The organism is Paenibacillus sp. sgz302190, assembly GCF_059820445.1.
The window spans coordinates 1-57134 of the sequence record NZ_JBZYAO010000004.1 but is presented as its reverse complement, the minus strand read 5'-3'; the positions used below and the strand labels follow the sequence as shown (position 1 = coordinate 57134).

Here is a 57134-nt window from a genome sequence, read left to right as displayed (position 1 = left end):
AATCTCTTTGGTAAAGAAACGAGCGTAGTCTTCACGTTTTTCCGGAAGGACAATTCCCTTGCCGTCGTTAAACTTCCAAGAAACATCCAGCAGTTGTTGAGCCAGATCTTTAGCTTTAGTACCGAGATCGCTGTAAGCGCCTTTTTCCGCTTTCGTTCCCGCCGCGAAGAACGTCAACGCTTTGGCATAGCTTCCAAGTACGCCAACGTCTTGGCCCGGATCTTTTGCAATTGCACGGAAATTCGGGTTGTTCGTGTAAGAAGAGAAGCCTTTCCAAGTGTCCGGCTGACCTGCCCACTCTTCTCCGCCCGGAATCCAGAATTGACCTGGATCGTCAACCGTCGCAACAGCCGGATTGGCACCGCCCATGATGCGTTTGCCGGTTGCGTCGAGGTAGTATCCTTCGCTGTCCGTTACCGGCTTCTTGTTCACAAACGTGTAATCAATGGCCCAATCGATCCATTTTTCAACAATCGTTTTGGCCATTTTGAAGTTCTCGGAGTTCGTCTCTCCATTGGAGGCCATGATGTAGTACAGCTCTGCTATACGTTCAACCGGCCAAGCCTGCATACCGAACCATTTGTTGGACGGAGGGTCCATATACACAGGGGCTTCCTGATAAGCCATATCGTAGAACGTGCTTACGCCGCTCGGATATTTGCTGTAGTCGCCGTTCCAACTGTTCGTTGCGCCGCCGCCGATCGCGCCGTCAGCCGAGGACAGCCATGTATAGAACTCAAGCTGGCGTTTCAGGGACGTATCCCAGTCTTGCTTGCCTGTTGCCGATTTCGGATTCAATCCGCCCTCAGGCTGCGATAATGCGTAAGCCGCTACTACGTTCTGGTAGCCTTGGTGCGCATGGCTCGCGCCAATCCGCCAAGCCCAGTTGCCGCCTTCCAGGCCGCCGCCCCAAGCTGTGTACCAAGACATCAGATAGTGGCTGGCTTCCTTGCCGTTTCCAGGCGTAGGATTGCCGTTAGCTCCGCTGCCGATTTTTTGGAAGTACTTATCGTACATGCCGTAACGAAGGTAGTCGCCCATCTTCTTGGCTTTATCCAAATATTTGGTATTGTTATAACCTAATTCCTTAGCCCAGAACATTGCTTGAACGGCGCGCGCATCGGCGTCCGTAGCGTTCGTATAGCGCCACTGCTTGGCAGGAGCCTTATTTTCGTTCGTGAACAAGGACATGAAGCCTTCTCCCTGTTTACCGAACGTTTGGTTGTCTTGGGATGGATGAGTAATCGCTTCCCATACGGACTCCTGCTCGCCCCGTTGGAACGTATTGACGTACGAAGCCGTATGGGACGGATTCAGCAGGTTGCCGAAGCCAGTCCAGTTGTCAACGTCAACCAGCCAATGCATCAAATAAGTTTCGTTGTTTCCGTAAGCCGCCTTCAACTCGGAATCCAGCGGATCGCGGCCCGCTTGATAACGGCCGTTCAAATCGCTCGGATATTGGTCAGGCTGTTTTTTCTCCGCCGCGTAAGTCGCAGGGCTGTTCGGATTATAGTTCGATATCGTCGGCTGCTCTTTGCTGCTTGGCAAAATATAAGTCTCCATGTTATCCCAAGCCGCTTCGAGCTTCGACCAGTCTCCTGTGTAATGACCGTACAAAGTTTCCAGCCAGAACCAGTAGCTGTAAGTCTCGGAAGTCGTCATATGCCCGTAAGCAGGCGCCTCGCTCATCAGGGTTTCAACGGAATGATAAGGAACCCCTTCGGCGGAAAAGTAACCGCTTTTCGGATCTTTGATCTGGTTGTACAATTGCAGGAAACGCTCTTTATTCATAGAATCGGATGCTGCCTGGACGGAAACATCCGTAGCGGCTGCGGCGTGCAGCGTTTCCGGCGCTACGCCCGTCACGCCTGCAAACATGGATACGGCCAGCGTTGCGATCATAGAGATCGAGCCGTATTTTTTCTTCAAATCGGAATACATTAATTTCTCATCCTCCCAGATAGTTTAACGAAGTAAGATAGGAAACCGGCCATCCCTCCTTTTGATTTCTGCATCATTAAGTTCAACGAATACAACTAAGACTTACGGCTTTTGAAAAGAGTTAATGGCTCTTCTCTCTGGCCCAGCCTCGCCTTGGCCCCTTGCTTCGGCGGACTGCGCCGTTTTATCCGGACAAGTCTTCTAAACCGCATCTGCCTGAACCCAAAAATATGGCAGGAATAGCAGTTCACCTGCACATCTTTCTGCAAAGTTGTTCCAGTAATTCACCACCTTTCTCTGAAACCGGACAAATTTCGACAGGGTATTTATTTATACGAAGGAAAATAACGCTTTCTGTCCGTCCCGCTTCATATTTTTACATAATATTACTTATTTATCATTCTTTCACCGCTAGATACAGAGCTTAAGAACGAATATTTGTCTGAAATAGACCCTTACAAAAAAATAAAGCTTAGCCACATTAAGTGACCAAGCTTTATTAGTATTTATTTGCGTACCCGCAGCAAAAGCTGATTCAATTCTGGTTCCGAATATGAGAAGGCGGTATATTCCGGTATTTTTTAAACATGCGGCTGAAGTAGTAAATATCCCGGAAACCGACGGAAAGGGCGATTTCGGAAATCGTATGCTGTGTATTGTACAGCAAGTATTCCGCATGTCGGATGCGAATGTCAGTCATATATTCAGTAACGCACTTATCAGTAAGCATCTTGAACCGTCTGCTGAAATGAAAGCGGCTTAAACCGACCTTGGCGGCTAGCAGCTCGATAGAAAGCTCCTCATGATAATGGTCTTCGATATAAGCGAGCACAGGGGTAAATTGCTCAAGCTGCCGCATACGAACTCTTTGATCCTTAGTTGGTTGATCTTGCGCAGCACCGCTTCGTACGAGACGCACCAGCAAACGATATAAGTGAGCTTTGATGGACAGCTCGTATCCTTCATCGCGCCCGTCCAGTTCCCGAACAATGGCCATGAGGTCGTCCGCAACGTCGCCGGGCTGCTCAATACGGTTGCGAAAAAGAATAAGATTCCGAATGATAGGCAGCATGTACTTCGTTTCTACGGCGTCTATAGTATGGCTTTGCAGAACAGCAGGGTCAAAAATAAGCGCATAATAGAACAAATTATTGGAAAGGCTTACACCCGCGTGCAAATCGTTGCTATTCACGAAGACAAGGTCGCCGGGCTGTACATGGATAGTTTCCGAATTGCAGTTGATCACTGCCTTCCCTGATATGAAGTACAGCAGTTCAATATGTTTATGCCAATGGTTTGTGAATAGGGTCGTACCATATTCATCTGCCTTACAACGATGAACCTTCACCGGGAAGTTCGGTTCGGGCATATCCATGGGTTCGAGTAGCGCTGCGGGCTTCATAGCCATCCTCCACCTTCATTATCGCACAAAAATACAAACTCTTAGGAGTCTGTCCGAAGTAACTCCGTCGGACAGACTCCTAGCATACCCGGTTCACGGGTGCGCATCTGCCGGAAAAAGGCTATGCCTTCTGATGCCGATCGTCGTAGTTCAAACAATCCGGACACTTTTCCGGAAACCGCAGCCCTTCACTTGTGTAGTTTTCAGGATTTGCCTCATCGAATATGTAAGGATCTCCGCAGTGCTTGCACGCCATAATAATCGGATCATCCAAGCGAATCAGCAGCGATTGGGCTCGTTCACGCTTCAGCTGCTCCCAAGCCGAATCATCCATTTGATCGCGTCGCTTTAATACCTCGATCACGTTGCGTATTTCCTCCCGCACTTTCTTGAAATCGATGCCTTCCCACAAAGTCAAAAACGGAATGTACTTTGTATTCCCGGTACATAAAATTTTGTACAGGAACAAAAACATCATGCCCCGGTTGCGTTCCTTTAAATACTCCATGCTAATCGGAGTGACGTTTTGCTCGATCCAGCGATCCCACTCCTGCAATAATTCTTCTGCGCACCGCTCTCTTTCGATCACCCATCCGAACGGAGAAAATACGATCATAGGCAGCTTGCCCTGCTTCTCGATCCTTAAATAGCCGGTGCGAATCATATGATCTACTTTATCCATAATCTGCTCCAAAGTGAGATCTTTGTAGAATCCATAAGAAGGATTTCGATCCAGCCCCAGTTCCAGCAGCTTTCGATCCCTTGAGCCCTTCAATATTTTGGCTAGCAGCGATCGTCCACCTTCTGCAATGATATCGTCAGCAGCCCGCAGTATCGCCCGCAATTCAGGCTCCGGCAATGGCCGGTTCTCTCGTTTCATAGGTTTGCTCAATTCCATCCCTCGTTCCCACTACAATCTCTTCAAGTAATTCCCGCCATTCGTATATTTTACACCATAGGCGCAAGTAAAAGGGGGGGTTCCCCGGATTTCGTGTTGTTTTCCGTTACATTCATTCAGGCTTCATCTATTTTATCATAACCGGAATAGCCATTGGGAAGGGGGCTTGGCTCCGGTCTGAAGAACTCCTTTTGTTCGCTGGCCCCAATAGTTATAATAAACATAATAAAAGATATTGAAAGGTGATCTACATGGGCAAAACAAGCAAAGGAATTTGTACATGCTGCCGGAAAGAACTCAGCAAGGCAACCGTTACGAAGCATCTGCAAAACTGTCACGAACGAGCGCTGGACGATGGGGTCGTACGATATTTCCTGATCAGTGTACAGGGCCGCTACTCGCCGGAGTACTGGCTCTTCCTCGAGGCAAGCGCTGACTTGACGTTAACAAGGCTGGATGATTACCTGAGAAATATTTGGCTGGAATGCTGCGGACATTTGAGTCTGTTCACGATCGAAAATCAAATCTATTCCCCCCAACCCGACAAATCCTACGGTGAGAAAAGCACGCAGGTCAAACTGGGTAACTTGCTGTATAAAGGCCTTTCCTTCAGGCACGAGTACGATATGGGATCGACAACGGAACTGACGCTGAAGGTAGTCGGGGAACGGTTCGGGGCCAAACGCGCTTCCTCTGACGTAGAGCTCCTTGCCCGCAACAATGCTCCTGTTATCCAATGTACCGAATGCGGAAACGCCGCGGCGGAAAACGTCTGCTCGGAATGCCAATACAACGAGTCCGGATGGTTATGCGAAACTTGTTCGGAAAATCACGAATGCGGAGAGGAAATGCTTCTTCCTGTTGTCAATTCTCCGCGTGTGGGCGTATGCGGATATACGGGGTGAAAGTATTCCATCCTGTGCAGTCACAGTTTTGATATCACCTGGGCCTCCCACGGACTACAAAAAATTCCCACTTGAATTTTATATATTTAGCGAAATAGGAAAGTATAATAATATAAAAATGTAGGAAGTCAAAACATAGGAGGAAGTCATGGGCCGATTAGTTCATTTCGAAATTCATGTAGATGACATGGAACGTGCTAAGAAGTTTTATGGAGAGGTATTTGGATGGAAATTTGAGGATTGGAGTACTTATGCCGGAATGCCTTATTGGGGAGCTGTGACAGGCGATGCAAATGAACTTGGAATCAACGGGGCTTTAATGCAACGTCAAGGCGCTTCCCCGCAACCCGGTCAGGCTATGAATGGTTATGCATGTACGATGGGAGTCGGAGATTACGATTCTACCGAAGCAAAAATTCTTAGTCTTGGAGGCAAGCTCGCATTGCCCAAGTATGCACTGCCTGGAATGGCATGGCAAGGGTATTACATTGACACAGAAGGAAATACTTTTGGTATTCATCAGCCAGATGAGCATGCAAAATAGAGTTATACGATCACATGGACAAAAGCCCGACCTTACACGGTCGGGTTTTTCATTGTGCCGTCGGTACTATTGATGGCCTTCGTTTATTTCCGAAAAGCCTAACGATCTAATCAAGCGATATAGGTAGTAGAGACCTCGGATCTGGGATTTGATCGTTTTATGCAGGTAGGTTCGGATACTTTCCGCTAGCTTTATCTCACGTTCGATGTTATGAGAATCTAAAAGTGCAATCGATTGCTTCAAGTTCACGGTGTCTTCGGAATATACAGAACTTTGCAGCACCTGAATCATCCTAATTTTAAGTAGAAGTGCTTCATTATATAGTCGGTAGCCGTTATCAGGGTCACGCTCTGTAGTGAACAGGCCGCTTTTCTCCCAGTAACGGATCGCTGATTTAGGAACCCCTGTCCGTCTTGAGACCTCGTGGATGCTGATGCGTTGGTTCAAATCGTAAGCTTGACTTCCATTGGCATACGATTTCAACTCCCTTATCAATTGATCCAAATCTGCTTTTTGCCGATGTAACATGACTTCCCTTTCCCTAACGATCCACAATGCATCGTCCAACTCATCTCTTTGGAGACTATGCAGCACCTCGGTCGTCACTTCCATCCCAAATGCTGGGGCCATGGCTTGAATACATGCCAGATAGGCATCATGCCGTTCAGTATACATACGGTATCCGGTGGCGGATCGCTCCGCAGGAGGGATTAACCCCTTCGCTTCATAGTTCCGCAAAGTGCTGGCGCTTATCTTAAATTTCCCCGCCAATTTTTTAGGTCGCGAGCCCATGCTAATCACACCTTTATAATTAATGCACGAACATTAAAACCATTGTAATGTTATTCTGATCTTTTTGTTGATTTCCTTCAAACATTTTCGCAAAACCTTCCAATTGGCTTACATGTTATATGATGGAAATAAACCAATTCAAGGAGGAGTAAGTATGACCGTAAAACCAATATTCCATTATGACATGACAATCGAGGAGCTTGGCGTGGCAGGCAATCGGTATATTGAATCGGTATGGAAGCCCTTGTACGATTCGATGCACGATCAACTAACGGTTGCTTTTCGTGAAATCGAGGATGCTGCCTATGGGCTGTATTTGGACCAGTTAATGCCTGCACTATTTGATTGCCTTGAGGACGCTGGTTTCGAAGCAACGGAACCCCTCGTGGAACATGATTTCGTTATCGGCAAATGTTTGCTATTTCGAAATTCGCTTGAGAAATGGGGAACCGAAGAAAATAGATCCAGGATATTTTGGAATGTTGTCCGTCATAAAAAAAGCCAACAACCTATTGGATCTTTATTGACAGAAATTCCACATTCTCATCTGAAATTTGAGATTCCTACGGCACCTGTACTCTATTCGTTGAGAGATTGCGAGAGGGAACAGATCGTGCAAGGAATTCGGCGTATCAAGGGATAAAAAAAATGGTGTGCAAATTATGGGTAATAACATCGGTAGAAACGAATGGGGATCTTTGTGCAAGATTAGCGGTCTCGTTAAACGATTGGACACAATAGTAATATGGATAAAGGACTAGTTAAGGGAGTCCAAATCTAAATGCAATGGCTTCGCTAAAACCATTTCCTTGCCGTCGGTACGGATCATAGAACTAGGGGCGGCAGCACAGTCTTGAACCCGAGCCGCTCATAAAGAAAAACATCGAAGTCATGCCGTTTCGCATGGCTTCGATGTTTCGGAAATTCGTTTCGATGTCAACCGTCTTTAAGCTTATTGTCGTTTTCATCTTCATCATCTCCCCGATGACAAAGAGCAAACCTGGACTCCTGAGTGGATGAGTGCCGAACGGCGCAGGCGACACATGAATTGAAGAGTCATTGGAAAGCCTTATTGAGCAGTAGCGAACTGGCGGGAGATATTCCGGTATACGGTTGGAGATATCCCTCTCTTAGCCGTAAATTGTTTGATGAAGTAAGTGTCGTACTCAAACCCGGTGGCACGCGCAATTTCGTTCAAGCTCATACCTGTATGGGTGAGGAGATCTCCCGCAACTTTCAAGCGGTGCGACAGCAAATATCTCATTGCTGTACACCCGCATCTTTCCTGAAACATTTTATTAAGCGACACACGATTCAAGTGTGCGCATTTAGTTAAATCTTCCAAGGTGACTTTATTAGCATAATTGGTGTGTATATATTCCAGCACTAAATCAACAGGGGATTGTTCGCTTTGGCGGTTCAAATCCTCAAGCAGGCCCAATATCTGGATGAGATATTTTTTGATTCTGCACGCCCAGTTTGCATCGCTTTGCGCATACACTTCAGTCCCAAGTACAAAAAACCACTCAAATACTTGCGGAAAGGCTTTCTCGGTAACAAAAGGTACTCCGGTGCGTGTTTGATTGCCCTGAAAAAGCGAAAGCCCTGTTTGTATTTTCAGATGGCTAGGAAAGTAGTCTTTCGTTTCAGAATTCGGTACGGTAATAAGAAAATCGGGATGATAACTGAATGATTGCGCAGAGGCGTTATGCTTTTCAAGTATTTGTATCGTATCATCTTCGGATAAACAGAGAACGCCGGGGGCTGAAATCGCTATCGGTCGTTCGTTGAGTACCCCGTTGATGCTGCCGGATGTAATCAAGATTAAAGTAAGCCGCTCCGGATAGGGAAGACAGTTCAAGTCCTCGGCGGCAACAAATTCAATATTTACCGTTCTGTCTTTGTGGCGGTCAACTTGCGGCATGGTCCTCTCCTGACAAATAGTATAGTCAATTGCTTCACTTATAACAGTGTACCACAAAGATTCGAGGAGTATAATTAACACAGACGAAGAAAGGTGGTTATTATTATGGCAATCAACATTGCGATAAATGGTTTCGGCAGAATTGGCAGGCTTGCCTTTCGGCAGCTTTTTGATGCAGAAGGTTATCAGATTGTCGCTATCAATGACCTAACAAGTCCGAAGATGCTTGCGCATTTGCTAAAGCACGACACAACGCAGCGACGTTATGATGAAAAGATTGATTACAGTGATAACAGCTTAACCGTAAACGGCGTGGATATTCCGATTTATGCCGAAAGAGATCCCGGCAAACTCCCGTGGAAAGAATTGCAAGTTGATGTAGTCCTGGAGTGTACAGGCTTTTTCGCCTCAAAAAAAGCATCTACAGCCCATATTGAGGCAGGTGCAAAAAAAGTAGTCATCTCAACCGTTGCTGGGAAAGATATTCCTACTATTGTATATGGTGTTAATGAACACACGCTAACTAAAGAAGATACTATTGTTTCGGCCGCATCTTGCACCACGAACTGCCTGGCTCCAATGGTCTATTACTTGAACGAGCTTGCGCCGATTAAAAAAGGTTTTATGACGACGATACATGCTTATACAAACGACCAGAATACCCTTGATGGCCCTCACGCCAAAGGTGACTTGCGCCGGGCGCGCTCTGCAGCCGGCAACATCATCCCAACGTCAACCGGGGCAGCAAAAGCAATAGGACTCGTAATCCCTTCCTTGGATGGCAAACTGGATGGTGTATCCCAAAGAGTGCCGGTTATGGCCGGCTCCCTAACAGAATTGACAGTAGTCGTGGGCGGTTCCGTAACTGCGGAGCAGGTCAACGAGAAGATGGAGCAGTCCCAGTCGGAGCAATATGGATATACAGAGGAAGAGCTTGTCTCGTCCGATATTATCGGTATGACTTACGGCAGCTTATTCGACGCTACGCAAACAAAGGTAACGGAACTAGGAACAGATACCCTGGTGAAAATAGCGGCATGGTATGATAACGAAAACTCCTTTACCAGCCAAATGATTCGCACCGCCAAATATCTCGCGGAATTGCGATAGTAAGCGAACTATAAATGACGCACACCTTTCGACGGTAAATAAACTGTGTCTTATATATATTAAATAGTGGTAAACTAACGGACAGGTTGGAATAGCGACACTACAACCAGATCGGGTAGGGGACTGCCAACATCGAAAACATACGCTAATTAGAGCAGGAATTTGGACTCTAAGAACGCCTCGAAATACGAAGAAACACCGTTCATGTATCTAATCTGTTTTCGAACCCTCGCTCTCCAGGTCGAAGGTTCGATCGCGTTGCATCAGGATGCCGAAGCCTTTGGGCGCGCAAAACAGATATTTGCTGTTTGCTGGTCCGCCATCGATGTTCGGCCAAGCAGTGGTAGGCGTCTCGTACTAAAGTGAAGCGAGTACGCGTTTGATGATCGCCTTTACGAACTGGTCGTCGATCGGTTCACGTGAGAACCAGCGGCGGTAGAAGAGTGGCCCCAGCAGGGCTGCGACGATAGTTGACACGTCGGCGTGTGCCGACAGCTCGCCTCTGCCTACCGCGCGCTGTAGGACCTCTCGCAGGGGGGCGGCGTGTCCGCGCTGAATCCGACTGTGGATTTCCGCGAACTCCGGATTGCGCTCGGCTGTGTCGACGATTGACGGCAGGACGAAGGACCAATTCGCCGTCGGTAGCAGGTGCGCGATTTCCACCAGGATAGCCGTGACGTCACCTTCGAGTGAGCCGGTGTCGGGCGTTTCCTGCTCGGCAATCATCCGTGAACAGGCGTCGATCACCAGTGCTTCACGCGTCGGCCAGTGGCGGTAGATGGTCGTCTTCGCGACCCCGGAACGACGCGCCACCTCGTCGACGGAGAAGCTAGCCACACCGCCTTCGCTGAGCAGTTCAAACGCAGTGGTCAGGACGGCATGTCGTGAACGCTCGACGCGTCTATTCAAATTGGCCGACGGCACACGTTCAGATTTCTTAGACGTAGTCACCATCTTCCCTCCAACATAAAAGTACTTTAGACTCGGATTCGTTGCCTTAAAATAAAAAGTCCTTCACATTATACCATGAAAGCATCCTTGGCGCCGGGGATTTCGGCTTGCCATTTAGAGCACTTCTTGTTTGTGCTTCAGTGAGGCAACGAAGCATTTTCGAGCACCATTTTTGTTAGTCGTACGGTAACTTGTATTATCCAGGTCAATATGATATTATACGATACGATACGATACGGTATCGTATCGTTAAATTATTGAAAGGATGATGTCTTGTGAATTTCGCTTCTGTACGCATAATTACTGACGACTTGGATCGACTCGTCGTGTTCTATGAGAAAGTCACAGGTGTTTTGGCGAAGCGCCCCGCGCCTGTCTTCGCTGAGTTCGTTCTGCCATCGTGTACCCTTGCGATCGGCCACTCCCAGACGGTGCAACTGTTCGGCGCCGGTTCCGCGCGCGCGGCCGACAACCACACCGTCATCATCGAGTTTCGCGTCCACGACGTCGATGCCGAGTACAACCGCTTGAAGCCGCTTGTCGACGAGTGGGTACAGGAACCGACCACGATGCCATGGGGGAACCGCTCAGCACTGTTTCGCGACCCCGACGGCAACCTCGTCAACCTCTTCGCTCCGGTTACCGAGGAAGCGCTCGAGCGGTTCAGCGGTAGGCCTTAACGGGCAGCGTTCCTACGCTAAGAGTAATGGAGGGAGTTCGCGCCTGAAACTCCCCTGCCCGCCGTGCGGCGTGTCCATGTTGGTAGTATTCTCGGGTCGGAAGCTGGCGGTTGCAGAAGTTCTCGGGAACATTAGTTGAATGACAACAGCGGCAGGTCTAAGACTGTATTTTCTAGTCTTGATCCGCCGCTGTTTCTTTTAACGGATCAAATCTAAAACCTTTATTCGCTAACACAACTAAGACATCGAAAGAATGCTTAGCATTTCCAGATTCTATCTCACTAAGCGTACCTTGTGATATTTCTAAGCTTTGGGCAAATTCAATTTGCGTCAATTTATGTTGTTTTCTTATAGACTTTATTCTTTCTCCGATAGAAGGTAAATTATCCAATTTGATCCACCCTATATTTTGGCAAGTAAGTTTATAAAACAAAAGCATATTTCCGTCCAATTTCGGACAAAAATATGCATTTAATTGGCTTTAGCGTTGATGAAGTGGACGCGTCCCCACTACTCGCTACTCATGCTCGAACTATCCCCGTCGAATCCATAAACGGCCCCGAGGTAAAATAGTCTTAAACTTATTAAAGCAAATGTTTGCCGCGAGTTTATTAAAGCAATCGATTGCCGCAGCGGCAAAGTTTTGGTTTAACTCTCAAAAAACCCGCTCTATGAGCGGGTTTTAAGTATGGAGGCGAGGGGAGTCGAACCCCTGTCCGAAAATATCGCCACACAGGCATCTACGGGTGTAGTCACAGTTTTGATGTCACCCGAGCAGCGCGCCGTAACCCGCTCTGCGTTGGGTCAGCCTGATTGTCTTCTTCCGTCGACCCCAGGCGGAGACCGAAGCGGCGTATCCCACTAAAGTTGGGCCCCTATCCCGGCACATGGGCGATGCAGGGTAGAAGCTAGCTCACAGGTTATTAAGCTGCGAAAGCTAATTTAGGTTGTTGTTTGCCATTTAATAGGCTTTAGCGTTGATGAAGTGGACGCGTCCCCACTACCCGCAACCCGCGCTCGAACTATCCCCGTCGAATCCAAAAACGCCCCCGGATTGCCTTCCGCTTCGTTCATTCGAACCAAGGAAGGTGAAAGGTATAGCTTGATGCTCTTTCGTTGCTGCTTACTTAGTATAACACAATCGGACGAGAAACGAATGTCCATGTTCATGGAAGCTCAGGCAGCTATGTGGCAAAACTGCCACTCGCCATTATCTCGCGATCTTCTGCTTCTCGCGAAGCGCGCGCTGAATGTCGCGCTGTGCGTCCCGCTTTGCCGCGGTTTCGCGCTTGTCGTACTGCTTCTTCCCTTTGCCCAGTCCCAGCAGCAGCTTGGCGTAGCCGTTGCGGATGTACACCTTGAGCGGCACCAGCGTGTAGCCTTCCTGCTTGGCATGACCCAGCAGCTTGGCAATTTCGGCCTTCTTCATGAGCAGCTTGCGCGCTCTGGTCGGGTCGGACGGATTGCTCCGGTTCCCCTGTTCGAACGGGCTGATGTGCATGTTATGGACAAAAGCTTCGCCATTACGAATCGTCGAAAAGCTGTCGGACAAGTTCGCTTTGCCTGCACGCAAGGATTTGATCTCCGTTCCGGTCAAAACGATGCCGCACTCATACGTATCTTCAATAAAGTAGTCATGTGACGCCTTCTTGTTCTGGGCGAGCACTTTGCCATCGGCCTTCTTCGTTGCCACCGCGGGATCCTCCTTCCGCAACTCACGCGGAAAAAAGCATGCGTGAACTTGCTACAATGTGCAACCTATTGTAGCAAGTTCACGGCGGAAATGCAAGAAGCGGCGACTATTTCCGCCGCTTCTTGCCACCGCCGCTCCCGCCGCCCGTTCCACGGCGGCGGCCGCTCTTGGCGAGCGCGTTCACGCCGCTCGCCCAATCGCCCGCGCTGCCCGCCGCGGGCGAGGCGCCAACACCCGCCAGGGCTTCGCCCCCTAGCGAAATGCCACTGCGGCGGCCACCGCCTTTACCGGCTTTGCCGCCCTTCGCGCTCTCGGCGCCGCCAGCTCGCGCACCGCCGCCCTTGCCGGGCTTGCCTGCGGCCCGGGCCCCGGCTTTCCCGCCACCGCCGGCAAAGCTGCCTGCCTTGCCGCCTTTGCCGCCTTTGCCACCGCGGGCAAAGCCCGCCTTGTCCCCGCCGCGCACAAAATTCGCCTTGCCGCTGCCGCGCGGCTTCATGTCGACCATCTCAAAATCGACGGTCCGCTCGTCCATGTTCACCCGCGCCACGCGCACCTTGGCGCCGTCGCCGATGCGGTAAATTCGCGACGTACGCTCACCAATGAGAGCGTGCTGCATTTCATGATAGTGGTAATAATCGTCCGTCAAATCGCTTAAACGGATCAAACCTTCAACGGTATTATCCAGCTCGACGAAAATGCCGAAATTGGTAACGGACGAGATAATACCTTCGAATTCCTCGCCGATTTTGTCCAGCATGTACTCGGCTTTTTTCAACGCTTCCGTTTCCCGTTCGGCTTCGACAGCTACCCGCTCGCGTTCGGACGATTGCCGCGCGATGTCGTCCATGCGCCCGGCCAGCGATTCGTGGCGCTGATCCGGCAGCACTCCGACTGCCAGCACTTCCCGAATGACCCGATGAATGATCAAGTCCGGGTACCGCCGAATCGGCGAGGTGAAGTGCGAGTAAAACTCGGCCGCCAGCCCAAAATGGCCCAAGCTCTGGGCATCGTAGCGCGCCTGCTTCATCGAACGAAGCATCACTTTGCTGATCACGGTTTCTTCCGCAGAGCCGCGAATTTCTTCCAGCAGGGATTGCAGCGCCCGCGGGTGTACCGTATTGCCTTTCCCTCTAACCACATAGCCGAAATTCGTAATGAATTCCATAAAATGCATCAGCTTCTCCGCATCCGGATCTTCATGAATCCGATACAGGAACGGCACTTTCAGCCAATGAAAATGCTCCGCTACCGTTTCATTCGCGGCAAGCATGAATTCCTCGATCATCATCTCGGCAATCGATCGTTCGCGTTTGACGATATCGGTCGGCTTGCCTTCGGCATCGACCAAAATTTTCGATTCCTCAAAATCGAAATCGATCGCCCCGCGCTTCATCCTTCTGCCGCGCAGCTTCATGGCCAGCTCTTCCATCAGCTTGAAATCTTCCAGCAAGTACTCGTAACGCTCCAGAAGCTCAGGCTCGACTTCCTCATCCGTCAAAAGCTTGCGCACGTTGGTATACGTCATTCGTTCGCTTGTACAAATCACACTGGTAAAAATATCGTGCCTAACCACCTGCAAATTCTCGTCGAATTCCATCTCACAGGACATCGTCAGCCGGTCCACACGCGGGTTCAGCGAGCAGATGCCGTTGGACAGCCGGTGAGGCAGCATCGGAATGACACGGTCCGTCAAATAAACTGAGCAGCCGCGATTATACGCTTCCCGATCGAGCGCTGAACCTTCTCTGACATAGTAGCTGACGTCGGCAATGTGCACGCCCAGCAAGTAGTTGCCGTTATCCAGCCGTTCGACGTTCACCGCATCGTCCAAATCTTTGGCATCTTCCCCGTCGATGGTCACAATGCGCTTGCCGCGCAGATCCCTGCGGCCTTGAAGCTCCTCTTCGCTGATCGCATCCGGGGCGGCATCCGCCTCCAGAATCACTTCTTCAGGAAAAGCCTCCGGCAGCTGAAATTTGCGGACAATCGCCAAAATATCGACGCCCGGATCGTCTTTATGGCCGAGAATCTCAATGACTTCCCCTTCAGCCGCAGCCCGGCCTTCCGGATAGCTGACAAGCTTGACGACTACCTTTTGCCCTGTAACCGCCCCCATGAACGCATGCTGAGGTATAAAAACATCCCGTGTCATCCGTTTATCATCCGGCACTACGAACGCATACGTTTCCTGACTCTGAAAAGTTCCGACGATCTGCGTGTTCGCACGGGATACTACCCGCACGACCTCGCCTTCCATCCGGCCGCCTCCCTGGCTTTTGGATGTAACCCGGACAAGAATCATATCCCCGTTCATCGCCGTATTCATATCGTTGGCGTGTATGTACACGTCAGGGTGATCCCGGTCGTCGGGAATGAGAAAGCCGAAGCCTTTCGCATGCGCTTGCAGCTTGCCGCGAATTAAATTCATTCGTTCCGGCACGCCATAACGGTCGTTGCGGGTCCTCAAAATCAATCCTTCCTGCTCCAAATGGTTTAAAATTTTCAAAAACTCTTTAAATTCGTTGGCATTCCCAACGCCAAAATGCTTTTCGAGCTCCTGATAAGTCATCGGTTTATAGGCCATTTCCTGCATAAAGCTCAAAATTTCTTTTTCTGTTATCATGTATTGTTCACCTTCTTGTAATTTTCACGGATAAGCTTCCTGCTTGCCGGGCTGCAGCTTCAGAGACCGGATAAATGAAGAAATGTCCTCATAAATCTTGTCTCTTTCTTGATCCAGCAGCATTCCGTGGGACGACTGCGGATAGTAATGCACTTCTTTGATTGCCGAATTTATTTTCTTATACAAAAATGCGGCGCTTCGGTGCAGGACGACGGCGTCCATGGCTCCTTGTCCGATCCATACCGGCGCAGCTACCCGGGGGAGCAGCTTTTTCGCCTGCTTCATTAGTTTACGCAAACTGACTATGGAACGAATCGGCGTTTTGGTATACGCACATGACTCATCCAGCAGCGTAGGGATGTTCTTGGGCTTCTTTTCCACATAGGTGATAAAATGCTGCAGCATGACCGCAAGCGCTGTCTTCCGGGTTGCCAGATATACCGGAGCAGCCAGCGATACGATGCCTGCGGCATTCCGCTCTGCGGCCAGCATGAATGCGAGCAGCCCGCCCATCGAATGGCCTACGACTACAACATGGCTGCACTGCGAGGCCAGCTCGTCATAGCTTGCTTGCACGTGCCCATACCAATCCGTCCATTCGGTTCGCAGCATCTCTTCCGGCGAAGTGCCGTGGCCCGGCAGCCGAATCGCATGAATCGTGTACCCCTGATCCTGCAAATAATAGCCGATTCTTCGAAACTCCGACGGCGTTCCCGTAAAGCCGTGAATCATTAAAATTCCGGTTTGCCCGTTCGCCCCGCTGCCCTGCCAGAGGAAGGGCTCCGTCGATTTATATATTCTATTCTCGCCCATTTTTCTCCGTTGCACTCCTGCACACATAGACTTTCGTTGTAAAATGAAAAAACAGCAGGAGTAATGTTCCCCTGCTGTTATCGTTTTATGTGTGCTAAGCTTTCACTACGTAAGCTACGACAATGGAGAGAATGAAAAATGCGGCAGCAAGCCCCATCGTGAAACGGGACAAGAACAGCTCTAAACCGCGCGCTTTTTGCTTGCCGAACAAATGCTCCGCACCGCCGGAAATAGCGCCGGACAACCCCGCACTTTTACCCTTTTGCAGCAATACGATGCAAATTAATCCGATTGAAGCTATGATCAACAAAACCTTGAATAAGATTACCATGTTAGCACCCCAATAGCCTGATCTTTGCCTATACATTCAGCATGAGTATTTTAACATAGTTCGTCCAAGATTACAATTCCTTTCCTAATTCCGGTAGGAAGCTGCCGGCGATTGCGGGTGATTCGCTCTGTTTCCCCTGCGGCCCAAAAATGCCTGAACGGCCTGTTTTGCGCACCATAAGGAAAACAACAAGAAAAACGCGGCCCATACGATAGCAGGCACACCCGTATAAAGGGCCAGGTTTGTAGCATCGCCTGCCGCACGCGCATTTCTCCATGCATACAGCACCAGCGATAACGGCCCGAACACCGATTCCTCCAGGCAAAGGAAAGCGAGCAGCAAATAATAGATGTCCCGCAGCCATTTGGGAGCTAACGCCAGGGCAAGTACGGTTATGGCGATCAAGCCGATAATAAACGTAATGCCGAACGCGTTCCGCACGAACAGCACTAAAGAAATCACGGCCAACACTGTCATCACTTGAAGTCCCAATCGCTGCTTCCCTCTGGCATAAGCCGAGAATAAAAACCAGGTGAACAAGGATGCCGTCGTATAACCGGCGAGCGCAACCGGAACAATCGACCACGACTTCGTGATTAAAGAGTGCGTAACCCCGCTGTGGTTGGCGTAAAGCTCGATATACTGCACTTTCCCTGAAAGCGCAAGCGTGACGGCGGCATGGCCGAACTCATGAACCATCGTATCCAAATTGCGAAAAAAAGAAGAGGGGATCCAATGAGTCAGCAAAGCGGAACCTATCAAAAATAAAATAGTCTTCACCCAATTGCTCATCGTGCAACCCCCTCCCGGTATTAAATTATGTGAAGCGAAGCGAAATTATTTGAAGTTTTTCAGGTTGTAGAATGCTTTCTTCCCTGCGTATTGAGCTACGGAGTGCAGCTCGTCTTCGATGCGAAGCAGTTGGTTGTACTTCGCTACGCGGTCCGTACGGGAAGGAGCGCCTGTTTTGATTTGGCCGGCGTTGGTAGCAACGGCGATGTCAGCGATTGTGCTGTCTTCGCTCTCACCGGAACGGTGGGAGATAACCGCTGTGTAACCTGCGCGTTTTGCCATTTCGATAGCGTCGAAAGTTTCGGTCAGCGTACCGATTTGGTTTACTTTAACCAAGATGGAGTTGCCGATGTTTTGCTCGATGCCTGTAGACAAACGGCTTGTGTTCGTTACGAACAGATCGTCGCCGACGAGTTGTACTTTGCCGCCCAGTTTCTCAGTCAGCAATTTCCAGCCTTCCCAATCGTCTTCGGAGCAGCCGTCTTCGATTGTGATGATCGGATATTTGTCGACCCATGCAGCAAGGAAGTCTACGAACTCGGCAGGAGTGTAGGATTTGCCTTCGCCTTCAAGGTGGTATTTACCGTCTTTGAAGAACTCCGTGGACGCAACGTCCATACCCAGGAACACGTCAACGCCCGGTTTGTAGCCTGCGCGCTCGATAGCGGCGATGATGGTCAGGATGGCGTCTTCGTTGGAGCTCAGGTTCGGAGCGAATCCGCCCTCGTCGCCAACTGCCGTGTTCAGGCCTTTTTCTTTCAGAACGGATTTCAGGTTGTGGAAAATTTCCGCGCCGATGCGAAGCGCTTCTTTGAAGTTGGCTGCGCCTACTGGCAGAACCATGAACTCTTGAACGTCGACGTTGTTGTCGGCATGCGCGCCGCCGTTGATGATGTTCATCATCGGAACAGGCAAAGTTTTCGCGTTGAATCCGCCCAGGTATGTGTACAGAGGCACGTCCAAAGCGTCGGCAGCCGCGCGGGCTACAGCCATGGAAACGGCCAGAATTGCGTTAGCGCCCAATTTCGCTTTGTTCGGAGTTCCGTCCAGCTCGATCATTTTGCTGTCGATGCCGACTTGGTCCAGAGCGTCCAATCCGATAATTTCCGGAGCGATGATTTCGTTCACGTTCTCAACGGCTTTCAGAACGCCTTTGCCGAGGTAACGGGCTTTGTCTCCGTCGCGAAGCTCAACGGCTTCGTATGCGCCTGTGGAAGCGCCTGAAGGCACAATTGCGCGGCCGAAAGCGCCGGATTCGAGGTATACTTCCACCTCAACAGTCGGATTGCCGCGGGAGTCAAGAACTTCGCGAGCGTAAACGTCAGAAATAATAGTCATCGTTGATAACACTCCTTTTATGTTGGTTAGTATGATTATCGCTTGATGATGGTGGAACCCGTCATCTGCTCAGGCTGCTGTACTTGCAGGAAGTCCAGCATCGTCGGGGCGATATCCGCCAAAATTCCGCCATCTCTTAGTGTAACAGATTTGTCCGTAACAATAAAAGGCACCGGATTTGTCGTATGCGCCGTGTTCCGCGTTCCGTCCGGATTCGTCACAACGTCCGCATTGCCGTGGTCGGCGGTGATGCACACGACGCCGCCTTTGGCCAAGATCGCTTCGACGACTTTGCCCAAGCACTCGTCTGTAGCTTCGATAGCTTTCACCGTAGGCTCCAGAAGCCCGGAGTGGCCGACCATGTCAGGGTTGGCAAAGTTCAGGATAATGACATCCTGGCGCTCCGCTTCAATTTCCTTCACAGCCGCTTCCGCCACTTCGTACGCGCTCATTTCAGGCTGCAGGTCGTAAGTAGCGACCTTCGGCGAAGGAATGAGAATGCGGGTCTCGCCCGGCAGTTCCACATCGCGCCCGCCGCTGAAAAAGAACGTCACGTGCGGATATTTTTCCGTCTCGGCAATGCGCAGCTGCTTCAGATTGTTCTGGGCCAGCACTTCGCCAAGCGTGTTGTCGAGATCTTTAGGTTTATACGCGACAAAGCCGTCTACGGATTCGCTGAACAAAGTCAGGCACACGTAGTAAAGATTACGAGGAGCTTTGTCCCCGCGGTCAAACCCGCGGAAATCCTCGTTCGTAAACACTTGCGAAAGCTGGATGGCCCGGTCGGGACGGAAGTTGAAGAAGACGACCGCGTCGCCGGACTCCACGAGCCCTACCGGTTTGCCGTCAGCGCCTACGATGACGGTCGGCATGACGAACTCGTCGAAGACCGACTTTTCATACGAATCGATGATCGCTTGCATCGGATCGGTATAAGTCGGGCCTTCGCCGTAAACCATCGCGCGGTACGATTTTTCCGTACGCTCCCAGCGCTTGTCGCGGTCCATCGCGTAGTAGCGGCCTTGCACGGTGGCAACTTTGCCTACGCCGACTTCCGCGATTTTGTGCTGCAAGCTTTCCATGTACTTTTTCGCCGAATCCGGAGCCACGTCGCGGCCGTCCAGGAAAGCGTGAATGTACACTTCTTCAAGCTGCTCTTTTTTCGCGAGATCGAGCAGTGCGAACAAATGCTGAATGTGGCTGTGCACGCCGCCGTCGGAGAGCAGCCCGTACAGGTGCAGCTTCTTCCCGGTCGATTTGGCGTGGCGAACGGCGCCGAGCAGCGTCTCGTTATCGAAAAATTCGCCGTCGCGAATCGATTTGGAAATCCGGGTCAGGTCCTGATACACGGTACGTCCCGCTCCGATATTCAGGTGCCCTACCTCGGAATTCCCCATCTGTCCTTCCGGCAAACCTACGGCTTCGCCGCTTGCGATTAAGGTCGTATGCGGATAAGTCGACCAGTAACGGTCGTAGTTGGGCTTTTTCGCGTGTGCGACCGCATTGCCCTGCTCCTCCGAACGAAGCCCGAAGCCGTCGAGAATGATCAGCGCTACCGGTTTCGGTCTGGACATCTTACTTCGCCCCCTCGACGAGCTGGATGTAGGAAGCAGGCTCCAGGCTCGCTCCGCCTACAAGCGCGCCGTCAATGTCAGGCTGTGCCATGTACTCGGCAATGTTGTTCGGTTTCACGCTGCCGCCGTACTGAATGCGAACCGCATCCGCCACGGAAGCCCCGTACAAACCGCTCACCAGTTGGCGAATATAACCGATTACGTCTTGAGCGTCTTCCGCTGTGGAAGATTTGCCCGTACCGATCGCCCAGATCGGCTCGTAAGCGATAACGACTTTAGCCGCTTGCTCCGCGCTAAGGCCTTGGAAAGCCGCCTCTGTCTGCACTTTGCAAACTTCTTTGGTTTGACCCGCTTCGCGCTCTTCCAGCTTCTCGCCTACGCACAGAATCGGCGTCAAGCCGTGTTTGAATGCCGCTTGAACCTTTTTGTTCACGATCTCGTCGGTTTCGGCAAAATACGCTCTGCGCTCGGAGTGTCCGATAATGACATATTCTACGCCCAGCTCTTTCAGCATAACGCCGCTGATTTCGCCGGTGAATGCGCCGTTATCTTCGAAGTGCAGGTTTTGCGCACCGATATGGAGGGTTGTGCCTTTAACGGCTTCAACCAGAGCGGGAAGGTTCGTGAACGGGGAGCAGATTACGCTCTCTACGCCGTCTACTTCCGCCCCGCCTTTCACTTCGTTTACAAAACTGACCGCTTCGGAAACGGTCTTGAACATTTTCCAGTTGCCTGCGATAATCGGTTTTCTCATCGAAAGATCCTCCCTTATTTATCGTTCAGAGCCACAACGCCCGGCAGTGCTTTGCCTTCCATGAACTCCAGGGAAGCTCCGCCGCCTGTCGAGATGTGGTCCATTTTGTCAGCCAGATGGAATTTCTCAGCAGCCGCCGCGGAATCTCCACCGCCGATAACCGTGTAGCCGGAAGTGGCAGCGCAAGCTTCAGCTACAGCGCGGGTGCCGTGGGAGAAAGGCTCGATTTCGAACACGCCCATCGGTCCGTTCCAAACGATCAGTTTGGATTTTGCAATGACGTCCGCATAAATTTCACGGGTTTTCGGCCCGATGTCGATGCCTTCCCATTCAGCAGGGATGCCATCCACCGGAACGATTTGCGTGTTCGCGTCGGGTCCGAATTTGTCGGCGACTACGATATCGACCGGAAGCAGGAAGTTCACGCCTTTTTCTTTCGCTTTGGCAATAAAACCGAGCGCCAGGTCAAGCTTCTCGTTGTCCACGAGAGATTTGCCGATCTCGTTCCCTTGCGCTTTCAGGAATGTATAGGACAAGCCTCCGCCGATGATCACGTTGTCTGCAATGTTCAGCAAGTTGTTGATCACATCGATTTTGTCTTTCACTTTCGCGCCGCCGACAATCGCGGTAAAAGGACGCTCCGGATTGTTCAGCGCTTTGCCGAGCACATCCAGTTCTTTTTCCATCAAAAGACCGGATACGGCCGGCAGATGATGTGCGATGCCTTCCGTGGAGGCGTGAGCGCGATGAGCCGCACCGAACGCGTCGTTCACGTACAGATCGGCCAATTCGGCAAAAGCTTTCGCCAGAGCGGGATCGTTCTTCTCTTCGCCTTCGTAGAAACGAACGTTTTCAAGCAGCAGCACATCGCCGTCTTTCAGCGCAGCGACTTGCGCTTTAACTGCTTCACCGATCGCCTCGTCGGCTTTCGCTACCGGCTTGCCAAGTAATTCAGCCAGTCTTGCGGCAACCGGAGTCAGACGAAGCTCTTCGGCCACTTGACCCTTCGGACGTCCAAGGTGGCTCGCCAAAATGACTTTTGCGCCTTTTTCAATCAGGAATTTGATTGTAGGCAGCGTTTCTCTGATCCGGGTATCGTCTGTGATTTGACCGTTTTCCAGAGGTACGTTGAAATCTACGCGAACAAACACTTTTTTGCCGGATACTTCAACATCGCGGACACTTTTTTTATTCATGGAACAGGCCTCCCGAGCGGTTTTTTGGTAACAATCACACACAAAGAGGAGAATCGCTTCTCCTCTTCAAGTGTCTACAAGTGTGCTGATTATGAATTACAGACCTTTGCTTGCGATGAAAGCGGCAAGGTCAACGACACGGTTGGAGTAGCCCCACTCGTTGTCGTACCAGGAAACCACTTTCAGCATGTTGTCGCCAACTACCATTGTGGACAGGGCATCGATCGTGGAGGAAGCAGGATCTCCGTTGTAGTCGCTGGATACAAGAGGCTCGTCGGAGTAGTTCAGGATGCCTTTCAGAGCGCCTTGAGCCGCTGCTTTCAGAGCTGCGTTCACTTCGTCTACAGTTACGTTGACTTTTGTTTCTACAACCAGGTCCGTAACGGATACGTTAGGCGTAGGAACACGCATAGCCATACCGTTCAGTTTGCCTTTCAGTTCTGGCAGAACAAGGCCGATCGCTTTAGCTGCGCCAGTGCTGGAAGGGATGATGTTCTCAGCGGCTGCGCGGGCACGGCGAAGGTCTTTGTGCGGCAGGTCAAGCACGGATTGGTCGTTCGTGTAGGAGTGAACAGTAGTCATCATACCTTTAACGATACCGAATTGATCGTTGATCACTTTCGCGAACGGAGCCAAGCAGTTAGTCGTACAAGAAGCGTTGGAGATTACAGTGTGTGCAGCAGGATCGTATTTATCTTCGTTAACGCCAAGAACGATTGTAATATCTTCGTCAGTTGCAGGAGCGGAGATGATTACTTTCTTAGCGCCGCCTTTCAGGTGAAGGGAAGCTTTTTCTTTCGCTGTGAAAATACCGGTAGATTCAACAACGATTTCAGCGCCTACGGAAGCCCAAGGCAGGTTTCCAGGGTCGCGCTCAGCGAATACTTTGATGGAACGGCCATTCACGATCAGTTCGCCTTCGCCAGCTTCTACAGTAGCGTTAAGTTTGCCGTGAGTTGTGTCGTACTTGAGCAAGTGAGCCAATGTTTTTACGTCTGTCAGATCGTTTACTGCCACGATTTGAACTTCAGTGCTGTTCAGAGCTGCGCGGAACACGTTGCGTCCAATACGTCCGAAACCGTTAATACCTACTTTTACCATAGCGAATTCCTCCTAAGATTTAAAAATTATATGGTCAAGACGGTCAAAAAGACACGTCATGATGGCATTTGTGGGGCATGCTTCATAATTTCCAGCGCGGCGGCTTCATCCGTCACGAGCACGTCTTCCTGGCCGTGAAGCAGTACTGAAGCGATCGCTTCCCCCTTGCTCTTGCCGCCTGCGACGCCGATGACGACTTCAACGCGCTGAATGTCTTCCAGCCTGAGGCCGACTGTAGCCATCTTGTGGACGACATTTCCTTGCCGGTCAAAATAATAGCCGAACGCTTCGGCCAAAGCTCCTTCTTCCTGCAAGCTTTGCGTCGTCCGGGCATCCACCTTGCGCCTGCGGGCCATGACCATAGCTTCTCCGATTCCGTGTACGACGATGCGGCAGCTGCGCACGACGTCGACAACCTCCTGGATCTGCGGGTCCTGGATCAAAGTCTGATAAGCTTCTTCGCCCAAATGGTCGGGCACATGCAAAAGCCTGTATTTGCCGCCTGTCTTTTTGGCCATAATGGATGCGATGGTGTTCGCCTGCATATCCACGCTCTCGCCGAGTCCGCCCCGGGCCGGTACGAACCAACTGCCCTTCATGCGCGACGAGATCGTCAAATGGTTCGCAACCTGCGCCATCGTCGATCCGCCTGTTACAGCAATGACATCGTCTTTGGCGACGTGTTTGCGCAAAGCGGCCGCTCCTGCCCGTCCAAGCTCCTTCTTCGTGAAGGCGGAGACGTCCGAATCGCCGGGCACGACGATTACCTGGGCGATTTGAAACGCCCGGCTGATGCTCTCTTCCAGGTCGGTCAGACCGAAAGCGGCTTTAATGATCGGTTCCATCTTCTCCAGAAGCCGGTGGCCGGATTCGCTGACCTTCATGCCGGTGGCATCCGTCTCCAGCAGGCCCAGCTCCTTGAGGAACTCGACCTCGCCGCGCAGGACGCGCTCCGTCATATCGAGCGAGCTGGCCAGCGTTCTTCTCCCTACGACACCGGAAACAAGGATGTGGCGCAGAATCGAGTAACGTTTTTTCATAACATCCATGAGGTCCGGCAAGAGCTGCTTTTGAATGTCAAGGATTTCTCTCATATGACGATCACAACGCTCCTGCTCCATTGATTGGACGTTTTATGTCCCGGGTATGCATTTTTCGTCCCACCCGAGCAAAAAAAATTGAGTACTGCCAGTACTTCAAATTCGGTAAGTCTTTAACTTGAATCGCACATTGTCGAGATATATCGTTCCGTGCATTATTATTATAACCAATTGCTTTGTCAGATTCAACAATTGTTCAAATATTTTTGCCTTTTTTTACTGAAAGCATTTTCAGTCTTGCTTTTTTTTATTCGGTGTCATATAATAACCCTTGCTTCACTAAATTTCAATTGCATGCGCCCGTGGTCCAATGGATATGACGTAGGCCTCCGGAGCCTGAGATAGGGGTTCGATTCCCTTCGGGCGCGCCAACACGAACGAAGATCAGTTGCGAAACTGATTTTTTTTGATTATAAGTTTGACCTTTCTTGACCTTTGTTTGTTTTTTCGGTATCATACTAGTTAACAACGAGTTCGTTTGAAAATGTTCCCTTTCGTATTAAGAAAGGCGCAGACTTTTTAAACATTCTCTTGGCCATACTGTAAGTAGTATTTCCATTTGAAACCATTGTACCCATCGAAGGAGGTAATTCTCATGAGTTTTATCCCTATGGTCGTTGAACAGGACGCCCGCGGCGAAAGAGGCTATGATATCTATTCCCGTTTGCTGAAGGACCGCATCATTTTCCTCGGTACCGGCGTAAACGATGTCGTCGCGAACTCCATTATTGCCCAGCTTCTTTTCCTGGCCGCACAAGACCCTGACAAAGATATCAGCCTTTACATCAATAGCCCAGGCGGTTCCATTACAGCAGGGATGGCCATCTACGATACGATGCAGTTCATCAAGCCGGACGTTTCCACGATCTGCGTGGGCATGGCCGCTTCCATGGGCGCATTCTTGCTGACGGCCGGCGCCAAAGGCAAACGCTACGCGCTTCCTAACAGCGAAGTGATGATCCATCAGCCGCTCGGCGGTGCGGAAGGTCAAGCTTCCGATATCGAGATCCGCGCGAAACGCATCCTCAAAATGCGCGACAACCTGAACAAAATTCTTGCCGAGCGCAGCGGCCAGCCGCTGGAGCGCATCGAGAAGGATACGGACCGCGACTACTTCATGAGCGCTGCGGAAGCGGCGGAATACGGACTTATCGACAAAGTCATCGAGCGCGTGTAACGCCATCCGCTCAAAACAACAAAAAACCAGCCTTCCCGAACGCTTCCGGGCGCTCAGGGGCTGTTTTTTTTATGCTTACTTTTTATCTTCCATAGGGTAGAAAATCAGATCGATCGGGAACGCCGATCCCGCCGGAGGCGTGAACTCGATATCCAGGGAATCTTCGCTTCCCGTGGTCCGGGCCAGCAGCGTCAAACCGTCGAACGCCGTGACTACGCCGGAATACGGAACGGGAATCATTTCTCCGTTCACCTTGAACGGGCCTTTGAACACGCCGCCTTTGGCCATCATCATGACCGCCATTTTGCGCGGCTTGTTGATATGCATTTTGTACACGACGCCGTAGTTGCCGCCGTTATCCACGTTTTCCTTGCGCATCACATCGTAGCCTTTGACGAACGGGTCGGTTTTGTTGTCTCCGATCGATACCACCGATGTTTTGGTAAAGGATGAAGCATCTATATCCCAATTAATCTGGGAGACCGGGAACGTTCCCCGCACATGGCCGGTGTAAGGCAGCAGCGGAAGATCTTTCAACGAGTTCGTGGACAGCTTCTCGGTAACGGCAAAAGACATTTGCAGTTCCCCATCGGTTTCCACGTCGTAGAACAAGTTCACGCCTTGACCCGGATAAAAATCGGGAAGCTTCGCGTAAACATACGTTTGATGCGGCGGAATGGTCAGCTTTTGATCATACACATTGTTTAGCAAAAAGTCCACGGAAGCTTCGCTTCCAATCAAATTCGCATATACGGAAGGGTATACTTCGCCTTTGTTCGTCGTTTTGATCGTAACGGCTTGGTCCGTATTGTTGGTGGCGAAAATCGCCATCGTCATCTTTTGCTTCGTGCCGTTAATGTGATCGGCATACAAGCGCGCTTTTCCGTTGATGTTATCCTGATACAAAATCCCTCTCTCGGTAAACTCTTCGGGACTGTCGCTAACCAGAAGCTTGCGGTCGGTCTCTTGCGTCACCTTCTTGGTCAAAGCCGGCATTTGGTTAAAATGCGCCCAGATGATGCCCCAGTCCGCTTTGATCGAGCTGCCGATCGGCTTGGTGTAAATCGGATACTCGAACTCGCTCAAATACTGCTGGTCGACGACTGTGACGTAGCTTTTGAACTCCTTGCTCACATGTCCATGGGCATCGGCCACCGTCAAGGATACCGGATACTTGCCCGGTTGGAAAAAGGCTTCCTGCTTCCCTTTCCAGTTGTAAGATACAAGGCCTTCCGCATCCGGATCGTAACTCAGGTCGACGTATTTGACAGGCTCTCCGAGCCGGTACGAAGCCTTCGCCGTTGTAAACTTGGCGACAGGTGTGGAGTTGCTGTCCCGATCTACATAAACACCCTCAGCCGCAGGAAACGAAATGATTTCCACCCGGCGGAGCTCGCCGTTGTACGTATATTTGGCCCCCATATAGTCCGCTACCCATGTCAGCTTCACCAGCAGCTTGCCATTCACGATTGAAGCAACTTTATCAAAAGGGGTATCGACGCCGTTGATCGTCACTTTCTTGTTGTCGACATCCAGTACGATATCGTAACCTGATGGTGTCATATGAATCGTCCGGGTCGCGTCGCTCCACTCGACTTTGAATCCCATCGAATCGCCGAGGAATTTGGCGGGAACGAACGTGCTGCCGTCAATAATCGTGGCCGGGGCGTCCAATTGCACCTGCTCGCTGTTCACAAATGCATCCGTCTTGTCCAAATACAACAGGATCATGGAGGCGCTTGCGGAAACCGCACCGGCTACAGGCGCTATTGCAATGCTCGACACAAACATAACCAGCGCCAGCAGCAGGGTAAGCTCTTTCTTGAACTGTTTCATCTTCTGACTCCTTTTGTCCGATAAGTAAGTGAAAATGGCAAAAAGCCTTTTCCTTCTTTAGTCACGTTAATTAGACGCGCGCATCAAGAGAAAGGTTTCTCACATTCACAAGTTGTTAACAATTTTGCCACGAAATTAGCTGATAAAGGAAATTGGGCGAACGGCCCGGCGGAAACATATATTCCTTCGAAATGACAGGCGCCGGCCACTCTTGGCCGGCCGCTTGCGCAATCGGGAAGGAGACAGCTTGGCGTGAAAAAACCTGCGAAAGTGCAGGTTTTCCCTGTGGAATTGACTTATTTTGGACAAAAACCTGCAAAAGTACAGGAATTATCACCGAAAGTGAATCTGAGCCCACGTATTCGGTGAAAAGCCTGCACTTTTGCAGGAATTCTTCGCGGCCAGCGATCAAGGACGCAAATTCATGTATTTTTGCAGGTTTTCTTCGTGCAGCCTGGCAGATTGCGGCTATCGCCTCTGACGCTGCGGGGGGTCTTGGGCAGCCTGATTTTTGCAGGCTTTCTACGCAGCACGGCCAGGCGGATTACGCAATCGACTCCGCCCCCTCGCATCTTTGAGCAACTAAGGTAAAAACGCAAAAAAGCTTCCCCGAGAGGAAGCCTTCGTTCGAATTATTGGTTCTCCAATTCTTCTTTGCTGACCAATGTGACTAAAGCGTTTACAGCCTGCTCGGCGTCCGAACCTTCCGCACTTATGAAAACTTCGGTCCCTGTGCTGATGGCGAGGCTCATAATACCCATGATGCTCTTCGCATTTACTTTCTTTTCATCTTTTTCAACAAAGATTTCCGATGAAAATTTATTCGCCTCTTGAACAAACAATGCCGCAGGTCTGGCATGAAGTCCCGTTCTCAACTTCACAACGACTGGCCGTCTGGACATGGAACTAATTCCCCCTACTCAAGCTTATATGAAATACTGTCGAATACATCTCATTACCCTATGTTAAAACATTATAGCATTTTTCGCGGAAGTACACTAGAAAAATTGAGAAAAACTTGCGAATTAGCTGTTTGGTTGTGTCGTACTTACGAATTTCGCAGTTTTTCGGCTAATTCATCTATTTTTCGAAGGCGATGATTCACGCCCGACTTGCTGACGCTGCCTTTTAGCATATCGCCGACTTCCTTCAGGTTCATATCCGGATGCTGCAGCCTGATTTCGGCGACTTCCCGCAGCTTCTCCGGCAAGTTCTCGAGGCCGACTTCCCTTTGCAGCAGTCGGATGTTGTCGATCTGCCTGACGGCCGCGCCGATCGTCTTGTTCAGGTTTGCCGTTTCGCAATTCACGATACGGTTCACCGAATTGCGCATATCTTTCATAATGCGCACGTCCTCGAACCGCAGCAGCGCTTGATGAGCGCCGATGATGCTCAGGAATTCGATGATTTTCTCGCCTTCCTTGATGTAAAAGACGAACCCTTTTTTGCGCTCGATGAAGCGCGCATTGAGATCGAACTTGTTCGCCAACTGGCACAGCGCTTTGCAATGCTCTTCATAGATCGAGGCGATCTCCAGATGGTACGAGGAGCCCTCGGGGTTGTTAACCGAGCCGCCGGCCATAAATGCACCGCGCAAATACGCCCGTTTGCAGCAGTTGCCGCGGATAATTTCCCTTTCGATATCGGGCGTGAACAGAAAGCCCTCGGAGACGATTTTCAGGTCGCTCAGAAGCTCCTGCACTTGTCCGGGCACTCTGACGATGTACACGTTGTTCTTCTTGAGGCGCATTTTTTTGCGCACAAGCAGCTCCGTATGGAGGTGGTACGTCTTTTTCAGGAGGGTATAGATTCTCCTTGCGATGGCGGCGTTTTCGGTTGAAATGTCCAGGATGACGCGTTGATTAGACAACTGCACGGTGCCGTTCATACGGATCAGCGCCGACAGTTCCGCTTTTTCGCAGCACGCATCCGTTTCGATTAAAGTCAGTTCTTTTTTGGTTTGTGCCGCAAAGGACAAAGGTCTCACCTCTTCCTTAACATCCAGCTTTCGACGAGCTGATAAATATGGTCACTCAGCTTTTCAGCATCGTGGCGCAGGTAGGTACGGAACAGCACGAGCCGGTCGGCAATGACCTGGTACCCTCTCTTCGTCACTTCATCCAAATCGAGGTGGACGGCCTTGGAGCCCTGCTCCGCGTACTTGGCCTGAACCTGAGGCGGAATCTCGCCATTGTTGACGATGACATAGTCGAACAAATGGTGGCCCAAATGGCTGTGAATCGCGTCCAAATGGTCGCCGACCGAGTAATCGTCCGTTTCGCCCGGCTGCGTCATCACATTGCAGATGAACATTTTCACGGCGTCCGAGCTCATGATTTCCTGAGCGATTTGGGGAACCAGCAGATTGGGGAGTATGCTCGTGTACAAACTTCCCGGACCGCACAGAATCGCATCCGCCTGGCGAATGGCCTGCAGCGCCTCCTCCAGAGGAGCGACATCGGGAGGTTCGATCAATACGCGCTTGATCCGGCCCTGCGCCTTGGGGATTTTGGACTCGCCCTCGACCGTTGAGCCGTCTTCCATGACAGCTTTCAGCACAATCGCATGGCTGGATGCCGGCAGCACTCTGCCCTTGACCGCGAACACCCGGTTCATCTCTTTGACAGCGGTGACAAAGTCGCCTGTAATGTCCGTGAGAGCAGCCAGTATCAAATTCCCGAGACTGTGTCCGGCAAGCCCGGTTCCCGTCTGAAACCGGTACTGCAGCATTAAAGAAAGCAGAGGCTCCACATCGGCCAAAGCCGTCAGCACGTTGCGAATGTCGCCGGGTGGCGGCATCTGCATTTCCGCTCGGAGAATCCCAGAGCTCCCCCCGTCATCGGCGACTGTCACAATAGCCGTAATATCAACGGGCTTCTCTTTCAATCCTCTAAGCATAACCGAAAGCCCGGTGCCGCCGCCGATAACAACGATCTTGGGAACGCTCTGCAAGCTATCTCTTTTCATCTATACACCCTCTTAAATAATGAACAGCTTCTTATACGCGGTCCCGTTCGGCGTCCCGGTGGCTTACACGCACGACTTCCGTCTCGCTGGTCCCCATTACTTTGCCCAAATATTCCGAAATGGCGACAGACCTGTGTTTGCCTCCCGTACAACCGATTCCGACGACGACCTGGCTCTTGCCTTCTTTCTTATACTGCGGCATCAGGAAGTGCAGCATATCCAGCAGTTTGGCAAGAAATTCCTGCGTTTCGTTCCATTTCATGACGTAATCGTACACATCCGGGTCCTGACCGGTCTGCGGACGCAGTTGATCGACATAATGCGGATTCGGCAAAAAGCGCACGTCAAAAATCAAATCGGCATCAATCGGGATTCCGTACTTAAATCCAAAAGAGATTACATTTATAGATATGCGATTCGTTTCCAAGTTGGTAAACCTGGAAATAATTCTTTCCTTGAGCTGGGTCGGCTTAAGCGCACTCGTATCGATGACTTGTGTCGCCAAGCCTTTCAGCTCTTCAAGCAGCTTGCGCTCCAGGCCGATACCGTCCAGCGGTACGCCCTGCGGAGCGAGCGGATGGCGGCGGCGGCTTTCCTTATAACGCTGCACCAGGGCAGCATCCGTAGCGTCAAGGAACAGAATCTCGTAGGTCAGGGTATAATTCTCTCGAATGCTGCGCAGAGACTCCTGAAGCGCCGTAAAAAACTCACGCCCCCGCAAATCAATCACCAGCGCGACTTTCCCGATTTTGCCCGCCGACTGTTCGATCAGTTCGGCAAATTTGGGTATGAGCACCGGAGGCAAATTATCGACGCAAAAAAATCCGAGATCCTCCAGACTCTGTACAGCGATCGTCTTCCCTGCGCCCGACATTCCTGTGATGATGACCAGCTTCGCTAAAGGGTGGATTTCTTCCATGGTTACACACCTTCCTTTGGAGTGCGTTTCGAGGACGGGTGTTGAGGCTTGGGAAAGGATTTCCGTTCCGAATATCGGATGTCGGATGCACGTTTGCGAAGACGAACGCTTCGCAATTTCCGTGAACGGCCGAGCCTTTCGCTAGCCTTCGCGATAAAGACGCATTGCTTTTCAGGCACCCGGAGATCCTTTCTCCAAAGCTGCAGCCCGTCTGCGAAACATGGCTGACACTAACGCAAGCTCAAACCGGCGGCGCCAACGACGCCCGCATCGTTGCCGAGTGTGGCAGGAACGATCTCAACGCCCTCGGCCGCCACTTCAGTCGTATATTTTTTAAACGTCTCCCGAATCGGGGCGAACAGGATTTCTCCCGCCTTGGATACGCCGCCGCCGATAACAAAGCGCTTCGGATTCAGTATGATGGAAACGGTCGCCATCGAACGGCCGAGGTAATAAGCGGCACGGTTCACGATACGCAGCGCCACTTCGTCCCCGCTTTTCGCCGCATCGAACACGTGTTTGGCTTCGATATTGTCGTGCAGAGCAAGCGACGTGCGCTCGCCGCGCTCTACAGCTTCTTTGGCCATGCGGATAATTCCCGTCGCGGAAGAAACCGTCTCCAGGCAGCCCACTTGACCGCAGCCGCAATTGATCGCTTCGATATCGGGAACGATGCTAATATGTCCGAGCTCGCCGGCCATACCGTTGGACCCTTGATAAATTTTCCCGTTAATGATAATGCCTCCGCCAACACCCGTTCCCAGCGTATAGCATACGCTGTTATCGATGCCTGCAGCCGCTCCCGCCCATGCTTCACCAAGAGCGGCGACGTTCGCGTCGTTGTCTATTTTTACCGTTTTGCCAAGCAAAGCTTCAAGCGTGCTTTTTGCGTGGACATCGCGCCATTGCAAGTTCGGCGAAAATTTGACAATGCCCTCCGGAATATTCAGAAATCCCGCAAGACCTGCACCAATACCGGCCACTTGCTCCCACTCGAAAGGAGAATCGTCAACAATTTTGCGCACATATTCGGCAATCCGGTTCAAAACCGCCTCAGGCCCCTGATCCGCGCCCGTAGGCCCCTCATAAGTGTGCAGCAGCTTTCCGTGCTCGTCGCAAATGCCGACCTTAATACTGGTACCGCCTAAATCTACACCGATATAAATCTGATTTGACATTGCAAGGTCACCTCAACGAATAATCATAAAATTTTCAGATATAAGCTCCTGATCCAACTATATGACAAGCCCGAATACAGGTCAAGGTTGAACAGAATTTAGCAGCTCCCCATACAGTAAGAAAAACGTGGAAAGCATTGCCCTCCACGTTTTCGTAACAGATCCGGTCGAATTAAAGCGACTGGCTCCAATCGTGCACGATATGTCCTTCAAGGAACTTCTCGCATTCAAGCGCCGCTGCGCATCCGCTGCCTGCGGCCGTAATTGCCTGACGATACTTCGTATCCTGAACGTCTCCGCACGCGAATACGCCGGGAATGTTCGTTTCTGTCGTACCCGGCTTGACCAGGATGTAACCCTGCTCGTCAGTCGTAATTTGACCGCCGAGGAATTTCGTGTTCGGCGTGTGGCCGATCGCTACGAAAATGCCGTCCGTTTCGATAATCTCTTCATTGCCGGTTTCGTTGTTTTTCACTTTCAAACCGGTAACGCCTTTGTCGCCGGAAACGACTTCAAGCGGCGTATTGTTGAGCGCCCATTTGATTTTCTCATTGCCGCGTGCGCGGTCCTGCATGATTTTGGAGGCGCGCAGCTCATCGCGGCGGTGCACCAGGCGAACTTCGGAGGCGAAGCGAGTCAGGAAGTTCGCTTCTTCCATCGCGGAGTCCCCGCCGCCGACTACGATAATTTTTTTGCCGCGGAAGAAAAATCCGTCGCATGTAGCGCAAGTGCTGACGCCGCGTCCGATGCTGTCTTTTTCGTTGGTGATACCCAGCAGTTTGGCGGAAGCTCCCGTAGAAATAATCAGCGTCTCTGTTTCGATCTCGCCCAGACCTTCAACCTGCAGCTTGAAAGGACGATTCGTCAGTTCAACGGAGTTGACCCAGCCTGTTTTAAACTCGGCGCCGAAACGCTCCGCTTGTTTGCGCATATTTTCCATGAGCTCCGGCCCCATAATTCCTTCAGGGAATCCCGGAAAGTTCTCTACTTCAGTTGTGGTCGTTAATTGGCCTCCCGGTTCCGGACCTTCAATGACAAGCGGACTAAGGTTGGCACGAGCTAAATAAATGGCTGCTGTCAGACCGGATGGCCCTGTTCCTACAACGACTGTTTTATACATATGGTTTCCCTCCTATTTGAAAAGCTTATATATGCAAGCAGAAATGAGTTCCGCCTACTGGATTTGGAAAAGAAAGCCGGGGTTCGCCGCAAGCGGCGGTCACAACCGGTCAAATACTGGTGAATTTCGGGAAAATGGCTTCCATTTTTTCACGCAGCCCGCAAGCTTCGTCGATCAGTTTCACGTTTTTGCTTACGGTAGAGACGGTGACGCCGTAACGAACCGACACTTCCTGATACGAAATGGCGCGGCGGTGCATTTTGGCGATCAAATATTCCAAAGCTGCGGCCCAGCCTTCCGACTTGTTGATTTTGGGCACACCCGGATAAATCTTGGTCAAATATTCGACCCAGAGAATTTCCAGATCGTACTGCTGAATCATATCATACCGCTTATGCATATGCGCAAGCGCGGTTTCCATCACTCCCTGCCACTTGGAATCCCATACAGGCAAGTGCGGGGAGTACGGTGAAGCCTGCACGACGACGTCGCGCTGTTCGAGAACCGCCGGCAGCGGATCGCGGACGCCGATGCTGCGGAGTACGAATATGGCGACCTTTTTCAAATAATCGTCCTCTTCGCGCTCCAGAATAAAATCTTTCAGGGCATCCTTCACTTCATTGTCGGCAATGAGGCCGAACGCCTGAATGACCTGCAGCTTGGTATCGATATCCCCGTGCCGAAGCGCCCAAAAGAACGAAGAGCGAACCAGCGGGTCTTTCTTCAACTGCTCCGGTATGCCTTGAGTCGATTTTTCCAGCACGCGGAATTGTTCCTCGAAAGGCAGATGGTAATGGTAGCTCCACGTCGGCGTTGCGGCATCGTCCTTGAGGTTTCGCAGCTGATCCAAATAAAATTTGGAAATCTCCGTCCCCGGGTCGAGCTTCTCCACTTGCTTCCAGTGGCGCTGCGCCTCCGCGAACCGGCCGATATGGCACGCAGCTACCGCGGCATAATGATACAGGCAAGGATCGGCTGCGCCTTCGCCCGCCTTAATCAGACGCTTGAACAGATGGTACGCCTTCTCGTGCTCGGCCAAAATCCCCATCGTCGTAGCAAGCTTGAATACATGATCCTGCTGAAACGGATACGTTTTGCACAGCAGCTCCACCAGTTCCGCAAGCTCTTTCTTATTGCCGAAATGCTGGTGGAAAATGGCCAGATTGCACAGCGCGTGCAAATTGCCGGAATCGATTTCGAGAACGCTGTGGATCGTCGACATCGATTTCTCGAACTGGCCCATGTAATAGTAGGCCAACGCCAAATTGTTCCGGGCCGCCAGGAAATCCGGATGCTTCTTGATCAGCTTCTCCAGCTGGCGCACCGCCTCGGCAAATTTGCCTTCTTCCAGAAGGGCCCTCGCCTTATCATGCTCGAAGAGCCCTTCTCGACTCTTGATGCTAGTGAGAGGGGCAGGGCGTTCAAGCTCGTAGCTGAGGAGCTCCATCATTTCTTCCGATTCTTCGAGGAACTGCCCGCTCGGGTCGTTCTCCAAATATTGGACCAACGCTTGCTCCGCCAGCTCAAAATTTTCCATGTTGGCGTAGTTGTTGGCCATATAAAAATGACATTCCGTCATCGTCGGATCGATTGTATCAAGAATTTGCTGCAAAATAAGGTTCGACTCGTCGTAATTGCCCGTCTCAGAGAGAACCCCTGCAAGATTGCAGTGATTCACCGGGTTATCCGGTTCGTACTCTACAGCACGCCGGAAATATTTTAATGCCTTATCGTAATGAAATCGATCCAGGGATTGAACCGCTCTCTCGAAAAAGAATGCGGCATCCATGTTGATTGAAATGACTTTGGGCTTCAGCGCTTTGGACACACGCTTCTTCTTTTCCATAGCAAGGCACCTCCGGTAAATTGATTTCCATCAAATTATACCATAGATCACCCGGAAGCCAAAAACTTTATCCAAAAGGAGGAAAAATTTAGATCAGGTTTAAAAAGCCGGCTTTCAGAACCGAGAAGGTTGGACGATATCCGGAGAAGGAGGAACGGAGCGTAGAGGGCTTCTACGTGAGTACCGGACTTCCCGGATTCGTTCAAGATTCGATGCCGATTAAGCTTCCTGATTCAACTTCGTTATCAAAGCCGGCTTTTTAAACTTCCTTACACGCCGCCGTATTTGAAGAGGGAGGATAGGGATCCACCTTCAGTAATAATACGAATAGCGTCCGACAGCAGCGGAGCTACGGACAGCACGCGGAATTTCTCGGAGTGGCCGTCCGGAATTGCGATGGAATCGGTAATAATAACTTCCTTGATGTTCGGATGGTCGAGACGCTGGAGCGCAGGACCGGAGAAAACAGGGTGAGTCGCGCAAATATATACGTCGTGAGCGCCTCTCTCCTTGAGCCCTTCCACAACATTGACGATCGTCGTTCCGGTATCGATCAAATCCTCGATAATGATCGGCGTGCGGCCCGCGACATCGCCGATCACATGCGTGATCACGGCTTCGTTGTGAGCAGGACGTTTTTTGATCATCATGGCAAAAGGCGCATCGAGAATGTTCGCCATTTTCTCGGCGGTCGTCGCGCGCCCGGCATCCGGAGATACGATAATCGGATCGACAAGATTTTTCTTGCGGACGCAATCGCTGATTAAATCAAGTGCGGTCAAGTGATCCACAGGAATATTGAAAAAGCCCTGGATCGCAGGAGCGTGCAGGTCGATTGTCACCACGCGGTGTGCGCCCGCGGCACTGAACAGGTCAGCGACCAATTTAGCGGAAATCGGCTCACGGGGAGCAGCTTTACGTTCTTGACGGGAGTAGCCATAGTAAGGAATGACAAGGTTGATTGTTCTTGCGGAGGCTCTTTTCGCCGCATCCATCATGACCAGAAGTTCCATCATATGCTCATTGATCGGATGGGAAAACGTTTGTACCAGAAATACGTCGCAGTTACGAATCGATTCTTCGTAAAGACAGTAAATTTCTCCGCTTTTAAAACGGGACAGTTTGATTTGCCCAAGCGGCTGGCCGAGCTCATTGCAAATACGTTCCGCAAGCTTCGGATTCGACGATCCGGAAAATATTTTAACATTGTCGCTATACATGGTTAATGGCTACCTCCGAAGGTTTCATTAAATAGGATTATTCATGCCTATATCATTATACATGAAAGGTGTCGAATTTAAAAAGTAACAAGATGCCGCTTTCTCGTAGAAAATGTGGCTATTTCGTTAAATCCTAGCTCTTTCAGCAGCGCTCTGGCCTGGTCCAAATATTGGGACAACCGCTCCGGCTGGTGCGCGTCCGAACCGATGGTTAAAGGAATTCCCACCTTATGGCAATATTCCAGCATCCGCCTGCTCGGAAACATCTCTTCGCACGGCATGCGCAGGCCGGATGCGTTCAGCTCGATCGCAAGCCCGCACTCCTTGACCGTGTCCAGCGCAGCTTTTTCCAGCTCCCACGGATCGCGTTCCGGCTTATACCCGAATCGTTTGATGACATCGATATGGCCGATATAATCGTAAAATCCCGTTCGCGCCGCTTTCATCACCGCATCGTAATATTGCGCGTACACTTCATAGACATTCTTGCCGTCCCATCCCGCTACCTGGCGAAAATCGGAAATATCCCACTCGCCCAAAAAATGCACCGAGCCGATCACGTAATCCCACGGGTATGCCTTGACGATCCGCTCGATCTCGGCCTCGAAGCCTTCGATATAATCGCCTTCAAGCCCGACGCGGATGTCGATCCGGTCCTTGTACTTTTCTTTCAGATGCAGGCATTCCTCCACGTAGCGCGGCAGCTCATCCATAGGCATCGCCATCTCGGGCCAATAGGCCGCCGGGTCCACGTGCAAAAGCGGCATATGATCCGACAGCCCCAACTGCGTGAGCCCGATCTCGATGCCGCGTTTGACATAATCCTCCAGTTCCCCGGAGGCGTGACCGCAGCGCACATGATGTGTATGATAATCAATCAACATCCGTATCACTCCAGGTCTGCAAAATATTTATTTTTTGACGTGCCGGCGCTCCAGCTCTTTCATGACTTCGTCAAGCGGGAGCTTGTTGTTGCGCAGCAGCACCATCAAGTGGAAAATCAAATCGCTCGCTTCGTAGCGAAGCTCGTCGTTGTCCTGATTTTTCGCGGCGATGATCACTTCCGCGGTTTCCTCGCCGACTTTTTTCAAAATTTTGTCGACGCCTTTTTCAAACAGGTAGGTCGTGTAGGCTCCCTCCGGGCGTTCGGCTTCCCGCGATGCGATCACGGCTTCCAGCTCGGACAAAATCGCGAAGCGGCCTGCCGGCGCAGCTTCGATAGCTTCCGCCGCGGCGCCTTCCGTTTCCAGCGGAATGCTGTTGTAGAAGCAGCTGTACTTGCCGGTATGGCAAGCCGGACCCGTCTGCTCGACCAGAACGAGCAGCGTATCGGCGTCGCAATCATAGCGCAGCGCCTTAACCTTTTGCGTGTGGCCGGAAGTGGCCCCTTTATTCCAAAGCTCCCCGCGGGAACGGCTCCAGAACCACGTCTGGCCGGTGGAAATCGTGCGCTGCAGCGACTCGCTGTTCATATAAGCCAGCATGAGCACTTCTTTGCTGACGGCATCCTGCACGACGGCAGGCACAAGTCCGTGAGCGTCGAATTTGATCGTATCTATCGCAAATGTCATCGGATTTCAACTCCTTTGTCCTTAAGGTCGTTCTTGACCTCTTGGATCGTCAGCTCTTTATAGTGAAAAATGGTGGCGGCCAAGCCCGCATCGGCCTTGCCTTCGGTGAATACGTCGTAAAAGTGTCCGACCCGGCCCGCTCCGCCGGATGCGATGACAGGGATGCCAACCAACCCGGATACTGCACTGGTTAGCTTCAAATCGAAGCCGTCCTTCGTTCCGTCCGCATCCATGCTCGTCAGCAAAATCTCGCCGGCTCCCAGCTCTTCGACGCGGCGGGCCCACTCCAGCGTTTTGATGCCCGTACCGTTGCGCCCGCCGTGCGTGAACACTTCCCATTCGCCCCACTCCGCGTTATACTTCGCATCGATGGCGACGACCACGCACTGCGAACCGAACTTGCGCGCCCCGTCGGAAACAAGCTGCGGATTGCGGATCGCCGCAGTATTGATGCCGATCTTGTCCGCACCGGCCCGCAGCAGACGCTTCATGTCGTCCACGCTGGCAATGCCTCCGCCCACGGTAAAAGGAATCGTAATCTCCCCCGCCGTCTGGCGAACGACCTCAACCATCGTAGCCCTGCCTTCGTGCGAAGCCGAAATATCGAGGAATACAAGCTCATCCGCGCCTTCGCGGTCATAAATCGCAGCCAGCTCCACCGGATCGCCCGCATCGCGTAAATTGACGAAATTAACTCCTTTGACGACCCGACCGTCCTTCACATCGAGGCAAGGGATAATTCTTTTTGCCAACATAAGGGCACCTCCTTCGTCATTAATGCCGGAACAATCAGCGGGAAATCAGCTTGACCGCTTCTTCCAGCTTGATGCTGCCCGTGTACAGCGCCTTGCCGACAATCGCGCCGCCGACGCCTTGATCCGCATGCTCGGCGAGACGAATGAGATCGTCCATTTTGCTGACGCCGCCGGAAGCGATGACCGTCTGTCCCGACACTTTGGCCAAATGGGCGATCGCCTGCGTATTCGGGCCTTCCATCATGCCGTCGCGGGAAATATCGGTGAAAATAAACGTCTTGGCGCCGCGCTCCGCAAGCTCGACCGCGAGATCCTCCGCTTTCACCTGCGACGTTTCCAGCCATCCGCGGGTCGCCACAAAGCCGTCGCGCGCGTCGATGCCGATCGCCACTTTTTCACCGTGCTTCGCAAGCAAATTATAAACAAACTGGCGGTCCTCAATCGCCGCCGTTCCGATAATGACCCGCGATACGCCGAGCGAGAGCAGTCGGTCCACATCCTGCTCCGTGCGCAGTCCGCCGCCGATTTGCACGGGAACTTTGACGCTTTGCGCGATTTGCCCGATCAGCTTGTCATTCACGGGATGGCCCGCTTTGGCTCCGTCCAGATCGACCAGATGAATCCATGCCGCGCCCTGGGCCGCCCAGTCTTGAGCGACTTCCAGCGGATTTGTATTGTAAACCGTCTCTTGGTTGTAATCGCCCTGCACAAGACGGACGCATTTGCCATCGCGAATATCGATAGCCGGGTAAATGATGAATGAAGACATGAATTCCCGCACCTCGCTTAACACATTTTCAAAAAATTATCGAGCAGGCGCATGCCGATATCGCCGCTCTTTTCCGGGTGAAACTGCATGCCGTAGACGTTGTCTCTGCCGACAATAGCCGTCACAGGCTGATAATAATCCGTCACCGCGAGCAGATCGGACTCCCGCTCCGGCTTCGCATGGTAAGAATGCACGAAGTATACGTGGCCTTCTTCGATGCCGGCAAACAACGGGCTCCCGCTTTGCTTGTAGCTGAGCCGGTTCCATCCCATGTGCGGCACCTTGTAATCGCCCCGGAAGCGCACAACCTGGCCGGGCAGCAGATTCAGCCCCTCGTGATCGCCGTGCTCCTCGCTGCTTGAGAACAGCAGCTGCATGCCCAGGCAAATGCCCAGCAGCGGCTTGCCTGACTCCGCATAGCGGACGACGACATCGCGCAGCTCCGATTCGCGCAGATGCTCCATCGCGTCGCCGAAAGCCCCTACGCCCGGCAGGATCGCGCCGTCTGCGGCCATAATCCGCTCCGCGTCGCCGGTCACGACAGCCTCATGCCCGAGCCGTTCCACGGCTTTGCTGACGCTATGCAAATTGCCCATTCCATAGTCGATAATTGCAATCATGCTACAGCACTCCCTTCGTCGAAGGAACCCCCTGCACGCGAGGATCGATTGAAGTCGCCTCATCCAGCGCGCGGCCCAATGCTTTGAACACCGCTTCGATCATATGGTGCGTGTTCTGGCCGTAATGAACGATAACGTGCAAAGTAATCCGCGCTTCGAGCGCCAGCTTCCACAGAAACTCCTGCACGAGCTCCGTCGAGAAGCTGCCCACGTTCTGCGAAGGATACTGGGCGCGGTATTCAAAATGCGGACGGTTGCTGATGTCGATGACGACCTGTGCCAGCGCCTCATCCATCGGAACGAATACGCTCGCGTAGCGCTTGATGCCTTTTTTGTCGCCGAGCGCTTCGCGCAGCGTCTGGCCGAGGCAGATGCCGATATCCTCCACCGTGTGGTGATCGTCGATCTCGATATCGCCTTTCGCAACCACGTTCAGGTTGAACTGCCCGTGCTTCGTGAACAAATCGAGCATATGGTTGAGAAAAGGCACATCCGTCTCAAGCTCGGAAATTCCCGTGCCGTCCACCTCGAACGTCAACTGAATGTCGGTTTCGTTCGTCTTGCGAGAAACGCTCGCCCTGCGGGAAAGCTGTTCTTGTTCCGCCATCGCTACTTCAACTTCCCTTCCTTTTTGAGTCTGACCTCCACCGCTCTGGCGTGGCCTTCCAGCCCTTCATTGCGGGCCAATATCATAATCTGTTCGCCGTTCGCCAACAGCGCTTCCTTGCTGTAGTGAATGACGCTTGATTTTTTTATAAAATCGTCCACGTTCAGCGGAGACGAAAAACGCGCCGTACCGTTCGTCGGCAGCACATGGTTCGGACCGGCGAAATAATCGCCTACCGGTTCGGTGCTGTATGGGCCGAGGAAAATAGCCCCCGCGTTCTCAATGCGCGGCAGCAGCGCAAAAGGCTCCTGCACCAGCAGCTCGCAATGCTCCGGCGCGAGCCTGTTGACGACACCGATGCCTTCGTCCAAGCTCTCCACAAGCAGGATCGCGCCCCTGGTCGCTGTGGACACGGCGGCGATCGCTTTTTTCGGCAGCACGTCCAGCTGCCTCCACAGCTCCTGCTTCACCTCTTCGGCCAGCTCCCGCGACGGCGTCACCAGAATGGCCGGCGACATTTCGTCGTGCTCCGCCTGCGCGAGCAGATCCGCGGCGACATATTCAGGGTCGGCCGAGCCGTCGGCCAGCACGACGATGTCGGTAGGGCCGGCGATCATGTCGATATCGACGACGCCGAACACATAGCGCTTCGCCAGCGCTACGTAAATGTTGCCCGGCCCGACGATTTTGTCGACCGCCGGGATCGATTCCGTGCCGTAGGCCAGCGCGGCGATCCCCTGGGCGCCGCCTGCGCGGTAGATCTCCCGCACGCCCGCTTCGGCAGCCGCCACGAGGATGTGCGGGTTGATGCCTTCCTCGCCCGCGGTGGCCGGAGGCGTCACCATCGCGATCTCCGGCACCCCCGCCACGAGCGCGGGGATGGCGTTCATGAGCACGGAGGAAGGGTAAGCCGCCTTCCCTCCGGGCACGTACAATCCGACCCGCTTCAGCGGTCGGATGATTTGGCCCAGCAGGCTGCCGTCCGCCTGCAGGTCCATCCACGACGCGCGTTTCTGTTTCTCATGAAACGCGCGAATGTTGGCGGCGGCCTGCCGCAGCGCCGCCACGAAACCGGCGTCGACCTGCGCGTACGCCGCCTGGACCTCCTCGTCGCTCACGCGAAGCTCGGCGACGTCTACGCCATCGAACTGCCGCGCGAAGCGCCGCAGTGCCGCATCCCCCTCCTGCCGCACCGCTTCGATGATGCGGCGGACGCTCTCATTTTGCTCGGGCGAGCCGTACTCGACCTCCCGCTTTAAATCAAATTCCGAGGCAGGTACTATCCGCATGTCTATTCATCCTTTCCATGGAGCTCCGCTCTTTTGCCTGTTTCTATCGCACAGGAGTCTGTCCGACGGAGTTACTTTTGTGCATACCGGGTGAATCATGACTGCATATTTGCTGTCATTTTGTATATATACCTTCTACTTGGTTCATCGGACAGACTCCTAGCTTCCGAACCCGTTACACCTGCGCCGGCACAGGCAGCACCGCTTGCAAAAGATCGCACAGCCGCTGAATCTGCTCGTTCTTCATCCGGTAGCTGACCCGGTTGGCGATCAGCCGGCTCGTGATCTGAAAAATCTCTTCCTGCTCGACAAGTCCGTTCTCCTTGAGCGTCTGCCCGGTTTCGACCATGTCGACGATCCGGTCGGCAAGACCGATCAGCGGCGCGAGCTCAATCGAGCCGTTCAGCTTGATGACCTCGACCTGCTGCCCCTGCTCGCGAAAATATTGCGAGGCGACGTTCGGATACTTCGTCGCCACCCGCGGATGGATCACCGGCTTCCAATCCGGCAGCCCGATCACCGACATGCGGCAGCGCGCGATGCCGAGATCCAAAAGCTCGTAGACGTTGCGGTTCTCTTCCATCAGCACGTCTTTGCCGACCACGCCGATATCCGCCACGCCGTACTCCACGTACGTTGGAACGTCGACCGGCTTGGCAAGAATGAATTCCATTCCGGCTTCGGGAACCGGAATGATCAGCCTGCGGCCTTCCTCCAGATCCTCCGGAATCGGCAGTCCCGCCTTAAGCAGCAGTTTGGCTGCCTGTTTATAGATGCGGCCTTTCGGCATCGCTACTTTTAAAATCTCTTCCATGATGCAAAGCCTCCTTCGGGCCTCCGGACAGGACGCCCGTCTCGTGAGCAAAACTGTAAGCCTGATCCGGCTTAAGGAATCATTTTGATAATATCGTGATACACCGTTCCACGCAGTTCGTATTGTCCGTTCGGTAGCGTCCGTACCTCGTCAGCCCAATCCGCGCCGCCGACAAGCTGCGTCACGACGATCAGCCCATCCCGGCTGCGCATCTCCCGGGCAAGCTGCAGCGCCTCTTCCCGGTGCTCCGCGTCGTAGGCGATCAACGTGCGTCCCGGCTGTTCGGCCGGCTCTTTTCCGATGACCTCCAAGATCCGGTTGGTCTTGAGGGCAAAGCCGGTGGCCGGCGCCGGACGCCCGAACTGGCTGAGCAGGTTGTCGTAACGGCCGCCGCTGCAAACCGGAAAACCGAGATCCGCGGCATAGCCTTCGAACGTCATGCCCGTATAATAGGAAAAATCCCCGATCATCGTCAAATCAATGACCACATGCTCGCTGACCCCGTAAGCTTTCAGCACATCCCAGACTTCGCACAGATGGCGAATCGCTTCCTGCGCGACCGGGTCTTTGGAGACGTGGCGCGCCTGCTCGCAAATTTCATCTCCGCCTCTGAGCCGGAGTACGCCTTGAAGCTCGCGTTCCACCTCAGGAGGAAGCGACAGCGATTTGATCGCTTCCCGGTAACCGACGTAGTCCCGGTTCAGCAAGCATTCCTTTAGCAGCGTCTGGGCGTCTGCGCGACCTGCCAGCGTTTCCTGAAACAGCCCGTTCAGGAAGCCGACGTGGCCGAGTGCGATTTTAAACTCACCCACCCCTGCCGCCTGCAGCGACGCGATAGCGAGCGCTACAACCTCCGCATCAGCCTCGGAGGAAGCATCTCCCACGAGCTCTACGCCGGTTTGAAAAAACTCGGAGTCTCTGCCCGCTTCCTCTTCAATCGCGCGGAACACGTTGGAGTGGTAGGACAATCTCAGCGGAAAGGCATTTTCCTTCAGCAGCGACGAAACGACCCGCGCAATCGGCGCCGTTAATTCCGAACGCAAAACAAGCGTCTTGCCCTTCCGGTCCAGCAGCTTGAACAGCTTCCTGTCTTCCGTAGAGCTCGCTGCTCCTACCGTATCATAATATTCCAAAGTAGGCGTCATAATCTGACTGTATCCCCAGCGCTCCATGCACGCCAGCACCCGGAACTCAATATTGCGCAGCTTTGCTACCGCTTCGGGCAAATAATCCTTTACCCCAATCGGCTTCTCAAACACTTTTGGCTTAGACACCGTCTCACCTCTACCCTATATCCGTCATCATGCCTCAGGCATGTGCATTGCTTCGCTCGATGCTTTAGTGCGATAACGTACTACCATACTACCAAAATAAAGAATGTACGGTAATTTTAACACGTTACCTTTTGGGCGTCAATCGCCAGATGCAGGAACCCGTCCTTTGCGGCTATCGGTCTTCACCGCGCGCAGCTCCCAGCGCACGGTGTTGCGCTGCATGACGGCGGTCGGTCGACCACGCTTGGTAAAAAAAGAGCCGTACTGCAAGCAGTACAGCTCAAATTGTTCATAAAGTGACGGGCAACCCACGCCTCTCCTACACGGGTGCAGCGCTGAAGTGGGGAGCATACGTCGGATTGGCAGGGGAAAACCTGCGAAAGTGCAGGTTTTTCTCAGAAAAATGCTTCATTTTGGCGAAAAGCCTGCAATTGTGCAGGAATTTTCGATGAAAATGAATCTGAGCCCATGTTCGCGGCAAAAAGCCTGCACATTTGCAGGAATTTGTCGTAGCCAGCGCATCCACCGGGCAAAAACTGTACTTTTGCAGGTTTTCCTCGCGCAACCAGGCAGATCGTTCGACTGGTCCTGGCACGCGGGGTTCTGGGCAGTCTGACTTTTGCAGGTTTTCTTCGCGCAACCAGATAGATAGTGCAACTAGTTTCTGGCATGCGGGTTTCCAGATAGCCTGACTTTTGCAGGTAACTTCACGTTGCCATGTTGGATGTGCTATCTTCTAGCGCGTGAGTTTTTCGGCAGTCTTTCTCTTGCAGGTTTTCTCCGCGTACTGCTCGCAGTACAATCTTACTCTTCCCCATGTCCTTCGCGAATGACCCGGATCGGATTGCCTGCGACAAAGCTGTGGGGAGCCACATCTTTATGCACGACCGAGCCCGCCCCGATCACCGCGTAATCCCCGATCGTCACTCCCGGAAGAATCGTCGAATTCGCTCCTACCATCACGTTGGAACCGATGCATACCTCGCCGAGCCTGTACTCTTTCGTTAAATATTCATGAGCCAGAATCGTGGTGTTGTACCCGATGATCGTATTGCTGCCGATATGAATTTTTTCCGGAAAAAACACGTCGACCATCACCATAAGGGCAAACGCCGTATGTTCGCCGACTTTCATCCCCAGCACGCTGCGGTAAATCCAGTTCTTGACCCGCAAAGACGGCGAATACCGGCTTATTTGTATAAAAATAAAGTTGCGAATCGCCTTCCATTTGCTGACCGTATGATAAATTTGCCACAGCGCATTCGGGCCTTCGACCGGAAATTTCTCCGTTCGTCTCAAGTCGTTTCCACTTCCGGAGCGGCTCCCGCAATCGCCAGCAGCTCGCGCATATCGTCAATGATATGATCCGGCTTGTATTCCTGCAGGTAGGTCCGCCCTTTCCAGGACCACGATACGCCGACCGAAGTGACGCCCGCGTTTTGCGCCGCCTGAATGTCGTAATGGCTGTCGCCGACCATGATCGCTTCGTCCACTTTACTGCCGAGCTGTTCCAGCGCCATGCGAATCCCTTCCGGATTCGGTTTCGGCTGCTTGACGTCGTCGACCGTGACGATCGCGCTGACAAAGTCGTACAAGCCGCACAGCTTCAGACCCATCAAAGTCGTCTGGCGGATTTTGCTTGTTACGATGCCGAGCTTATATCCTTTGGCATGCAGCTGCGACATCACCTCGCGGACGTGCGGAAATTCCCGAACCAATTCGTCGTGCTTGGACAAGTTGAACTCGCGGTATTTGCGGATCACGTCTTCCACTTCTTTTCTTCCTGTAAAAAACTCCATTTGCTCCACCAGAGGGCGCCCCATGTTCGGAATAATCAAATCTTTGGTGACCGGCTCCGGCGTTTCCCCTTCAAGGCTGTGAAGAAACGATTGCACGATCAGCTCATTCGTATCAACAATCGTTCCATCCAAATCAAACAGTACGGTTCGAATCATAATCGGCTCCTTTGGTATTCAACTCTTGATCCTTCTCGTTAGTATTTTCCGATGATGCTTTGGAGGAAATAATCGGATCGGCATAACGCACGGTTGCGTACCCTTTTTTCCTTCTTACAATGATAGTCGTAACCGCCGCGATAATAATAAGCAGCGAAAGCAGCTGCGAAATCCTTACATTGCCGCCGTAAGTCAAGGCACCCTGCTCAAATACGATGCTCATTGGCGACCAAAGAGCGTTCATGAGCGACGCCAGCCAGGCCGGACCTGTAAAGTCCAGACTGTCCGTACGAAGCGCTTCGATAAAGAAACGGCCGATGGAATACCAGATCAAATAGCTGAAAAACAGCTCTCCCGCCCGCAAAAAAGGTCTCCGGCGCAGCCAGAACAACAGCAGCAATCCGACAAGGTTCCACAACGACTCGTACAAAAACGTAGGATGATAAAACGTGCCCTCGATGTTCATCTGATTGACTATAAAATCAGGCAGGTGCAGCGTGTTTCTGAGGAACGATTCCGCAACGGGTCCGCCATGCGCTTCCTGGTTCATAAAGTTGCCCCAGCGGCCGATCATTTGCCCGACAATTAATCCCGGTGCGCAAATATCGACGATTCTCCAAAACGAATACCCTTTAGCCCGAGTATAAAAGTAACCGCCTATGATAGCGCCAATCAAAGCGCCGTAAATAGCGATGCCGCCGTGCCAGATCATAAAAATTTCGGCCAGATTGTTTTTGTAGTCATCCCACTGAAAAGCCACATAGTAGATTCTCGCGCCCACAATAGCGGAAGGAACGCCGATCAATAATAAATCCATGAAAAAATCCTGCGGAATGCGGAATCGTTTTCCTTCCCTAATAGCCAGCAACAGTCCTACCAAAGCAGCGGTTCCCAGTATGATCCCGTACCAATGCACCTTCAAGGGACCTATTGCAAATGCGATTGGATCCAACATCGCTCTCTCGTTGCCTCCTTTTTTTGTAAGCACTCCCTACAGCCGCGCATTCGCGAATCAATCGAAATCTTCAAAATCCTCCGACAGCGACTCCGTCAGCTTGTTCGTAAATTGCAGCGCGGCATTGTAACCCATCCGCTTAAGACGATAGTTCATCGCCGCCACCTCGACGATAACCGCCAAGTTCCGGCCCGGACGCACGGGAATCGTAACGAGCGGCAGGTCGGTTTCAATAATCCGCGTCAGTTCCTCGTCCAGTCCCAGACGGTCGTATTGTTTGTCTTGCTGCCAATTTTCCAGCTTGACGACGAGCGATATTTTCTTGATATTACGGATCGCTCCGGCCCCGAACAGCGTCATCACATTAATGATGCCCACGCCGCGGATTTCGAGCAAATGGCGAATCAGCTCAGGCGCGTTGCCGGTTAGAACGTGGTCGGCGGTTTGCCGAATCTCTACGGCGTCATCGGCAATGAGCCTGTGGCCCCTTTTGACGAGTTCGAGCGCCGTCTCGCTTTTTCCGATCCCGCTGCTTCCCGTAATCAGCATGCCGATTCCATAGACGTCTACAAGTACGCCGTGGATGGTCGTGCTCGGAGCCAGCTTGTTTTCCAAAAATCCGGTCAACCGGCTGGAAAAAATCGTTGTCGACACCTGGGTTCTAACAACGGGAAGATCCCGCTTCGCCGCTTCCTCCAGAAGCTCGGACGGAACTTCGAGCCCTCTTGTTATCACTATGCACGGCGTCTCCTCGGGTGCGCAGAGCTGTTCGGACCTGTTGCGGCGGACGCCGGTAGTCAGCATTTCAAGAAACGTAATTTCCGTTTTGCCCAGCAATTGTATTCGTTCCCGCGGGTGATAATTGAAATATCCCGCCATCTCCAAACCGGGGCGATACAAATCGGCCGTAGTAATCGGCCTTTTCAGCCCGGATTCACCTGCAAGCACTTCCATATGAAATTGTTCGACCATGTCGGAAACTTTAACCTTTTTCGCCATCCACCTTGTCTCCTTCGAGTTATGCCTCGGCCAAATGAGCTTCGCCAGCACAAACTAAATGTTCCCAATAGTTTCATCGTAAAGGAATCCCTATCCGAAATCAACTAAAGTGTTGATTAAACGGCCCAAACATGAATAAAAAGACCAGCCGATAACGGCTGGCCTATCTTTTTACAACATTATTGATTAGTTAACCAAGATGGACTTAGTCGATTCTTTATCGAAGAAGTGCACTTTGTTCATGTCAAGAGCGAGCTTGGTGTTCATGCCTTCTTTGATACCTGCGCGGCCGTCTACACGAGCGATAACGGTGTTAACGCCGATGCCGTTCAGGTACAAGTACATTTCATGACCAAGGTTCTCTGTCAGTTCCACGTTGACATTCAATACGGAGTTAGGGGAAGCCTCCAGGAACACCGGCTCATCGTGAATGTCTTCAGGACGAACGCCCAGAATCACTTCTTTGCCTGAGAAACCTTTGTCGCGAAGCGTTTGAGCTTTGCCCGCAGGAACTTCTACGCTGATATTGTTTGATTTGAAGTACAGAGAGCTGCCTTCTTGTGTCAATGTGCCGTTCAGGAAGTTCATGGATGGGGATCCGATGAAGCCCGCAACGAACATGTTTACCGGATGGTTGTAAATTTCTTCAGGTGTAGCGGCTTGTTGAATAATGCCTTTATCCATAACGACGATACGATCGCCCATTGTCATCGCTTCTGTTTGGTCATGCGTTACGTAGATGGTTGTAACGCCGAGACGTTTAGTCAATTTTGTAATTTCAGCGCGCATTTGTACGCGGAGTTTCGCATCCAAGTTGGAAAGCGGTTCGTCCATCAGGAACACTTGCGGTTCGCGGACGATCGCGCGGCCCAAGGCGACACGCTGACGTTGTCCTCCGGACAGAGCCTTCGGTTTGCGGTCGAGCAAATGTACGATATCAAGGATTTTCGCAGCTTCGCGAACGCGAGCGTCGATATCCGCTTTTTTGAATTTGCGAAGTTTCAAGCCGAATGCCATGTTTTGATACACGGTCATATGCGGATAAAGCGCGTAAGATTGGAACACCATCGCGATGTCGCGGTCTTTAGGAGCTACGTCATTCACCAGACGGTCGCCGATGTACAGTTCGCCTTCCGTAATTTCTTCCAAACCTGCGATCATACGAAGAGTTGTCGATTTTCCGCAACCGGAAGCGCCTACAAGTACAACGAACTCTTTATCTTCAACTTCGAGATGGAAATCTTTTACAGTGGACTCTTCTGCACCGGAATATCTTTTCACGATATGATTTAAACGTACGCCTGCCATGGTTTCATTCCCCCTACGGTTTATCGGACTTCATGTATTCATCTTAACGCACATGCCACGGACTGACTATGCACAACTCTTACAAAAAAATCACTTTCTTTTCGTTACTTTGTACAATAGCAAAGCCAGCCTGACCAACACAGCATGGTTGAACGTCCTCACATCGAGACCTGTCTCGTTTTTAAATTTATCGAGCCGGTAGAGCAGCGTGTTTCTATGAATGTACAGTTTCTTGGCGGTTTCGCTTACATTGCAGTCAAGTTCGAAAAACTGCTCCAGCGACATCACGGTCTCCCCATCCAAGACATGATCGGTGCCGCGGAGAACCTGCTCCAGAAACTCGGCCTTCTCCTCCTCCCGGATCAAATGAAGCAGCTTTTCCAGGCGCAGCTCCCACGGAAGATGGATGTTGCTGCCGACATGAAAGGAGCGCCCCAGCATGATCGTCTCGCGCAGTTGAAGTATTGTGCCGGGCAGCACTTTGGCGGGCTTCACCGGATAGTGGATGGCCAGATGGCACTCGCCGACCCATTCGTTCGCCAGCATTTCGTAAAGACCGGAGCCGATGGCGTCAAGAATTTGCTCCGCGCTTTCCTCTTCGTCTCCATCCCGGTCCTCCGCTCCGCTCGTCAGCAAGCTTTCCGAAGCGAGGATCAGCCACTCTTTTTCAAGCAGCGGGATCAGGGTGATCTCGGACTCGAAGAACGACTCAAGCAGCTTTTTCAGTTCCGTATAAGACACCCGCTGGTTCTGCGAATAGTCGCCGTATATGAGCAGCGGAATCCGGGTAGAGTACAGTGAGGACTGAGAGGCCAGCGCATCGGGCAGCTCGGCGTGAGCGGCGCCGCGCTCTATTTGATGCATCAGCCACTCCCTGATCTGGTAGGCTTTGCGCTCATCTTCGGAAACGTAGGCATTTTTTTGCTTTTTCTCTTGCGATTGCTTCGATTCCATCATTAATTCGACAAGGCGGCGCTCCGAATCGGTCAGCGCAGCTCTGGAAGCTTGCAAAATTCGAATATCGCCCTGCTCCCTGCCAAGATAAAAAAGCACATCATGATCGCGAACAACGCTTCGGGCAAAATCGCGCCCCTCCTGCCGCTGTCTATCCATCAACCGATTCCATTCCGCCTCGGGCAGCAAACCAATCTGCATAGGTGCATGTAAAACCGCTTCCAATTGTTCCTTCATGCGTTCCCAATCCATCTGTCCCTCTCCCTGCGATCAAAATCTCTCTATATTGAATTCATTGTAACATATGTTGGGAAAAGGATGCGAAAAGCCGCCTGCCTCGCTCATAAACTTCCCGTTTATGGAAACAATTAGAACATGGTTTGAACGAGAGGAGGGTTCCACATCCATTACGTCCCATATGGGAATACTACTGTTCCTTTGCATTTCCCGCAAGGCGCGAAACCCGATTGGATCAGCTATCAACGGCCTGCCTCAGCAGATTCAAAAGATAGCATCGCAGGCGCCCTTCAGCACCCCATCGCCGCGCCGCGGCTGCACGAAGCTGTCAAAGGCCGCCGCAACGCCGTCATTCTGATCAGCGACATATCGCGCCTATGTCCAAGCTATTTGTTTCTGCCGCAGCTGCTTGACGAGATAAATCAAGGCGGCATTCCCGACAAGCGGATACGCATTGTCGTTGCTCTCGGCATGCATCGCAAACAAACCGTGCAAGAGATGATCCGGTTGGTCGGAGAATCCGTCTATCGCCGCATCGAAGTAGTGAACCATTCGCCTCTACCCGAGGACTGTATACGGCTCGGAGTCACCCGGATGGGTACGCCGGTGGAAATCAACAAGCATGTCGCCGAAGCCGATTTCCGCATCGTCACCGGCAATTTGGAGCCGCATGCTTTGGCGGGCGTTTCCGGAGGGGTCAAGGCGCTTTTCCCGGGCACCGCTTCAGCCGCTGCAATCGAGCATAACCACGGCTTGTCGCAGACGTATGCCTCCACGCCCGGAAATGCGGACAATCCTGTCCGCGCGGATATGGAAGAAATGCTGCAGTTCGTTCCGGTTCATTATCTGCTGAATGTCGTCGTAGACCATGAGCGCAATCTGCTCGGCGCGGTCGCCGGGGATGTCATTGCCGCCCATCGCGCGGGGCTGGACCTGATGCGGCAAGCTTTTCTCGTTGAGGTTCCCCATCTGTACGATGTGGTTATCGTTTCCCCCGGGGGTTATCCCAAAGACACGCAGCTGTATCAATCCGTAAAATCATTAAAAAACGCCTCCGAAATCACTCGGCCAGGGGGCCAAATCGTGCTCATCGCCCGCTGCGAGGAGCTGTTCGGCAACGGCATTTTCCAATTTTGGGTGGAAACGATCCAGGACCGCCGCATCATGGTGCAAAAGTTGAACGATAAATTTGTGCTCGGAGCCCATAAAATCGAACATATCGACCGGATTTTGAGCAAACATGAAGTTTTTATGTATTCGCAAATGCCCGATGCAACGACTGAACTGCTTGGCTTCCGGCCCGTTTCGGATCTCGATTCGACGCTTGCCCGCTTAACGGGGGCTCCCGATTTGAAAATTGCAGTCATTCCTTACGGAGGTATTACATTCCCGCAGGTGCGCTCGTAGCCGCGAGAATCATCATTTTTGGAGGGGTTTCATTATGGTATGGGATAAATGGGCCTTGGACCGGGTAATCATCCTTGTCATCGGCCTCGGTTATTTACTGCTGTGGATTCAAGTAACGATGCTGCATTACAGGCAAAATTTCCACAACAAAGCGATGTGGGAGCCCGTCCTGCTGGCGCCGATCATTTGTTTAGCTTCCGTCGTCTCAACGCTAGCGAACAGCAGCGGATGGTACGTGCTGAGTCAGATTTTGTTTTGGCTTGGCGCTATCTCCGGCTTGATCGGTTTTTATTTCCATTTCAGGGGAGTGGGCCTGAGAGTCGGCGGATACGCTCTGCGCAATTTCCTGACCGGTCCTCCGGTCGTCCTGCCTCTGCTCTTTTCCGCCTTAAGCATACTTGGCCTGATCGCCGTATATGGAGGGTAGACGCTGATGAACAACCATACGCATTATCCGTTCTACGATGTGATGTCGCAGCAGGATGAGTGGGATGCACATACGCAAACGATCGTTCAATCCAGACTTGTGCGCGAACATAGCTATCGGTTTCTAACGTTGACTGAAGCGGAGATGCTGCGGTCATGGTGCTCTCTGCTTGTGGATGACGACCGGGGCGAAATTATCGGGTATGTGCTCAGCCACATCGACGAAAGTCTCGCCGGCAGCAAAGGCGAAGGTCAGCGAAAAACCGGCGTGCCGCCCGCCCAGGTATTGATCCGTCAAGGGCTGAAAGCCATCGATGAGGCATCGGACATGGCGGACAGCAAGCCGTTCTTTCAACTGGAGGAAAACCGCCAAAGGCAAATCATGACAGACATCAGCGGCGGTCTCCTCGGTCATAGCAAGCTGTGGGAAGGAATATCCCAAAAACATTTGTTTCAAAAGCTCCTGACCCTGACCGTCGAAGCCTACTACTCGCATCCGCAAATCTGGTCCGAGATCGGCTATGGAGGCCCCGCTTACCCGCGCGGCTACGTCAGAACCCAGCTCGGGCATCTGGACCCGTGGGAGGCGGTTAAAAACCAATGAAATGGAGACACGAGCACGAAGAGGCGGATGTTGTCATTATCGGGGCCGGCGCAGCCGGAGGCGTACTAGCCAAGGAGCTCAGCGAAGCCGGAATGAGCGTCGTTATTCTGGAGGCGGGGCCGATGCGCGATCCGCAAAAAGATTTTGCCAGCGATGAACTCGCTATGAAATCGTTGGGTTGGCAGGACACCCGGCTTGTCGACGGCGCCGACCCGTTAACGATGGGCCATAACAATTCCGGTTGGGGCGTCGGAGGCGGCACTCAGCATTTTACCGGCGTCTTTTTGCGATTTCACGAATCCGATTTCAAAACGAAATCCATTGACGGAGTCGGTGAGGACTGGCCGATACATTACAAAGACCTGGAGCCTTATTACAGCAAAATTGAAAAAGAAATCGCCGTCTCCGGCCCCCATTACTTCCCTTGGGGCAATTTCCATGGTCCTTATCCATATCCGGAGCGCGAACCTCTCAGCCCGAACGCCTACCTGTTCCAAAAAGGGTGCGAGGCACTCGGCTACCAGTCCGTCGTCACGCCGCTGGCCATACTCTCCGCCCCGTTCGAAGGGCGTCCCCCGTGCATCAACCGCGGTTTCTGCAACCAGGGATGCATGCCGAATGCCAAGTTCAGCACGCTGATCGTTCATATCCCCAAAGCGATCAAGGCCGGGGCCGAGCTGTTGACCGATTGCATGGCCACACATATCGAAACGAACGGGGACGGCAAAGTTTCTGCCGTTGTTTTTGTTCGTAACGGCCATACTTACCGGCAGCGGGCTAAAATAGTCATCGTATCCGCTTATGTCGTCGAGACGCCGCGCCTGCTGCTTAATTCGGCTACGCCGCAGTACCCTGACGGTCTCGGCAACAACAGCGGCTGGGTTGGCCGCGGATTTATGCCTCACAGCAGCCATGACGTATACGCCAAATTCGATCAGGAAATCCGGCTGTATAAAGGTACTCCCGTGCTGGCATCCACCCAGGATTTCTATGAGACCGACAGAAGCAGAGGCTTTGCCCGCGGCTATACGATTCATGCTCACGGCGCCAGACCTGTCGGCATGGCAAATGGCATCAGTTCCGCACAAGGCGGCCCTGTTTGGGGCGAGAAATTGCGGCGGACGATGAACGATTACAACCAATACGGCCGTTTGACCATGGTTGGCGAGGTGCTCCCGCATTGGGACAACCATATCGCCTTATCGGACGAAAAAGACGCTCATGGCATGCCCCGGGCCAAAGTCACTTTCAGCTACGGTGACAACGATCTGAAGCTGATCGACCATGCGGTGGAAAGCATGAGCACAATCCTGAAGGCTGCCGGCGGCCAAATCGAATATGTTGTGCCGGACTCCGCGCATCTTATGGGCGGATGCCGAATGGGAAATAACCCCGCCACCTCCGTCGTCAATTCCTACGGCCAAAGCCATGATATTCCCAATCTGTTCATTTGCGACGCCAGCATATTCGTCACGTCAAGCGGTGGGAACCCGACGAATACCGTCATGGCGCTGGCAGCCAGAACAGCCGATTACATCATCGGGCTCGCCGGCTCCCAGGAGATTTGAACCTCTCGGACTGTTTGCAAGCCTTCCTACCTTCATCTACAATAAAAAATATACTGACTTGCTAAGGAGGAAGATAAGCGTATGACCATTGCTGAGTTTACGGTTATTCCTATAGGCACGGCAACTACCAGCCTAAGCGGCTATGTTGCCGATCTTCATAAAGAGCTTGCCAAACAAAGCGGCATCAAGTTCGAAATGACCTCAATGGGAACCATTATAGAAGGACCGTTGGACCGGCTCTTCGAAGTAATCCGCACCATACACGAGATCCCTTTCCAAAACGGCGCACAGCGGGTATCCACCTCCATCAAAATCGACGACCGCCGCGACAAACACGCCTCTATGGAACAAAAAATGCAATCCGTCGCCGAGAAGTTGAAATAACAAACCTCATAGGAGAGGATTCAAAAACGAGCGATGGTTTGTTCACGCATCAGACGATCTGGCTGACACAATCATATGTTAGCCAGACTCCCCCTGCGCTGCCCAACGAGGGAAAGAGGCGACCAATCAGCCTGCCGAGAAAGTCGCGATACTTTGCTAGGGTTAGAGACTTGAAGAAGCGCTAATTTGGGGAAAGCCACTTTTTCACCATGCGCGCCTTTCCCGGCGTAGGTCTTGTGAGTGCGCAGCTGGGCTGGAAGCAGCTTGGTGGGGAGAAAACCTGCAAAAGTGCAGGTTTTCCCTTCGAAATTGGATTGATTTGACGAAATACCTGCAAAAGTACAGGAAATTTCGCTGAAAGTGAATCTGTGTCCATGTGTTCGGTGAAAAACCTGCACTTTTGGTTACTACTTAGGTCTGTTTAGAATTGAAGGCGTCCGTGAAGGGCCAAAGAGAGGGATTCGAGGATAGGGCGATCTTGTTTGAGAAGGGTAGAGATGACCGAGCGAATGCGGGCAAACTGCCTAGCCCCTGCGGGCGTACGGAATGCACCGGAAATTTTGGTTTTCACCTTGACCATGCGAATATCCCGCTCGGCTTGGTTGTTGTCAAACGGCACGCGGGCATCTCGAAGAAAGGCAAGAATAGCGGATTTTCGTGTTTCGAATCGTTCCGCTAAATTTCCAGCCTTCCCTTTGGCTTGTCAGCCACGTGTGCCCTCTTTCCTGGCAACCAGGTCCTTGCTCCATTCTTCTCTGCCGCGAGCGAGAATGTCGTCATAATGCTGCTCAATTTCGGTGATGACGGGCTCCGTGAGGGGCGTGTAGGATTCACGGGCTGTACGCGTCATCTTCCAGCTTTCTTGCAGCAACGTCTTCATGTCTGTTGCCCACTGGTGCTTGTCGTTCTCTATGATTCCCTGACATTCGCGAAGAAGATGGGCGTTGCACAGGGCGTGAAGGAAGAAAACCAGCGCTTGATTGAAGTACGGTCCATAACAGTCATGGACAACCGTCCCCTTGTAGATGGGCAGGATGCCTCCCTCGGCCATTCCTTGAGTCCCCCGACTACTGTAAACGGTTAGCTGTGTGTACTCACCATTACTCGCGACATGCATCCAGACCCCGCTGCCGCCTACGCGAAAACCGGTCTCATTCGCGTGGATGACCGGGCTTTCGAGCAGGTGCTGGCGGATCTGCTCTTCCACAGGTGCCAAGGCGGTATACATCTGCTGCAGTTGCGATAGCAGCGTGGCTTCACTGGGGCCATGACCGGTTAAGTCTTCGAAGAGCTGGGCAATCCGTGCCAAGGGCAACAACTGGTAGACGCTTAGATAGCTGGTCCAGGCCGGTAGCGTTTCACCATACCAGATGCGGATAAACCCGAATCTCATCGGGTTGTGCCACGGGATGTAGCGTCTGCCCGCGATGGCCTTTAGGCGCTCCCTTTTTGCCACCGGATTGGCGGAGGTTGTTGACTTTCCGAAACCCGTCGCTGGAAGGCGGCTTACTGCTGTTATTGCTATTTTGACTGAGCTGACGTTCGAGCTCCTGAACACGATGTTCCAGTTCTTCAATACGCTTCGCTTGACGTTCAATGATCTTTGCCTGTTCATCGATCACCTGCAACAAGGCGTTGAAGGCAGCGATAATGTCGGGGTCGCCCTTGCAAATGGAATGAACTTGTTTAGTAGACATATGCATAGGGGACACTCCTCTCTCTCCGTTTTGGGTTATCTTACCTTTTCGGCGTATGAAACCAAATACCTTTATTTTGAGAGAAAATTCTGCTTCAGTACCTAAGTAGTAACCACTTTATACGAAAATAAAAAGTAACTCTAGCCTCGTATGATGGCAGAACGCGTTTGAAAACGGCTGGGTTTGGACATACTTATCTCTAAAAAAGCAAAAAAA

The 57134-nt window shown here is 52.1% G+C and carries 55 protein-coding genes, 1 tRNA gene, 1 other RNA gene and 1 pseudogene (1 of these 58 running past the window's edge); 12 read left to right on the top strand and 46 right to left on the bottom strand.

What is annotated here, in order from left to right; all coding sequences use genetic code 11:
• The 3 genes from AC6RNO_RS06955 to AC6RNO_RS06945 form a co-directional block, all read right to left on the bottom strand.
• Positions 1 to 1941, bottom strand: the 5' portion of a protein-coding gene (locus tag AC6RNO_RS06955; RefSeq protein WP_497105035.1) for a glycoside hydrolase family 48 protein. It extends 1359 nt beyond the left edge of the window; the window shows 1941 of its 3300 coding nt (coding positions 1–1941); its start codon is at positions 1939 to 1941; its stop codon lies off the left edge, out of view.
• Between the two features lie 535 nt (positions 1942 to 2476).
• Complete coding sequence (locus AC6RNO_RS06950) at positions 2477 to 3310, bottom strand: helix-turn-helix domain-containing protein (protein WP_497105152.1); 834 nt, start codon at positions 3308 to 3310, stop codon at positions 2477 to 2479.
• Positions 3311 to 3464: 154 nt separating this feature from the next.
• Complete coding sequence (locus AC6RNO_RS06945) at positions 3465 to 4235, bottom strand: RQC-minor-1 family DNA-binding protein (protein WP_488435792.1); 771 nt, start codon at positions 4233 to 4235, stop codon at positions 3465 to 3467.
• A 257-nt stretch (positions 4236 to 4492) separates the two neighbouring features.
• Between AC6RNO_RS06945 and AC6RNO_RS06940 the strand changes: the two genes are divergently transcribed.
• On the top strand, positions 4493 to 5146 hold the full coding sequence (locus tag AC6RNO_RS06940; RefSeq protein WP_497105034.1) for a hypothetical protein: 654 nt from the start codon (positions 4493 to 4495) through the stop codon (positions 5144 to 5146).
• A gap of 148 nt (positions 5147 to 5294) precedes the next feature.
• Complete coding sequence (locus AC6RNO_RS06935) at positions 5295 to 5690, top strand: VOC family protein (protein ID WP_497105033.1); 396 nt, start codon at positions 5295 to 5297, stop codon at positions 5688 to 5690.
• Positions 5691 to 5756: 66 nt separating this feature from the next.
• Here the strand turns inward: AC6RNO_RS06935 and AC6RNO_RS06930 are convergent, their stop codons facing one another.
• On the bottom strand, positions 5757 to 6482 hold the full coding sequence (locus tag AC6RNO_RS06930) for a MerR family transcriptional regulator (RefSeq protein WP_474682759.1): 726 nt from the start codon (positions 6480 to 6482) through the stop codon (positions 5757 to 5759).
• Positions 6483 to 6636: 154 nt separating this feature from the next.
• Between AC6RNO_RS06930 and AC6RNO_RS06925 the strand changes: the two genes are divergently transcribed.
• Positions 6637 to 7125: a DUF6022 family protein gene (locus AC6RNO_RS06925; RefSeq protein ID WP_497105032.1), complete on the top strand. Its 489-nt coding sequence runs from the start codon at positions 6637 to 6639 to the stop codon at positions 7123 to 7125.
• Positions 7126 to 7315: 190 nt separating this feature from the next.
• On the opposite strand, the gene AC6RNO_RS06920 is transcribed toward AC6RNO_RS06925, so the two are convergent.
• Entirely contained in the window at positions 7316 to 7450 is a 135-nt protein-coding gene (locus tag AC6RNO_RS06920) for a hypothetical protein (protein WP_474682761.1), read from the bottom strand.
• 101 nt (positions 7451 to 7551) lie between these two features.
• Entirely contained in the window at positions 7552 to 8406 is an 855-nt protein-coding gene (locus AC6RNO_RS06915; RefSeq protein ID WP_474682762.1) for a helix-turn-helix domain-containing protein, read from the bottom strand.
• 105 nt (positions 8407 to 8511) lie between these two features.
• Here AC6RNO_RS06915 and gap (AC6RNO_RS06910) point away from each other — a divergent pair, with 105 nt between their 5' ends.
• A complete protein-coding gene (gene gap, locus AC6RNO_RS06910) occupies positions 8512 to 9516 on the top strand; it encodes a type I glyceraldehyde-3-phosphate dehydrogenase (RefSeq protein ID WP_474682763.1) in 1005 nt (334 codons plus the stop codon).
• 357 nt (positions 9517 to 9873) lie between these two features.
• On the opposite strand, the gene AC6RNO_RS06905 is transcribed toward gap (AC6RNO_RS06910), so the two are convergent.
• Positions 9874 to 10470, bottom strand: coding sequence for a TetR/AcrR family transcriptional regulator (locus AC6RNO_RS06905; RefSeq protein ID WP_088832127.1), 597 nt, complete (start codon positions 10468 to 10470; stop codon positions 9874 to 9876).
• Between the two features lie 272 nt (positions 10471 to 10742).
• Between AC6RNO_RS06905 and AC6RNO_RS06900 the strand changes: the two genes are divergently transcribed.
• Positions 10743 to 11147, top strand: coding sequence for a VOC family protein (locus AC6RNO_RS06900; RefSeq protein WP_474682765.1), 405 nt, complete (start codon positions 10743 to 10745; stop codon positions 11145 to 11147).
• A 172-nt stretch (positions 11148 to 11319) separates the two neighbouring features.
• Here the strand turns inward: AC6RNO_RS06900 and AC6RNO_RS06895 are convergent, their stop codons facing one another.
• The 13 genes from AC6RNO_RS06895 to AC6RNO_RS06835 form a co-directional block, all read right to left on the bottom strand.
• Entirely contained in the window at positions 11320 to 11538 is a 219-nt protein-coding gene (locus AC6RNO_RS06895) for a helix-turn-helix domain-containing protein (protein ID WP_497105031.1), read from the bottom strand.
• Positions 11539 to 11833: 295 nt separating this feature from the next.
• Positions 11834 to 12198, bottom strand: a transfer-messenger RNA (tmRNA) gene (ssrA, locus tag AC6RNO_RS06890).
• 159 nt (positions 12199 to 12357) lie between these two features.
• Positions 12358 to 12840, bottom strand: a complete 483-nt coding sequence (smpB, locus tag AC6RNO_RS06885) for an SsrA-binding protein SmpB (protein ID WP_474682767.1) — start codon at positions 12838 to 12840, stop codon at positions 12358 to 12360.
• 106 nt (positions 12841 to 12946) lie between these two features.
• Positions 12947 to 15463, bottom strand: a complete 2517-nt coding sequence (gene rnr / locus AC6RNO_RS06880) for a ribonuclease R (protein ID WP_497105030.1) — start codon at positions 15461 to 15463, stop codon at positions 12947 to 12949.
• 24 nt (positions 15464 to 15487) lie between these two features.
• Positions 15488 to 16276, bottom strand: a complete 789-nt coding sequence (locus AC6RNO_RS06875; RefSeq protein ID WP_474682769.1) for an alpha/beta hydrolase — start codon at positions 16274 to 16276, stop codon at positions 15488 to 15490.
• Between the two features lie 94 nt (positions 16277 to 16370).
• Positions 16371 to 16607, bottom strand: a complete 237-nt coding sequence (gene secG / locus AC6RNO_RS06870) for a preprotein translocase subunit SecG (RefSeq protein ID WP_474682770.1) — start codon at positions 16605 to 16607, stop codon at positions 16371 to 16373.
• Between the two features lie 84 nt (positions 16608 to 16691).
• A complete protein-coding gene (locus tag AC6RNO_RS06865; protein WP_474682771.1) occupies positions 16692 to 17399 on the bottom strand; it encodes a M50 family metallopeptidase in 708 nt (235 codons plus the stop codon).
• Between the two features lie 45 nt (positions 17400 to 17444).
• A complete protein-coding gene (gene eno / locus AC6RNO_RS06860; protein WP_488435786.1) occupies positions 17445 to 18737 on the bottom strand; it encodes a phosphopyruvate hydratase in 1293 nt (430 codons plus the stop codon).
• Between the two features lie 35 nt (positions 18738 to 18772).
• Positions 18773 to 20311: a 2,3-bisphosphoglycerate-independent phosphoglycerate mutase gene (gpmI, locus tag AC6RNO_RS06855; RefSeq protein WP_488435785.1), complete on the bottom strand. Its 1539-nt coding sequence runs from the start codon at positions 20309 to 20311 to the stop codon at positions 18773 to 18775.
• Between the two features lies 1 nt (position 20312).
• Positions 20313 to 21065 carry a triose-phosphate isomerase gene (gene tpiA, locus AC6RNO_RS06850; RefSeq protein ID WP_474682774.1) on the bottom strand — a complete coding sequence of 251 codons (753 nt, stop codon included), beginning with the start codon at positions 21063 to 21065 and terminating at the stop codon, positions 20313 to 20315.
• Positions 21066 to 21079: 14 nt separating this feature from the next.
• The gene (locus AC6RNO_RS06845; protein ID WP_474682775.1) at positions 21080 to 22261 is read right to left on the bottom strand and encodes a phosphoglycerate kinase; all 1182 of its coding nucleotides are present in this window, start codon (positions 22259 to 22261) and stop codon (positions 21080 to 21082) included.
• A 96-nt stretch (positions 22262 to 22357) separates the two neighbouring features.
• Positions 22358 to 23362, bottom strand: a complete 1005-nt coding sequence (gap, locus tag AC6RNO_RS06840; protein WP_474682776.1) for a type I glyceraldehyde-3-phosphate dehydrogenase — start codon at positions 23360 to 23362, stop codon at positions 22358 to 22360.
• A gap of 56 nt (positions 23363 to 23418) precedes the next feature.
• Complete coding sequence (locus AC6RNO_RS06835; protein WP_497105029.1) at positions 23419 to 24456, bottom strand: sugar-binding domain-containing protein; 1038 nt, start codon at positions 24454 to 24456, stop codon at positions 23419 to 23421.
• 302 nt (positions 24457 to 24758) lie between these two features.
• Here AC6RNO_RS06835 and AC6RNO_RS06830 point away from each other — a divergent pair.
• Together AC6RNO_RS06830 and clpP are read left to right on the top strand one after the other, a co-directional pair.
• Positions 24759 to 24833, top strand: a tRNA-Arg gene (locus tag AC6RNO_RS06830).
• A gap of 224 nt (positions 24834 to 25057) precedes the next feature.
• Positions 25058 to 25639 carry an ATP-dependent Clp endopeptidase proteolytic subunit ClpP gene (clpP, locus tag AC6RNO_RS06825; protein ID WP_235119401.1) on the top strand — a complete coding sequence of 194 codons (582 nt, stop codon included), beginning with the start codon at positions 25058 to 25060 and terminating at the stop codon, positions 25637 to 25639.
• A 75-nt stretch (positions 25640 to 25714) separates the two neighbouring features.
• Here the strand turns inward: clpP and AC6RNO_RS06820 are convergent, their stop codons facing one another.
• The 24 genes from AC6RNO_RS06820 to AC6RNO_RS06705 all read right to left on the bottom strand — a co-directional run bounded on the left by AC6RNO_RS06820 (position 25715) and on the right by AC6RNO_RS06705 (position 50847).
• A complete protein-coding gene (locus AC6RNO_RS06820) occupies positions 25715 to 27475 on the bottom strand; it encodes a copper amine oxidase N-terminal domain-containing protein (protein ID WP_488435782.1) in 1761 nt (586 codons plus the stop codon).
• Between the two features lie 632 nt (positions 27476 to 28107).
• Complete coding sequence (locus tag AC6RNO_RS06815; RefSeq protein WP_028555561.1) at positions 28108 to 28377, bottom strand: HPr family phosphocarrier protein; 270 nt, start codon at positions 28375 to 28377, stop codon at positions 28108 to 28110.
• Positions 28378 to 28523: 146 nt separating this feature from the next.
• The gene (whiA, locus tag AC6RNO_RS06810; protein WP_474682779.1) at positions 28524 to 29453 is read right to left on the bottom strand and encodes a DNA-binding protein WhiA; all 930 of its coding nucleotides are present in this window, start codon (positions 29451 to 29453) and stop codon (positions 28524 to 28526) included.
• 5 nt (positions 29454 to 29458) lie between these two features.
• Positions 29459 to 30442, bottom strand: coding sequence for a gluconeogenesis morphogenetic factor MgfK (gene mgfK / locus AC6RNO_RS06805; RefSeq protein WP_474682780.1), 984 nt, complete (start codon positions 30440 to 30442; stop codon positions 29459 to 29461).
• Between the two features lie 31 nt (positions 30443 to 30473).
• Positions 30474 to 31361: an RNase adapter RapZ gene (rapZ, locus tag AC6RNO_RS06800; RefSeq protein ID WP_474682781.1), complete on the bottom strand. Its 888-nt coding sequence runs from the start codon at positions 31359 to 31361 to the stop codon at positions 30474 to 30476.
• Positions 31362 to 31591: 230 nt separating this feature from the next.
• Positions 31592 to 32539 carry an ROK family glucokinase gene (locus AC6RNO_RS06795; protein ID WP_474682782.1) on the bottom strand — a complete coding sequence of 316 codons (948 nt, stop codon included), beginning with the start codon at positions 32537 to 32539 and terminating at the stop codon, positions 31592 to 31594.
• 172 nt (positions 32540 to 32711) lie between these two features.
• Entirely contained in the window at positions 32712 to 33659 is a 948-nt protein-coding gene (gene trxB / locus AC6RNO_RS06790) for a thioredoxin-disulfide reductase (protein WP_474682783.1), read from the bottom strand.
• A gap of 109 nt (positions 33660 to 33768) precedes the next feature.
• Complete coding sequence (locus tag AC6RNO_RS06785; RefSeq protein ID WP_474682784.1) at positions 33769 to 35505, bottom strand: tetratricopeptide repeat protein; 1737 nt, start codon at positions 35503 to 35505, stop codon at positions 33769 to 33771.
• A gap of 269 nt (positions 35506 to 35774) precedes the next feature.
• The gene (locus AC6RNO_RS06780) at positions 35775 to 36725 is read right to left on the bottom strand and encodes a ribose-phosphate diphosphokinase (protein WP_474682785.1); all 951 of its coding nucleotides are present in this window, start codon (positions 36723 to 36725) and stop codon (positions 35775 to 35777) included.
• 77 nt (positions 36726 to 36802) lie between these two features.
• Positions 36803 to 37609 carry a histidinol-phosphatase HisJ gene (gene hisJ / locus AC6RNO_RS06775; protein ID WP_474682786.1) on the bottom strand — a complete coding sequence of 269 codons (807 nt, stop codon included), beginning with the start codon at positions 37607 to 37609 and terminating at the stop codon, positions 36803 to 36805.
• 27 nt (positions 37610 to 37636) lie between these two features.
• Positions 37637 to 38296 (bottom strand): bifunctional phosphoribosyl-AMP cyclohydrolase/phosphoribosyl-ATP diphosphatase HisIE, encoded by a 660-nt coding sequence (gene hisIE / locus AC6RNO_RS06770; RefSeq protein ID WP_474682787.1) that lies wholly within the window; start codon positions 38294 to 38296, stop codon positions 37637 to 37639.
• Positions 38293 to 39051 carry an imidazole glycerol phosphate synthase subunit HisF gene (gene hisF / locus AC6RNO_RS06765; RefSeq protein ID WP_474682788.1) on the bottom strand — a complete coding sequence of 253 codons (759 nt, stop codon included), beginning with the start codon at positions 39049 to 39051 and terminating at the stop codon, positions 38293 to 38295. The genes hisIE and hisF overlap by 4 nt, the downstream gene beginning before the upstream one ends.
• Before the next feature lie 34 nt (positions 39052 to 39085).
• The gene (gene hisA / locus AC6RNO_RS06760; protein WP_488435776.1) at positions 39086 to 39820 is read right to left on the bottom strand and encodes a 1-(5-phosphoribosyl)-5-[(5-phosphoribosylamino)methylideneamino]imidazole-4-carboxamide isomerase; all 735 of its coding nucleotides are present in this window, start codon (positions 39818 to 39820) and stop codon (positions 39086 to 39088) included.
• A gap of 17 nt (positions 39821 to 39837) precedes the next feature.
• On the bottom strand, positions 39838 to 40440 hold the full coding sequence (gene hisH, locus AC6RNO_RS06755; protein ID WP_474682790.1) for an imidazole glycerol phosphate synthase subunit HisH: 603 nt from the start codon (positions 40438 to 40440) through the stop codon (positions 39838 to 39840).
• 1 nt (position 40441) lies between these two features.
• Positions 40442 to 41047, bottom strand: coding sequence for an imidazoleglycerol-phosphate dehydratase HisB (gene hisB, locus AC6RNO_RS06750; protein WP_474682791.1), 606 nt, complete (start codon positions 41045 to 41047; stop codon positions 40442 to 40444).
• A 2-nt stretch (positions 41048 to 41049) separates the two neighbouring features.
• Entirely contained in the window at positions 41050 to 42336 is a 1287-nt protein-coding gene (gene hisD / locus AC6RNO_RS06745) for a histidinol dehydrogenase (protein WP_474682792.1), read from the bottom strand.
• Positions 42337 to 42511: 175 nt separating this feature from the next.
• A complete protein-coding gene (hisG, locus tag AC6RNO_RS06740; protein WP_474682793.1) occupies positions 42512 to 43150 on the bottom strand; it encodes an ATP phosphoribosyltransferase in 639 nt (212 codons plus the stop codon).
• A 71-nt stretch (positions 43151 to 43221) separates the two neighbouring features.
• Entirely contained in the window at positions 43222 to 44424 is a 1203-nt protein-coding gene (locus AC6RNO_RS06735; RefSeq protein ID WP_497105028.1) for an ATP phosphoribosyltransferase regulatory subunit, read from the bottom strand.
• Between the two features lie 804 nt (positions 44425 to 45228).
• Positions 45229 to 45723 (bottom strand): acyltransferase, encoded by a 495-nt coding sequence (locus AC6RNO_RS06730; protein ID WP_474682795.1) that lies wholly within the window; start codon positions 45721 to 45723, stop codon positions 45229 to 45231.
• Positions 45720 to 46379 carry a pyrophosphatase PpaX gene (gene ppaX / locus AC6RNO_RS06725; RefSeq protein WP_497105027.1) on the bottom strand — a complete coding sequence of 220 codons (660 nt, stop codon included), beginning with the start codon at positions 46377 to 46379 and terminating at the stop codon, positions 45720 to 45722. The genes AC6RNO_RS06730 and ppaX overlap by 4 nt, the downstream gene beginning before the upstream one ends.
• Entirely contained in the window at positions 46357 to 47334 is a 978-nt protein-coding gene (gene lgt, locus AC6RNO_RS06720; protein WP_488435772.1) for a prolipoprotein diacylglyceryl transferase, read from the bottom strand. The genes ppaX and lgt overlap by 23 nt, the downstream gene beginning before the upstream one ends.
• 57 nt (positions 47335 to 47391) lie before the next feature.
• Positions 47392 to 48333, bottom strand: a complete 942-nt coding sequence (hprK, locus tag AC6RNO_RS06715) for an HPr(Ser) kinase/phosphatase (protein WP_474682798.1) — start codon at positions 48331 to 48333, stop codon at positions 47392 to 47394.
• 186 nt (positions 48334 to 48519) lie between these two features.
• Positions 48520 to 49641, bottom strand: a complete 1122-nt coding sequence (locus AC6RNO_RS06710) for an ABC transporter ATP-binding protein (RefSeq protein WP_474682799.1) — start codon at positions 49639 to 49641, stop codon at positions 48520 to 48522.
• 90 nt (positions 49642 to 49731) lie between these two features.
• Positions 49732 to 50847, bottom strand: coding sequence for a helix-turn-helix domain-containing protein (locus AC6RNO_RS06705; RefSeq protein ID WP_497105026.1), 1116 nt, complete (start codon positions 50845 to 50847; stop codon positions 49732 to 49734).
• Positions 50848 to 50997: 150 nt separating this feature from the next.
• Here AC6RNO_RS06705 and AC6RNO_RS06700 point away from each other — a divergent pair, with 150 nt between their 5' ends.
• From AC6RNO_RS06700 to AC6RNO_RS06680, 5 genes are all read left to right on the top strand, one after another.
• Positions 50998 to 52239, top strand: a complete 1242-nt coding sequence (locus tag AC6RNO_RS06700; protein ID WP_474682813.1) for a nickel-dependent lactate racemase family protein — start codon at positions 50998 to 51000, stop codon at positions 52237 to 52239.
• Between the two features lie 34 nt (positions 52240 to 52273).
• A complete protein-coding gene (locus AC6RNO_RS06695; protein WP_474682801.1) occupies positions 52274 to 52666 on the top strand; it encodes a hypothetical protein in 393 nt (130 codons plus the stop codon).
• A 6-nt stretch (positions 52667 to 52672) separates the two neighbouring features.
• Complete coding sequence (locus AC6RNO_RS06690) at positions 52673 to 53269, top strand: gluconate 2-dehydrogenase subunit 3 family protein (RefSeq protein WP_474682802.1); 597 nt, start codon at positions 52673 to 52675, stop codon at positions 53267 to 53269.
• Positions 53266 to 54837, top strand: coding sequence for a GMC oxidoreductase (locus AC6RNO_RS06685; RefSeq protein WP_497105025.1), 1572 nt, complete (start codon positions 53266 to 53268; stop codon positions 54835 to 54837). Before AC6RNO_RS06690 ends, AC6RNO_RS06685 begins: the two co-directional genes overlap by 4 nt.
• 81 nt (positions 54838 to 54918) lie before the next feature.
• Entirely contained in the window at positions 54919 to 55221 is a 303-nt protein-coding gene (locus AC6RNO_RS06680) for an MTH1187 family thiamine-binding protein (RefSeq protein WP_497105024.1), read from the top strand.
• Between the two features lie 421 nt (positions 55222 to 55642).
• Here AC6RNO_RS06680 and tnpC read toward each other — a convergent pair.
• Both tnpC and AC6RNO_RS06670 read right to left on the bottom strand, forming a co-directional pair.
• Positions 55643 to 56614, bottom strand: a pseudogene (gene tnpC, locus AC6RNO_RS06675) (IS66 family transposase).
• Positions 56580 to 56918, bottom strand: a complete 339-nt coding sequence (locus AC6RNO_RS06670; RefSeq protein WP_497105023.1) for a DUF6444 domain-containing protein — start codon at positions 56916 to 56918, stop codon at positions 56580 to 56582. The pseudogene tnpC and the gene AC6RNO_RS06670 overlap by 35 nt, the downstream one beginning before the upstream one ends.
• Positions 56919 to 57134: the final 216 nt, after the last annotated feature.

What these genes read in the sequence shown, in the direction of transcription:
- AC6RNO_RS06690 (WP_474682802.1), top strand. Translation starts at nt 52,673, where the DNA reads ATGAACAACCATACGCATTATCCGTTCTACGATGTGATGTCGCAGCAG.
- AC6RNO_RS06920 (WP_474682761.1), bottom strand. Translation starts at nt 7,450, where the DNA reads ATGAAAACGACAATAAGCTTAAAGACGGTTGACATCGAAACGAATTTC.
- gpmI (WP_488435785.1), bottom strand. Translation starts at nt 20,311, where the DNA reads ATGTCCAGACCGAAACCGGTAGCGCTGATCATTCTCGACGGCTTCGGG.
- hisJ (WP_474682786.1), bottom strand. Translation starts at nt 37,609, where the DNA reads ATGTTGATTGATTATCATACACATCATGTGCGCTGCGGTCACGCCTCC.
- AC6RNO_RS06935 (WP_497105033.1), top strand. Translation starts at nt 5,295, where the DNA reads ATGGGCCGATTAGTTCATTTCGAAATTCATGTAGATGACATGGAACGT.
- AC6RNO_RS06875 (WP_474682769.1), bottom strand. Translation starts at nt 16,276, where the DNA reads ATGGGCGAGAATAGAATATATAAATCGACGGAGCCCTTCCTCTGGCAG.
- AC6RNO_RS06915 (WP_474682762.1), bottom strand. Translation starts at nt 8,406, where the DNA reads ATGCCGCAAGTTGACCGCCACAAAGACAGAACGGTAAATATTGAATTT.
- rapZ (WP_474682781.1), bottom strand. Translation starts at nt 31,361, where the DNA reads ATGGAAGAAATCCACCCTTTAGCGAAGCTGGTCATCATCACAGGAATG.
- AC6RNO_RS06815 (WP_028555561.1), bottom strand. Translation starts at nt 28,377, where the DNA reads ATGTCCAGACGGCCAGTCGTTGTGAAGTTGAGAACGGGACTTCATGCC.
- AC6RNO_RS06695 (WP_474682801.1), top strand. Translation starts at nt 52,274, where the DNA reads ATGGTATGGGATAAATGGGCCTTGGACCGGGTAATCATCCTTGTCATC.
- hisD (WP_474682792.1), bottom strand. Translation starts at nt 42,336, where the DNA reads ATGCGGATAGTACCTGCCTCGGAATTTGATTTAAAGCGGGAGGTCGAG.
- hisG (WP_474682793.1), bottom strand. Translation starts at nt 43,150, where the DNA reads ATGGAAGAGATTTTAAAAGTAGCGATGCCGAAAGGCCGCATCTATAAA.
- hisB (WP_474682791.1), bottom strand. Translation starts at nt 41,047, where the DNA reads ATGGCGGAACAAGAACAGCTTTCCCGCAGGGCGAGCGTTTCTCGCAAG.
- hprK (WP_474682798.1), bottom strand. Translation starts at nt 48,333, where the DNA reads ATGGCGAAAAAGGTTAAAGTTTCCGACATGGTCGAACAATTTCATATG.
- clpP (WP_235119401.1), top strand. Translation starts at nt 25,058, where the DNA reads ATGAGTTTTATCCCTATGGTCGTTGAACAGGACGCCCGCGGCGAAAGA.
- AC6RNO_RS06670 (WP_497105023.1), bottom strand. Translation starts at nt 56,918, where the DNA reads ATGTCTACTAAACAAGTTCATTCCATTTGCAAGGGCGACCCCGACATT.
- mgfK (WP_474682780.1), bottom strand. Translation starts at nt 30,442, where the DNA reads ATGAAAAGAGATAGCTTGCAGAGCGTTCCCAAGATCGTTGTTATCGGC.
- AC6RNO_RS06835 (WP_497105029.1), bottom strand. Translation starts at nt 24,456, where the DNA reads ATGAGAGAAATCCTTGACATTCAAAAGCAGCTCTTGCCGGACCTCATG.
- AC6RNO_RS06710 (WP_474682799.1), bottom strand. Translation starts at nt 49,641, where the DNA reads ATGGCAGGCGTACGTTTAAATCATATCGTGAAAAGATATTCCGGTGCA.
- eno (WP_488435786.1), bottom strand. Translation starts at nt 18,737, where the DNA reads ATGACTATTATTTCTGACGTTTACGCTCGCGAAGTTCTTGACTCCCGC.
- rnr (WP_497105030.1), bottom strand. Translation starts at nt 15,463, where the DNA reads ATGATAACAGAAAAAGAAATTTTGAGCTTTATGCAGGAAATGGCCTAT.
- AC6RNO_RS06845 (WP_474682775.1), bottom strand. Translation starts at nt 22,261, where the DNA reads ATGAATAAAAAAAGTGTCCGCGATGTTGAAGTATCCGGCAAAAAAGTG.
- trxB (WP_474682783.1), bottom strand. Translation starts at nt 33,659, where the DNA reads ATGTATAAAACAGTCGTTGTAGGAACAGGGCCATCCGGTCTGACAGCA.
- AC6RNO_RS06780 (WP_474682785.1), bottom strand. Translation starts at nt 36,725, where the DNA reads ATGTATAGCGACAATGTTAAAATATTTTCCGGATCGTCGAATCCGAAG.
- AC6RNO_RS06925 (WP_497105032.1), top strand. Translation starts at nt 6,637, where the DNA reads ATGACCGTAAAACCAATATTCCATTATGACATGACAATCGAGGAGCTT.
- AC6RNO_RS06785 (WP_474682784.1), bottom strand. Translation starts at nt 35,505, where the DNA reads ATGGAAAAGAAGAAGCGTGTGTCCAAAGCGCTGAAGCCCAAAGTCATT.
- AC6RNO_RS06705 (WP_497105026.1), bottom strand. Translation starts at nt 50,847, where the DNA reads ATGGATTGGGAACGCATGAAGGAACAATTGGAAGCGGTTTTACATGCA.
- hisH (WP_474682790.1), bottom strand. Translation starts at nt 40,440, where the DNA reads ATGATTGCAATTATCGACTATGGAATGGGCAATTTGCATAGCGTCAGC.
- AC6RNO_RS06865 (WP_474682771.1), bottom strand. Translation starts at nt 17,399, where the DNA reads ATGAGCAATTGGGTGAAGACTATTTTATTTTTGATAGGTTCCGCTTTG.
- AC6RNO_RS06905 (WP_088832127.1), bottom strand. Translation starts at nt 10,470, where the DNA reads ATGGTGACTACGTCTAAGAAATCTGAACGTGTGCCGTCGGCCAATTTG.
- tpiA (WP_474682774.1), bottom strand. Translation starts at nt 21,065, where the DNA reads ATGAGAAAACCGATTATCGCAGGCAACTGGAAAATGTTCAAGACCGTT.
- AC6RNO_RS06950 (WP_497105152.1), bottom strand. Translation starts at nt 3,310, where the DNA reads ATGCCCGAACCGAACTTCCCGGTGAAGGTTCATCGTTGTAAGGCAGAT.
- hisA (WP_488435776.1), bottom strand. Translation starts at nt 39,820, where the DNA reads ATGTCTTCATTCATCATTTACCCGGCTATCGATATTCGCGATGGCAAA.
- gap (WP_474682763.1), top strand. Translation starts at nt 8,512, where the DNA reads ATGGCAATCAACATTGCGATAAATGGTTTCGGCAGAATTGGCAGGCTT.
- AC6RNO_RS06685 (WP_497105025.1), top strand. Translation starts at nt 53,266, where the DNA reads ATGAAATGGAGACACGAGCACGAAGAGGCGGATGTTGTCATTATCGGG.
- AC6RNO_RS06795 (WP_474682782.1), bottom strand. Translation starts at nt 32,539, where the DNA reads ATGTCAAATCAGATTTATATCGGTGTAGATTTAGGCGGTACCAGTATT.
- gap (WP_474682776.1), bottom strand. Translation starts at nt 23,362, where the DNA reads ATGGTAAAAGTAGGTATTAACGGTTTCGGACGTATTGGACGCAACGTG.
- lgt (WP_488435772.1), bottom strand. Translation starts at nt 47,334, where the DNA reads ATGTTGGATCCAATCGCATTTGCAATAGGTCCCTTGAAGGTGCATTGG.
- AC6RNO_RS06820 (WP_488435782.1), bottom strand. Translation starts at nt 27,475, where the DNA reads ATGAAACAGTTCAAGAAAGAGCTTACCCTGCTGCTGGCGCTGGTTATG.
- secG (WP_474682770.1), bottom strand. Translation starts at nt 16,607, where the DNA reads ATGGTAATCTTATTCAAGGTTTTGTTGATCATAGCTTCAATCGGATTA.
- hisF (WP_474682788.1), bottom strand. Translation starts at nt 39,051, where the DNA reads ATGTTGGCAAAAAGAATTATCCCTTGCCTCGATGTGAAGGACGGTCGG.
- ppaX (WP_497105027.1), bottom strand. Translation starts at nt 46,379, where the DNA reads ATGATTCGAACCGTACTGTTTGATTTGGATGGAACGATTGTTGATACG.
- AC6RNO_RS06680 (WP_497105024.1), top strand. Translation starts at nt 54,919, where the DNA reads ATGACCATTGCTGAGTTTACGGTTATTCCTATAGGCACGGCAACTACC.
- AC6RNO_RS06940 (WP_497105034.1), top strand. Translation starts at nt 4,493, where the DNA reads ATGGGCAAAACAAGCAAAGGAATTTGTACATGCTGCCGGAAAGAACTC.
- hisIE (WP_474682787.1), bottom strand. Translation starts at nt 38,296, where the DNA reads ATGACATTTGCGATAGATACGATCAAATTCGACGCTCACGGACTTGTG.
- AC6RNO_RS06930 (WP_474682759.1), bottom strand. Translation starts at nt 6,482, where the DNA reads ATGGGCTCGCGACCTAAAAAATTGGCGGGGAAATTTAAGATAAGCGCC.